Genomic DNA, 55,353 nt, shown 5'->3' on the forward strand with positions numbered 1-55,353 from the left:
AATCGCTGTAAACGCCCTTAGAAGCGCGGGGATATTCGCGCCGTATATTCCGTAAGAAGCCCGGATGATCACCGGAAACGGCAGCCCGTATTTTGTCCCCGCGTGGCCGTTTAAAGCCAGAGCCCCAAACAAGATAAGCGATGCCGTAATAATAATCGCCAGCACCTGCCAAGGCGAAAGGCCGATCGCAATTAATCCGCCCACCGTCGCGTAGGTCGGTATATTATGTATACATCCCATCCAAATGGAGGCAAAGTTTATTGCTTTCCACGTCCGTTTCTCCTGTCCCAAAGGCAGCAGATCTTCATTGCTCAGTCTGTTGGATTGACTCTCTTTTAATTTCATAGCCGGCGCCCCTTTCAATATTGTCTGTTTTTCGTCCTATGTTCAGTTTTCTTACATTCGATGTCACTTAATATAACTGAAGAGTCAGACAATAGCATTGGCTATGATATACAATTTTCCTGATTTTATTTGAACAGCCTGAACAAGAAAAAGAGACAGACTCAGCGCCTGCCTCTTTTTTCATGATGCAGTTTTCATTAATGCAGCAAATCTCACAGCCATTAACAGGCTTGCTCCGCCCGCTATGATCATGATGATTCCCATCATATCAAAATGGGCCGCCGTGATTTCTTTTCCAAAAAGAATACCAAGGATCACCGAAGACAAAATCGACCCTAAGTAACGGCAGGTTTGAAACAGCCCTGAAGTCGTTCCTACCATGTTGGAAGGACTCGTTTTCAGCATTGCTGCCTGCAGCGCAACATTTCCAAGTCCGTAGCCTATACCTAAGATTGACAGGATAAAGCCTTTCCCGATCACCTGAGCGTTGATAAAAAAGATGGTTAGAAGCACCGCTCCAGCCGTCATCAAAAGCGCGCCCGCAAAAATCGGCTTGACGACGCCTGATCGGTCGATCCATTTGCCCGTAATAGGTGACACTACGATGCTCATACCAGACATAAACAGCATAAACAGACCGCTCGTTTGAACAGAAAGATGCATTTCATCCTGAAAATAACTCGGCAGCCCAAAAAATAAACAATAGAAGAAAACATTCAGTAAAATAAACTGAACATACACGGCTGACAGATTTCGCTGTGTTTTAAACAGGCGGACATCAATGAATGGTTTTTCCGTTTTCAGCTCACGCCAAACAAATGCACCGAGCAGAAACACGCCAAGCACACCTTCAACCGCATGCGGCGACGTGCTGAATGACAGCAGAAAAGATAGAAGCAAAATGATTCCTCCGGCAAATAAAACAATCCCAAGAATGTCGAGCTGCCGAATAATCGTTTTGATTCCAGCCCCTTTTTTCTGATCTTTCGGGAACATATACATGCCTAATAAGAAGCTGAGGATAATAAACGGCAAATTGACGATAAAGATCGCCGGCCAGCCGCCCCACACAATCAAAAAACCGCCGACAGTCGGCCCGAGCGCCGTCATGGCAGACGCAAAAATAGAGAGCACTGCCAAGGCTGATGCCTGCCGTTCATGAATATGACTCCGAATCAGTCCGACTCCTGACGGATAAATCGCACTGCTCCCTACCGATTGAAACAGCCGCATGATCAATAATGTCATAAACGTTGGCGCAAACGGTGCCCCGATGGCAGAAACCGCAACAAGTATGAGACCGAATAAAAACAAGCGTTTTCGCCCGATCAAATCGCCGAGCTTTCCCGTTACGGGCTGAGCCACGGCACTCGCAAGATAAAACGAGGAAATCAGCCAGGAAACCGTTGTAAACGACAGATGAAATTCATGCTGGATACTATGGAGCGCAAGAGAAATCATAGACGAGTTCAGCGGATTCAGCATCGTCCCTGAAGCCACCGCTGTCAAAAAAACAGCACGGCTTTTTTTCGATATCATCATTTCACTTGTGCTAGAAATTCTTCCATTGTCCGCGATTTACCGATTCTCGGAAAAATAAAGCGCAGTGTGGCTTCATGCTCTTCCTCGCTGAACGTGGACATGGCATCTGTAATAAAAATCTGCTGATAGCCCAGCTGAAATGCCTCGCGTGCTGTGCTTTCCACCCCGATGTTCGTCGCGATGCCGCACAATACAATCGTGTCAATGCCTCGGCGTCTCAGCTGTAAATCTAAATCCGTGCCGAAAAATGCGCCCCACTGCCGTTTTGTCACAGTGTAATCTCCATCCTGCACACCGATTTCCGGAACAAATTCAGCCCAGTCCGCAGGCATTTCCCCCGAACCTCCCTGCGCAGGCTCATCGGTTTGCGGCTTCAGCGCATCCGCTCCATCATGGAAGGCTACATTCACAAAGCTGATAAATCCGTTATGTTTCCGAAATTCACCGATGAGTTTTTTCGCATTTGGGACAACCTGTCCGCTTTGATCTATCGGCACAATTCCTTTTTGCAAATCAATGATAACCAATGCAGTTTTTTGAAAATCAATATTGAGTGTGTTCATCATACGTCTCCTCCTGATGCTGTTAGTGTTTCTCGCATAGCATATTTTACTCTTCACTCTGCCTAAGTTCTTTTATGATGCTTGTGAAACTCACAGAAGGGGCGCTTTTCTCATGATTTTTCTTTTATGTAATAGTAACAGGTCGTGCATACAAACAGACCGGCAAGCACAGTAATCATAAGGGGTGTCATCGCTTCATCACCTGCCCGCCGTTTATCGGCTTCTGTCTGAAAATGCCCATGAATTTTCGGCGGTCCACCCAAAGCAGGAAGAGACACATGACCATTAATATCGTGCTAAGATCCTGCACGCCAATATCAAAACAATAGTTAATCAAGACGATGTTCACAATAATCGGCATAAAAACAATGGCCCCTAATGCAGATGTTCGCGGAATCAGTAATAAAACAGCTGCAACGATTTCGCCGAAACCTATAAACAGTTCGTAAACATGAGAATAACCGAAAAATGTCCACGCAATTGTAAACCCCTTACCAGCAGCCGCCTCAATTTCAGGGGTCACCTCGCCAAACTGGCCTATCATCACTTTCGCCAGGCCGTACACGAAAAAATTAAAAGCTAAAAACAATCGGAACGTCGCTGGAATCGATTTACTTACCGCTCTCCTCAGCCTGCCGCCTTTATTCATAACCCCTCAGGTGTATTAATTGAGTTAGTACACTTAATACAATATAAAATGATCCAATAATTGTCAATCAACTTTTCTATTCATTTGGATAGGCTCCTTTTATAGATATAAAGTCTTATATCGTAAAACTGCCATTTTCCATTCTTTAGATCCCTCGATAACATTCCCTAAAAAACCATGTTAGGAAATCTAACATGAAAATGTTTTATCGTTCTTTTTTCTCTATAATGAAGAAATATAATAATTCTGAAAGATACGGAGGAATGAGACATGCAAATGGGCGATACAGTTTTTATGTTCTTTTGCGCTTTACTCGTGTGGCTGATGACCCCGGGATTAGCGTTATTTTATGGAGGAATGGTAAAAAGCAAAAATGTGCTGAGCACTGCGATGCACAGTTTCTCTTCTATCGCCATTGTTTCCATCGTTTGGGTGCTGTTCGGATATACACTTGCCTTCGCACCAGGCAATTCAATCATTGGCGGACTGGAGTGGGCCGGTCTGAAAGGGGTCGGATTTGATCCCGGAGATTACAGCGATACCATTCCTCACTCATTATTTATGATGTTCCAAATGACGTTCGCTGTTCTGACTACAGCCATTATTTCCGGGGCTTTCGCAGAGCGGATGCGATTCGGCGCTTTTCTTTTATTTTCGGTTTTATGGGCTTCCTTGGTTTACACACCGGTTGCGCACTGGGTATGGGGCGGCGGCTGGATCGGCCAGCTTGGCGCGCTCGATTTCGCCGGCGGCAACGTTGTTCATATTTCCTCCGGGGTGGCAGGCCTTGTTCTCGCTATTGTGCTCGGCAAACGGAAAGACGGCACAGCGTCTTCTCCGCACAACCTCATTTACACCTTCTTAGGAGGGGCTTTAATTTGGTTCGGCTGGTTCGGCTTTAACGTTGGCAGCGCCCTGACCTTAGATGGTGTGGCCATGTACGCTTTCATCAACACAAATACTGCCGCAGCCGCCGGAATTGCCGGCTGGATCTTAGTAGAATGGATCATTAACAAAAAACCTACGATGCTCGGAGCGGTATCTGGCGCAATCGCCGGACTTGTCGCAATTACGCCGGCTGCCGGATTTGTCACACCTTTCGCATCCATTATTATCGGCATCATTGGCGGAGCGGTTTGTTTCTGGGGCGTATTCTCGCTTAAAAAGAAATTCGGATACGATGACGCGCTCGACGCCTTTGGACTGCACGGCATCGGCGGCACATGGGGCGGGATCGCAACAGGATTATTCGCGACAACCTCTGTTAATTCAGCGGGCGCGGACGGATTATTCTACGGTGACGCCAGCTTAATCTGGAAACAAATCGTAGCCATCGCCGCTACTTATGTTTTTGTCTTTATTGTTACTTTCGTTATTATTAAAATTGTAGGCCTCTTCCTTCCCCTTCGCGCAACCGAAGAAGAAGAATCACTTGGGCTTGACTTAACGATGCACGGGGAAAAAGCATATCAAGATTCTATGTGAGGAGTGACGCTATGAGCGGTCAAATGTTCAAGGTAGAAATTGTAACGCGTCCGGCAAATTTTGAAAAGCTGAAGCAGGAACTCGGAAAAATCGGAGTCACCTCTCTGACCTTCTCTAATGTTCACGGCTGCGGTCTTCAAAAAGCACACACGGAGCTTTATAGAGGGGTAAAAATAGAAAGCAATGTATATGAGCGTTTAAAAATTGAAATTGTGGTCAGCAAAGTTCCTGTTGATCAAGTGACTGAGACCGCTAAAAGGGTTCTGAAAACGGGATCACCGGGTGACGGTAAAATATTTGTCTATGAAATCAGTAATACAATCAACATCCGCACCGGCGAGGAAGGACCTGAAGCACTGTAATCGTTTTGAAGAGATTCGGAATTTCGGATCTCTTTTTTGCGTATAGAAAAAACCCCCAGAAACACTGTCCCCCCTTCGAATTCTCTTCAAGCGTCACGCATTTTAACAAACTCTTTTTGATTTGAAACTTTTTATGAGTATAATGAGTCTATTATTAAAAATGTAAAAGGTGATTATTTGAATTACGAAATGTTTAAAGCCATCCATGGACTATCTCATCACAATTCAGTTCTCGATTCTATTATGGTGTTCATAACGGAATATGCGATTGTCGCCTACGCCCTTATCCTATTGGGTCTCTGGCTGTTCGGGAACACGCAAAGCAGAAAAAATGTGCTTTACGCGGGCCTTACAGGAATTGCGGGTCTTGTCATCAACTTTTTGATTACGCAAGTTTATTTCGAACCGCGCCCATTCGTTGCGCACACCGTGCATACGCTGATTCCGCATGATGCGGATGCTTCATTTCCGAGTGACCACACGACAGGTGCGTTAGCGATTTCTATTGCGATGCTTTTCAGAAACCGCAAAATCGGCTGGCCGCTTGTCATTTTCGGGCTTTTGACAGGCTTTTCGAGAATTTGGGTAGGGCATCACTATCCGGTAGATGTATTGGGCAGCCTTGTTGTCTCCATCATTATCGGGTTCCTATTCTTTAGATTTTCAGATCTGCTTCGCCCATTCGTTGATTTGATTGTGAGAATCTATGAAGCCATCATCAATAAACTGACGAAAAAACAAACTGATCAAAATTTCTAGAAAAAACAAAAGCCGGCGTCTGAACCTAAGACAGCCGGCTTTCATATTTTTTGTACATCTCATATTTTCTCCGCTTCGCTAACACATATAAACCACAAAACAATACAATTCCAACAGTATCGATGAGCACATCCCGAATACATCCGTTCCTGCTGAAGAAGAGCTGAAGAACTTCTGTGAAAAAAGCAAACGCGAATGAGCCGGCTGCAGCTGATTTTATGCTGCCACGCTGTTTCCACAGCAAATATGTCAGCACAAAGAAGGAAAACACGTGCCCGATTTTTTGGATAAGCGCTGCAGGTACAGTAAGCTCAGTAAAATCTACGTCTAGAAATTGAGACAGATCAGGATGCGGCTGAAAATGAAAAGCCACCGTTTGCGATATGATCATGCTGCTGAAACTTTCCGTACAAACAGAGAGCAGAATAAAAAGGGTCCAGCCTGAGAGCAGTAGACGGTTCATGACATAATCTCCTTTATAGCGAACGTGCCTTTGTGTAACTACATAGACGGTCAAATAAAGCAAAAAGTAACAGAAAAAAACGCCCATCACACGGATAGACGTTTTCTTCATTAAGACTGTTCAGTGTCTTCTGTTGTGCTGCTTTCTTTAGATCCAGATTTGTCAGTTGAATCATCCGTTTTCTCACCGGATTTTTCATCTGTTCCTTTTTCAGTTGATCCATCCTTTTTCTCGGAGGATTGCTGAATGGATTCTTCTGTTTCTTCAGTGGCAGCTTTTTCTTCAGCTGCTGCTGCTTTTTCAATAGAAGAAACCGGCTTGTCCATAAAGTTCAGCGGGTTCATTGCGACTCCATCTTTACGGATTTCAAAATGCACGTGATTTCCGCTGTCTTCGCTGTAAAGGTTCTTGCCAGACTTTCCGATCACTTGGTTTTGTTTTACCTTGTCACCTTGCTCAACACTTACTTCAGAAAGAGATTGGTACACAGTCGATAATCCGTCGGCATGTTCTACTTCCACAACATATCCCAGCACTGGATCTTTTTCAGCTTTAACAACCGTACCGCTCAGAGAAGCAGAAACATCGAAATCTTTTCCGTCTTTCTCAGCTAAGTCAATTCCTTTGCTTAGGCTGTACGTGTTATTATAGGTAACGAGTGCTGCTTCTTTCTCTTCTTTTGCGGCATCGGTTTCATAGAACTTTTTCACAACAGAAACGTTTTCAGAATCAACAACCGGCATTGCGACATTTTCCATTGACTTTCCTACTTCAACTGCATCGTCGTTGTTGTCATATGCGGAGTTTCCGCCGTTATCAGCTAACTGATCCTTCACTTCATCATTTGATACAGATTGATACCAAAGGACAGCTGTTAAAATGACGGCCGCACTGACTAAGTAAATTGCAGGGAACACCCAGCGTTTACGAAAAAACTGCTGAAGTTTTTTGACTTGAGAAGTTTTCTTTTCTTCCTCTCTCATTGTTTATCACCTCAGCAACATTCTGAACACTTTTCTGAAAATATATACACCTATCCAAAAAAACTTTTTTAGATGTAGTTTGCGCAGACTGATACGAAAATATGTCATTTTTTTGAGAGGAGTGCCAAAAACGTATGAACATGACATTGCGTCTTGCTGAATATAAAGATCTGGAGGCTGTTGTTGCGATTTATAATTCAACGATTGCTTCTCGAATGGTAACAGCCGATATCGAACCGGTAACTCCTGAAGACCGGATGGAATGGTTTTTGGGCCATACAGAGGCACGGCCCCTCTATGTTGCCGAGGACGAAAACGGGAACGTCGCTGCCTGGATCAGCTTTGAAACATTTTATGGAAGGCCCGCCTATAATAAAACAGCGGAGGTCAGCATATACATTGACGAAGCATGCCGCGGCAAAGGCGCTGGATCGTATTTGCTGCAGGAAGCGCTCCGCATTGCGCCGGACCTTGGAATCCGCTCACTTATGGCCTTCATTTTCGGACATAATAAACCAAGCCTGAAGCTGTTTGAAAAGCACGGCTTTGCAGAATGGGGACTATTCCCCGGCATTGCCGAAATGGACGGCAAAAGATACGATTTAAAAATTTTAGGGAGAGAGCTGTCATGATTAGTCTGGATAAAGATGAAAACGAGATTGAAAATGAAAATAGCCCCGCTGAGCAGGAGATTGTACCTGCAGAAAGTGAGAGCCGCCAGCTGAGCCCCTCTGCTGTCAAGTCGCTATCAGACATTGCCAAGTGGGGCAAAATGTCAGGCATTTTGCTGATCATTATGGGATCGCTGGTTACTCTGTCTACCTTAATAACAGTCATCGGCGCCATCCCGGGCGTACTGCTCATTATTTCGGGCGTCTTTCTGATGCGTTCAGCAAAAGCAGCCGCGGAGGCCGAAGGAAATCTTGCCGGCAGCGCTGGCGAAAGCATGCTCGAGAATTACGGGACATTTATTAAAATGCAGCTGTTTTACGCAGCATCCAGTATCGTCACTGGCCTGATCGGGATCATTTTGGTCATTTTCGTGCTGGTGGTTATCGGCATTGCTGCTTTTGAAAGCACCGATACGTATGAAGATCCAGATTCTTATTATTATGAGGATGATCCGGTGTTTGAATAAAGTTTGAAATGATGCAGACAAAACGAGGCATGAGTTCCATATAAGATGGAACCATGCCTTTTTTATTTGCCTATTTTTCTTCTATATATGTAATCAAAGCAGGCTGGCGTAAGCACCGAGTCCTTTATAAAGCATATATCAATAAAAGAAGAGATTTTCAATCAGGAGTGACTCCTGCTAACTTTGTATTACCGCAGGATTGTCTCAATAACGTAAAGGAGTGAGACATAGTGGAAAATAGCAGCTTACCGGAAAAAGTAAAAGTCATTGCTGAAATCGCAAACGCCCATCAAGGAAAAGAGGAGAGCCTTAAAGCACTCATCAAGGCTGCCGCAGAAAGCGGAGCAGATGGAGTGAAATTTCAGTGGTTCAAGTATGACTGTATTGCAACACCGTGTTTTTTTGCTTATGAGTCGTATATTGAGCTGTTTTTGAATGAAGATGTATGGAAAAATTTTGTCGCTTATGGAAAAAGACTTGGATTAGAAATTTGGGTGGATATTTTCGATTCATGGGGGGCAGAGCTCTTTTTGCACCTGCAGCATGACATTGATGGCATAAAGCTTCCAACAACCATCCTTCAATCCACGGAAATCATGAAAACGATCGGTATGACCGAGAAGCCTGTGCTCATCGGGATTGGAGGATGGTACGAAGAAGAGATCGATCAGATGATGTCCCTTGTAAAACAACATATGGCAAATCAGCTCATTCTCATGCACGGATTTCAAGGGTATCCGACAAAATTAGAGGATATTAACCTAAAACGAATTCAACATTTACAAAAAAGATACCAGGTTCAAATTGGATTTGCGGATCACATTGACGCAGATCATCCACTTGCTGCCGACCTTCCTGTCTATGCATTTTTCTCAGGGGCAGCTGTTATTGAAAAACATATTACCCTACATCGGGCAGCTAAAGGGTATGATTATTATTCTTCCCTAGAGCCGAACGAATTCAAACTGATGACGGAAAAGCTCCAGCAGGCCCAAATAGCAACTGGCTCACCTGAAGTAAATGCATCCGAAAGAAAGTATTTGCATGATTCATCATTACGTGTGACAGCCAACCAGAATATAAAAAAAGGAGAAATCATTACACTGAATAAAACAAGCTCCAAAAGATGCGGAAATGAGAATGCATTAATGCCTTTACAAGCCGAGGACGCATTTCCTCAAGTAGCAACTGCTGATTTATCGTTAAACCAGCCCATTACACCCAACGAAATAAAAAGTCTAAGAATTGCGATTGCAGTGATATGTAGGCTAAAATCGACTCGTCTGCCGAAAAAAGCGCTGCTCCCTATTTACGGTATACCATCTGTTGAACGCTGTTTAATCAATTGCCTGGCTGTCCCTGGTGTTCATGAAGTTGTATTGGCAACTTCAAATCTTCCTGAAGACGACCCGCTTGAAGCTTTCACTCTAAACGGAAAAGTCAGAATCGTGAGAGGCGCCCCCGAAAATGTGGCAGAAAGAATGCTTGAAGCCGCAGCTTTAACAAAAGCCGATATCATTATCCGTGTGACAGGTGATTGCCCAGTGGTTTCACCTGAAGTGCTTCAATATTTAATTGACCGGCACTTGCAAAAAGGAGCAGATTATACTCAGGAGCTTTCAAGTTCAGCAGGGATTTCCGGTAATGTCATTACTGTTGAAGCCCTTCAGCGGCTTGTGCAGCAGCCAAAACCATTAACCCATACAGAATATCTTTCTTTTTATTTTTTAAACAACCCTTCCCTATTTTCCATCAATCAAGTCAGCCTGCCAGAAGAACTCCATTATCCATCTTGGCGTTTAACCCTGGATGAACCTAAAGACTTAGAGTTGTTTGAACAAATATATCGAAACCTGGATGTCAAAAACGAACCGCTCTATTTCAGCCAGATAAGAGATTATTTATCAGCAAACCAACATGTTTCAAAAATAAATCAAGATGTGTCGACCAAATGGATCGATCAGACATCTCTAGTGGAGGAAATTAACAAAGCAACGCTGTTGCTATCGGAGAACAAATAATATCTCACCAAAAACGACGCATTTTTATTTAGACTGCCCACATCCCTAGTATCTAAAAAACACCCGATTGTCAGGCAAATCCCAACATTTCGGGTGCAGTTCTTATTTAATACATTTTCTTGCGTCTGTCTTCCTCAGTCAAAAATTCCACAAAACTTCGCATCGCAAACGGTTCTTCCTTAATCTGTCGCGTATAGGAGTCTTTCCGCTCTTCTGAAAGGATTTCGCTCTTTTTGATCCTGTTCAGCATATAGATGTGAACCGTTTTTTGGATTTGTTTATGCTGATAGCCTGCTTCTTTGAAAAATGCCAGCCCAAGCGCCGCCAAAAGGGCGAATATCCCTGCGCTGATCAAGGACTCCCTGTCAGCTGAAGCGTGAAATAGAAAAGTTGCTAAATTAAAGAGAGAGAATGCAGCAAGCGGAATCGCAAGAAAACGGTAAATGACGGTTTTTTTCATAAAAGGCTGTACGGCCTTTTGAATTTTTTGCATTTCTGTTTTAATGAACCCCGGCATTTGTTCGACTCTGTAAAAGTTCATGTAATCCTCCCCCTTTATTTGATGTTGCAAGGCTTCACGGACGTTATCATATGAGTTTATTTTAACGCAGGTGCAAGCTCGTTTTAAAGAAATCTGCCCGTATTTTTCACGAAGAATCTGGATCGCCGCTCTTTATTCTTTTAAAATGTGAGTGTTATAATTTGTAATGGGAATCAGATCGCTGTTAATCATGGAATACTAATGGCAATCTTCTTGATAAATATGAATGAGCGGGGTTACAAAGTGAGTATTTTTTCCATCCTTTTATCACTTTTTTTCATTTTGAATATTCTTTTGGCCATCATTGTCATTTTCAAAGAACGGCGCGATGCCAGCGCATCTTGGGCGTGGCTGCTTGTTCTTTTCTTTATTCCCGTATTAGGCTTTATTTTATACTTATTATTCGGCCATAATCTCAGGCGTAAGCATTTGTTTCAATGGGAGGACCGAAAAAAGATCGGAATTGAAAAGCTGCTGAAGCATCAGCTTGAAGATTTAGAAAACAAGCAATTTCAGTTCAACAACCGGGCGACCTTTGATAACAAAGATTTAATTTATATGCTTATCATGAATAACCATGCGGTGTTTACGGAGGATAATTCAGTTGACGTGATTACAGATGGGCGGGATAAGTTTCAGCGGCTGCTGAATGACATTGCGAAGGCTAAAGATCATATCCACTTACAATATTATATTTATAAAGGTGATGAATTAGGCAAAAAATTACGGGACGCTCTCATCCAAAAAGCGAAAGAAGGCGTTCAGGTCAGGGTGCTTTATGATGAACTCGGGTCCAGAACGCTGAGAAAAAAGTTTTTTAAAGAGCTCCGTGAGGCCGGCGGGCATGTGGAGGTCTTTTTCCCTTCAAAGCTCAGGCCAATTAACTTGCGTTTGAATTACCGGAACCATCGAAAGCTTGTCATCATAGACGGAATAATCGGTTATGTCGGAGGTTTTAACGTCGGAGATGAGTATCTCGGCCTTAATCCGAAATTCGGTTATTGGCGCGATACGCATATCCGGCTTCAGGGAACGGCCGTGCACGCCATCCAGACACGTTTCATCCTTGACTGGAACCAGGCTTCCCATCACCATACGCTGACATATATTCCGAATCACTTTCCTGATTACGGCCCAAAAGGCAACGTCGGGATGCAAATTGTCACAAGCGGCCCGGATTCCGAATGGGAACAAATTAAAAATGGCTACATTAAAATGATTTCGAATGCCAAGCGTTCCATATTAATTCAAACGCCTTATTTTATCCCCGACGCAAGCCTGCTGGATGCTTTAAGGATCGCGTGCCTGTCAGGCATTGACGTCAACATTATGATCCCGAACAAGCCTGATCATGCCTTTGTATACTGGGCGACACTTTCGTACATCGGCGAGCTGTTAAAAGCCGGAGCCACTGTCTATATCTATGATAACGGCTTTATTCACGCGAAAACCATCGTAGTGGATGACGAAATTGCATCAGTCGGCACAGCAAATATTGATGTTCGAAGCTTCAGGCTGAATTTTGAGGTTAATGCATTTATTTACGATATCACCATTGCAAAAAAACTGGTTTCTACATTTAAAGAAGATTTGCTCGTATCCAGGAAATACACCTATGAGGAATACCTGCAGCGCCCCTTGTGGATTCGAATTAAAGAATCCGTCTCGCGCCTGTTGTCGCCGATTTTATAAGATGTGCCAAAACCCCGGCCTTTACAGCCGGGGTTTTTCCTGTTGGTCACAGTAAATGATGATCGCCTCCCGCAAAAAAGCGGCAAGGCCTTCTCCATATTGATTGATTGAATTTGTAAATCGTTCGTCAGTGATATACACTTCTCCAAGCCCTCTGAAAATGTCGAGTGTGCAATCGTAATGATATTGGCAAATATGATCACGGAACGCCCCCACAGCGGACTGAACCTCTGCATCATCGGGACCGTGTATCATTCGTGCCGCAATTCGTCTGTAAATCGAATCAAATTCAGCCATGATCGCGCGCCAATCGTCCGACGTATATGCAGATGTCCTTTTCTCTGTTTCTTCTGCAATTTCCCTTCCATACAGCTTTCTGACTTCATCAGAGTATGTCTGCTGGTGCTCTTCAATGTCTTTCATGCTTAACCCAGCAAATAAATCCCGCTTATTCATATGTTCTCCTCCCTCAATAGACTGAAGCGTCCTGTCAATCGTTTGAATCATCTCCTCCATTCTTTGTTTTTTCTTCATCAACATATCCTTTTGCGACTGAAGTGCCGCTTTCCGGTCAAAATTCGGATGATCCAGCATCTCTTTAATGTCATCCAGACGAAACCCAATTTCCCTGAAAAATAAAATCTGCTGGAGCCTTTCCAGATCTGCATCACTGTACAAACGATACCCTGCGTCAGTAAGCGCTGAAGGATTCAGAAGCTGAATATCATCATAGTGATGAAGCGTCCGAATGCTGACACCCGCTATGTCCGCCACTTGTTTGACTTGGTATTTCATACATAACACCTCCTCTTCTTCTATCGTAAACAATCACGCAGCGTTAGGGTCAATCCCAAAAATGTTATTTTTTATATACAAAACTTCTCACAAATAGTGTATAAAAGAAAAGTGAGTATTTTTTTGTAAAGGGGAGACAGTGTACATGAATCCTGAAACAATGAACAAAACCCTCATAAGCATCTCGAAATGGGGAAAAGCAACAGGCATTTTATTTATTATTATGGGCGCAATTACCGCGCTTTCAGGCGCGTTCTTTTTTCTAATCGGTGCCGTGCCGGGCGTACTGCAAATTATTTCCGGAATCTTTTTGATGCGTTCAGCTAAAGAAGCAGGGCAAATGGCTGAACACAATAGCGAACAGTCTGAAGACTTAATGCTGGAGAATTACGCGAAGTTTGTAAAGATGCAAGGGATTTATTTAATCGTAAGCATTGCTGTATCCATTCTAGCGATTATCGCCTTCTTCGTCTTCTTAATGCTTGGGATTGCTGACGGCCTTTTCAGCGATTATAATACGTACAACACTTATTAATGAGAAAAACCCGGAGGAAGCTCCGGGTTTTTTATTATTCCGCTTCGCTTACCACTGTGAAGCGTTCATTTTTGTGTGCAGGTTGTTCAAGCTCATCCAATACGGCAATAGCGTAATCTGCATAGCTGATATAGCTGTCGCCTTTTTCGTTTACGATGACATTGTCTTTTCCTTTTTGATAAGAACCCGTCCGTTTTCCTGCCGGATCAAAAAATGCCGCAGGGCTGAGGAACGTCCAGGAAATGGAGTCTGTCTTCTGCAAATCTTTCAGGTTCTCCCCTTGATTTGATGCAGTCGGCAAATACTCTTTCGGGAATTCCGGTGTATCCATTAAACGGGTTGTTTTGTCTTCATCAACAAACAGGCTTCCTGCTCCGCCGACGACAAGCAATCTTGTGTTTTTCGCATTCTTTAAGATGTTGATTAGCGCTCTGCCTGCCTCAACGTGAAGATGTTCCTGGCCAGGCGCTGCTCCAAAAGCGTTTACAACCGCATCGAAAGGCTTGATGTCTTCTGCAGTCAGTTCAAACACATCTTTCTCCAAAATCGCTATGTCCTGTTCCTGCACTTTTGAAGCGTTTCGGACAATGGCAGTCACTTCATGGCCTCTTGTTTTCGCTTCTTTCAAAATCTCGTTTCCTGCTTTTCCGCTTGCGCCAATAATGCCAATTTTCATAATTCATTTTCCTCCTTATTTGTAACAATTTTAGTTACATGTTAGCGGTGAGAAGTCATCCCTTTTGATTAAAAGAGATGATTCATAACATCTTTTAATGACTTGCTTGCCAGTTCATCTTCCATCGCTTTTTGCACACTTTCAAACGTTTCATCCAATGCATTTTGAATTCTTTTCCCTACCGGACAGTTCGGATTCGGGTTTTCATGAATCGCAAAGAGTTCATCTTGCTTTTGGACAGCCCGATAGACTTCTAAAAGAGAAATATCAGCCGGATCTTTTTTAAGGCTTGCACCCGGCACCCCGGCTCGGGATGTGAGAATATCCGCTTTTTTCAGCATGCTGATCATTCTTCGCACGACAACAGGATTGGTGTTGACGCTGCCAGCGATGGTTTCTGAAGATTCTTTTTCATCCATCGAGATGAGGGATAAAATATGAATGGCAACAGAAAGACGGCTGTTAATCATGTATTTCACCACCGTTGTAACTATAATAGTTACATTTAATTCGTTTGTCAACATCTAATATACACTAAATACAGGGTTCTTGTGCACCGTTTTGAGTCAATAGAACGGCCGGATGCACTCCGGCCGCGTCTTGTCAGAATAAGAAATATCTTTGTCCAAGCGGAACATAATCGACAGGCTGGCAAGACAATTCCTCTCCGTCAGCGAAGACCTGATAGGTTTTTGGGTCAACCTCAATCTTCGGCAATGCTGAGTTCAATTTCATATCCAGCTTGCTCAGTTTTCTGATATTTTTGACAGGAGAAATTCTTTTTTCCAACCCTAAGTTTTCCGCCACCCCCCGCTCAATGCTTGCCTGAGACATAAATGTAATGGAGGTTGAGCGATTGGCTTTTCCGTAAGACGCATACATTTGGCGCATAAACACCGGTTCAGGAGTCGGGATGGACGCGTTCGGATCTCCCATTTGCGCACGTGCAATCATGCCGCCCTTTAAGACCAGTTCCGGCTTTACGCCGAAAAATACCGGATCCCACAGAACGAGATCTGCGAGCTTCCCTTTTTCCACCGAACCGACTTCATGGCTGAGCCCGTGAGTAATCGCCGGATTAATTGTATATTTGGCAACGTAGCGTTTTGCACGCATATTGTCGTTTCCGTTTTCGCCGGCAAGAGCGCCGCGCTGCTTTTTCATTTTATCGGCTACCTGCCATGTTCGGATGATCACTTCACCGACACGCCCCATCGCTTGGGAATCCGATGATGTCATGCTGATCGCGCCGATGTCATGGAGAATGTCCTCTGCCGCAATGGTCGCAGCCCTGATTCTGGAATGGCTGAACGCCACATCTTCAGGCACTTTCGCATCTAAATGGTGGCAGACCATCATCATGTCAAGATGCTCATCCATCGTATTAACGGTATAAGGAATGGTTGGCGTTGTGGATGACGGCAGAATGTTTGCGTAAGAGGCAAGCTTCATAATATCCGGGGCATGGCCGCCGCCTGCTCCTTCAATGTGATAAGTATGAATGACGCGGTCCCCGATTGCCTCGAGCGTGTTTTCCAGGAAGCCTGCTTCGTTAATCGTATCGGTATGGATGGCGACTTGAATATCAGCCTCATCCACAACTTCCATACACGTTTTGATAGCGCTTGGCGTCGTGCCCCAGTCTTCATGAAGCTTAAGGCCGATGGCGCCTGCTTCCACCTGCTCGATCAGCGGCGCTTTATCGGATGCATTCCCTTTTCCTAAGAAGCCGACATTAATCGGAAACTCCTCGGCCGCTTCCAACATCCTTGCCATATACCAGGCGCCAGACGTACATGTTGTCGCTTTGCTTCCTGTAGCAGGTCCTGTTCCGCCTCCCAAAAGGGTTGTCACACCTGAAGAAAGCGCAACTTCCATCTGCTGAGGACAAATAAAATGAATGTGCGTGTCCACTCCTCCGGCTGTTAAAATTTTGCCTTCACCGGAAATCACCTCTGTACCCGCGCCGATGACCATATTCGGATCGACTCCATTCATGATATCGGGGTTTCCGCTTTTTCCGACACCAACAATCCGGCCGTCTTTCACACCGACATCCGCTTTGACAATGCCTGTGTAATCCAAAAGCACGACGTTTGTGATGACCAAATCCAAAGCGCCGTCTTTCGCCGTAATTCTGCCGTTTTGGCCCATGCCGTCGCGAATCGTTTTTCCGCCGCCAAAGATCATTTCTTCACCATATACTGTGAAATCCTTTTCGACTTCGATCCATAAATCCGTATCGCCCAATCTGATTTTATCGCCCGTTGTCGGGCCAAACAGCTCCGCATATTCCTTCCGTGACATTTTCATCGGATTACACCCTCCATCCAGCCGGCTTGTTTTAAGTTGGCTAACGTTTTTTCTTTGCCGCGTTCATCGATAAACGTATCGGCCATTCCGTTCAGGCCTCTAATTGTCTTTCGTCCTCCGATTTCCACAAGCGTGACTGTTTTCTGCTCGCCCGGCTCAAAACGGACCGACGTGCCTGATGGAACATCAAGGCGCATGCCGATCGCCTGCTCACGGTCAAATGATAATGCCCCGTTGGCTTCCGCAAAATGAAAATGCGAGCCGACTTGAATGGAGCGTGATCCGGTGTTTTTTACCGTTACCTCCCGTGTCTCACGGCCTTCATTAATCGTAATCGTTCCCTCAGCAATTTGGAATGCTCCCGGCTTCATGACTTCACCTCCGCAGAAATTGGCTGATGTACCGTAACAAGCTTCACTCCGTCCGGAAATGTGGCCTCCACCTGAATGCTGTCCAGCATCTCAGGAACACCCTCCATCACATCTTTTTCCGTTAACACATGGCGTCCAGCTTCCATCAGCTCGGCTACTCCCCTTCCGTCACGTGCGCCTTCCATGATAAAGCAGGTGATATAAGCGGCAGCCTCAGGGTAGTTGAGCAGAACGCCCCGCGCCTTTCGCTGTTTGGCTAGTTCCCCCGCTGCGAAAATGAGCAATTTCTCTTGTTCAACCGGTGTCAGTTTCATCTGTAGTCCTCCTTCTTTTGTCGTATAAAGCGGATGCGGTTACTGCGAATTTGCGGAACATGCAGGCGGGACATCACCTCCCTTTCTTCAAGTATCGGGTCACACGGTAAGATGCCTTTCAAAGCGGAGTGCCGTTTCTTCATCGGCCTTTCCATGGTCGACAACCGTTCCCCTGTCGATCACATAAAGGTAGTCAGCACATGTTAACGCGTTTTCCAGACTGTGCTCGACTAAAACAACGGAAATGTCTCTTTTTCTGGAAATTTCTACGATAACTTGTCTGATTAGTTCGATAATTGACGGCTGAATTCCTTCCATTGGTTCATCAAGTAAAATAATTTTCGGATTTCCCATCAGCGCTCTGGCAATTGCTAGCTGCTGCTGCTGGCCTCCGCTTAAATCGCCGCCTTTGCGGTCAAGCATCTCTTTTAAAGCAGGAAACCACTGAAAAATGTCTTCCTTGACCTCCCCCATTCTCTCCTTCTTCGGAAGCGGCTCTTCTCCAAGCAGCAGGTTGTCACGAACGGTTAAGGAGGAAAAGATGTCTCTCCCTTGCGGAACGTACGCAATTCCTGTTCTTGCCCGTGTTTCCGCCTTTTCGTTTTGAACAAACGTTTGATTAAAACAAATATCCCCCTGTTTTGCCGGAAGCAGGCCTATGATTGTTTTCAGCAAGGTGGATTTGCCGACTCCGTTTCGGCCTAATACAGCAACAATCTGCCCCGGGCGAACCTCCATGCTGAGGCTGTGCAAAACCATCGATTGATCGTAACCAGACGTTACATTTCTGACGGCAATCATGACACACCGCCCCTTCCTAAATAAACCGCTGCCACCTCTTCATTGCTTGTGATGTCATCCATCGACCCTTCACAAAGCACTTTGCCTTCATGCATGACCGTGACTTTTCTGGAAAACGAGCGCACAAAATCCATATCGTGCTCGACAATCAGAACAGAGCACGTTTTTGAAATTTCTTCAAGCAGTGCTCCGGTTTTTTCCCGCTCCTTTCCCGTCATGCCCGCAATCGGTTCATCCAACAGCAAAAGCTTCGGCTCCATGGCGAGCTGCATGCCGATCTCAAGCCATTGCTTCTGTCCGTGTGACAGGCTGCCAGCTGTTAAATCCCGTTTTTCATCTAACCCAATCAGCCGCAGGATGTCTATGATCCTGTCACTTTGCTCTTTTGTCATACGAGCTGTCAGCAGTGAAAGGATCGTTTTTTTCTGTTTCATGGCAAGTTCGAGGTTCTCAAACACAGTCAGCTGCGTAAAAACACTCGGAGCCTGAAACTTTCTGGCGACCCCCAGTTTGGCGATCTGATATTCCCGCGCTTTTGTCAGTTCATTCGTTTCTTGAAATAGCACTTCGCCTGAATGCGGCTTCGTTTTTCCGCAAATGATGTCCAGCAAAGTCGTTTTTCCGGCGCCGTTCGGCCCAATTAAAAAATGGATATCACGTTCCTGCACGCTGATATCAGCGCCCTGCAAGGCCCAAAATCCGTCAAACTCAACCTTCACGTCACGGCAGGTAAGTATCGGTTTCATAAGCAGCCGCTCCTTTCTTTTTCGAGGAAGAAAGCTGGGTTCTCATCTTCTCGAACAGCCCGACAATCCCTTTTGGCATATAGAGTACAACGATGATAAACAGCGCGCCGAGGAAGTACAGCCAAATGTCAGGGTAATATTCGCTTAAATAGCTTTTCATGCCGTTCGTTAACAGCGCGCCAAGCACCGCGCCGAAAATAGAGTGCCTCCCGCCGATCGCAACCCACAGCACCATTTCCACTGAAGGGATGATGCCCATCATTTCCGGCGAGATCATCCCATCCTGAAGCACAAACAGCATCCCGGCAATCCCCGCCATCGCAGCAGATACACAGTAAATAAACACTTTAAAAACGGTGGAGTGATACCCGAAAAAGCGGACCCTGCTTTCTCCATCGCGCACCGCCTGCAATAGCCGCCCAAAACGGCTTCTCGTCAGAAACAAAGCAAACACGACAGAAACACCGAGGAAAAAGACTGTCGTAAAATACAGGATCTGCTTTATTGCAGGATCGGCCAGAGCATATTGAAAAATGGTATAGAAATTCGTGAGGCCATTCGTCCCCCCGGTAATGTCCTGGCTGCCGATGAACAGTGTGACAACAACCACCACAACAGCCTGAGAGATCAACGAAAAATAAACACCCTTTATGTTGTTGCGGAAGGTAAAGTAACCGAGCAAAAGTGCCAGAAAGACAGGAACAATGACAGCTGCGGCAATCGCACTAAAAGGATACCTGAACATTGCCCAGATCCACGGCAGTTCACTGACGCCGGTCCACTCCATAAAATCAGGAATGCCTGACGGAGAGGCTTCTATTTTTAAGTACATGGCCATGCAGTAAGCGCCCAATCCGAAAAAGACGCCATGCCCCAAACTCAAAATGCCTGTATATCCCCAAATCAGGCAAATGCCGACCGCTACAATCGCAAAGCATAAAAACTTCGCCAACAGCCCTAATCGAAACTCCTGCAGAAAGATCGGAGCGGCGATAAAAAGGGCAAACATCACCAGATACGGACTGAATTGTGAAAACCGCTTCATCCGGTTCCCTCCTAATCAAGTAATCTCGTTCTGACACTCGCAAGACCCGAAGGCCTCCATTGCAGAAAGAGAATAATACATGCAAACACGACTACCTTTGCAATCGTAGCGCTTGTGGAGTACTCAACGAATGTGCTCAGCAAACCGACCGTCACCGCGCCGATAATGGTGCCTTTTAATTTTCCGATTCCGCCTAATATGACAATCATAAAGGCATCAACAAGGTATGACGAACCGAGAGTAGGCCCGATCGAACCAAGCAATGTGAGTGAGCTCCCCGCAATACCGGCCAGTCCGCTTCCGAGCGCGAAAGCCAATGTATCTGTTTTTCTCACAGATACGCCGAGACACGATGCCATGCTCCGGTTCAGCGTAACCGCCTGCATCCGCCGCCCCGCAGAGGTTTTAAATAAATAGAAACCGAGCAGCGCCAGCGTAAAAAGAACGAGCGCCAAAATAAACAGCCTTTTATACGGAAAAGTAACCGAAAACAGCGTCACCCCTCCCGTCAGCCACTCAGGAGACTTGACAGCCACATTCGGCGCGCCAAAAATCGATCTGGCTGCCTGCTGCAGGATCAAGCTCACCCCCCACGTCGCCAAAAGGCTGTCGAGCGGACGGTCATATAATCGCCTGACAATCACTTTTTCAATGACAATCCCAATAAGCGCCGCAACCGCAAACGCCATGATGATCGCGATTAAAAAATAGTAAGAAAACAGAGGAGCCGGCAAATAGCTTAAAAACAGCTGCTGAACGACATATGTCGTGTAGGCTCCTGCCATAATTAGCTCACCGTGCGCCATATTCATAATGTTCATCAAACCGAATGTAATGGCCAATCCAATCGCAATAAGAATCAAAATAGAACCGAGACTGATCCCGTTAAATAATTGAGTTACGACGACAGACATGCTCCGCCTCCTCCCCCGCAAACGGCTTTGATTTATTTAGATAACCCCTTTGCCCATTCGTACGTTTTTAAATACGGATCAGGTTTTACCGGTTCACCTGAGTTCCATACTTCTTTAAACTGTCCATCCCCCGTGATTTGCCCAATTCTAACCGTTTTGTAAAGATGCTGTGTATCCCCGTCAATTTTCACTGTGCCGCCCGGAGCCTTAAACGCAATCCCGTCAGCCGCTTTCTTCACCTTATCGACATCAAAGGACTTGGCTTTTTCAACAGCCGCCGCCCAGAGATAAACCGCATGATAGCCAGCTTCAATCGGATCGCTCGTCACCCGGCTATCACCGTTCATCTTTTTATAGTTTTTCACGAATGTTTGATTCTCGCTCGTATTGGTATTCTGGAAATAATTCCACACCGCATAATGTCCTTTTAACACATCAGAGCCGATCCCCCGAATTTCTTCCTCAGCAACACTTGCCGACATGACAGGCATTTCATCAGCCGATATCCCCGCATCTTTCAGCTGTTTGAAAAACGCCACGTTGCTGTCGCCGTTTAATGTGTTAAAAATGACATCGGGCTGTTTTTCTTTGATTTTGCTGACAAGCGTACTGTAATTGGTATGGCCGAGCGGCGTATACTCTTCACCGGCAATTTCTCCTTCGGCCGCTTTCACTTGCGCTTTAATGACTTTATTGGCTGTTCTCGGGAACACGTAATCTGATCCGATCAGAAAGAACTTTTTACCTTTATTTTTCAGCAGCCAATCGACAGCCGGCACAATTTGCTGATTGGTCGTTGCTCCGGTATAAAAAATATTAGGTGATGACTCCATTCCTTCGTACTGCACCGGATAGAACAGCAGCCCGTTGTTTTGCTCCACAACCGGAAGCATGGCTTTGCGGCTTGCAGATGTCCATCCGCCAAACACAGCAGCCGCTTTGTCTTGCTGAAGCAGTTTCCTCATTTTTTCCGCATATGTAGGCCAGTCTGAAGCGCCGTCTTCTACGACGGGTTCAAGCTTTTTGCCGAGAACTCCGCCTTTTTGATTGATTTCTTGAATCGCCATTAATTCTGCATCATGGACGGACACTTCACTGATCGCCATTGTCCCGCTTAACGAGTGAAGAATCCCGACCTTCACTGAATCCCCGCTTGTGTCGATATCAACTGTTTTTTTCGCACTCCCGCTGGCTTCTGTCACTTTCTTCGGCGCAGCACATCCCGTCATCAACACCATGATCAGAAACAACAGAAAAACAGCCTGTATTCCAATCCCTTTGTTTTTCATTCAGAACCTCCCTTTGTCATGTGATGTTACAAAAGTTAACAACTTATGTCACTATTATATAGAAGAGGATCATTAATTCAAAGAATATTTAAAAAATTTAGATACCTTAACCAAATCGATTGCTTTTTTTGTTACATTTATTCACATTCAAAAAAAGCGAACAAAAAAAAAGACAAGAAACATATCGTTTCCTGCCTCTTCCGTATGATCAATCTTTATTTGTGAATGTATCCTTTGCTTTCCCGATATCCTTTTGGATCTCGCCTTTTGCCTTATCTTTTTTACCTTCAGCCTGCATGTCCGCTTTATCGGTCATATCTCCGACTTTATCCTTCGCTTCTCCTTTGGCTTTATTTAAGCCGCCCTTCATTTTATCTTTTACACTATCGTTACCCATGTTGATTCTCTCCCTTCATTATGTGTGTACTTGTTACCTTCCCGATCTGAGAGGCGGTAAACATTTGAATGTTACTTATCGATTTCGTAGCGCTCTCCGTAGCGGAGCACCTTGTAAATCGCAAGCCCGTCTGATGATTTTTTCTCTGAATATCGAACCGGCAACAGGGCGAAAAACACATAATACGTAGAAAAATAGACAAACTGATAAAAAAACATATTCGGTTTTAATACACTGTGTATAATTAGCAAATTGACTGTAAAAATCGTTATCAGGTTAAACAGGCTGCCCCCGGCATACACAAGTGCATGCGAGAACCGATTGTCGGTTTTCAGCTCACCAAACCTGCAAAAAGAATCTATGAAATAGATCGCTCTGATCCGTATCGGCCCAATCTTGAACAGCGTTTTGCCCATCCCAATATCCAACGATCCTTTTCCGCCAAAAATAAGTGCCATGAAGCTGTGCCCTGAAACATGTATGATCTGTACAAGCGGCAGAACAATGAGGAAAGACCATAGAAACTTCACCATATCATTGAAACCGAACATCGAATTCCCCCTAACGCCTGTCATTGACCCAGGCACCGTCTAAACCCGGCTATTTTGAATTTGATCAAAAGTATATATAGCGATTTTTCCTGTTCTGTCCGGAAATAAACGTTCCAATGCTCACCTTTTTTTGTATATAAAAAAACCATCTGGCAGCAGATGGTTTCGTCTTACACTTGATATAAACAGTCGTTTCTTTGGATCATCTCTCTCATGCTGACCGCTTTTTCATAAAAATACACCGCTTCTTTGTAGTGTTCACGATGACTGAAATAGGAGGCAGCATCCAAAGCGAATTCTTCAATATATACGTAAAGGGCTTTTTCTTCCATATAGTCAAATACTTCTTGAATCATATCCAAATTAACAGATTCCACATATAAGGCCTGCAGAAATGTATATTTCGCCAGACTGAAGAAGTCGTTTCGTTTTTGGGCGATGGCAATCCCTTTTTCATAGTACCTCATCGCAGCTTTGGCGTCTTCCTTTTTGAAAAGAACGCGAGTCAGGCTGAAGAGCGCTTTTGGGAGCTGTTCCAGCTGATGCTCTTCAAAGACAGGAAGCGCTTTTTTAAAGTATTCCGCGGCTTGATCCAGCTCTCCTTTGTCATCATAGCAATTCCCGATATTATAGAGGGCTGATCCGATCAAACGGGGCTGTCCTTCCAATAAAGCAAGACGATATGCGTCATCCAAATGCTCAAGTGCTTTTTCATAATGTCTGTAGTCAATGTAGTTTCCTGATATGACGAAATGGCATTGAATTCTTCTGACTCTGTAAAAGTCGTGAGCCTTGTATGTCTCAAGCGCCTGTACGGCGTGGTTCATGGAAAAGTGCGTCTGCTTCATGATATAAAAGACTTCCGCCACTTTAAAATGAAATTCCGCTCTTTCAATCTCGTCTTCTACAAACGCGAGCATCTTCTCAGCTTTCCGATAAAAGGATATAGCTGAGATGTAATTGTTCTGTTCAAATTCGTACATTCCTCTGAACAAGTGAAAATAATACTCAGATAATCCCGAGATGCTGTCCTGATTGCTTTCCAGCGTTGTGATCAATTCACGATATTGTAGCTGAGATTCCTCGTGCAGGCCGGGCTTTACATAATCCAGCATAATTTGGTGCCGGTAACTGATCAGCTGATAATACAAGAGAAGCAGCTGATCCTCTTCCATCTGTTCTATGTCTTGATCAATCTCTTCCTTCAGCTTAACGGCATCAGCCACTTGAAATGCTAAAATGTGCTTATACCACTTATTGATTTTCACTCCTACTTGAGATGACGGGATCTCGTACGCGGCCATGCCCCTCCAACCCTTTCTATTTTCTAATTGGTTATATTTTATCATAATGTATGGCTTTGGAATTAAAATTTCTTACAATGATTCCTTCCTTATGCCTATCTTTATATATTTCGGTTTTTGTATGCATTTTTTGCACTTAAGCTTTTTTCATCAAAAAAAGCTTACCGGACAGTGCCGATAAGCTTTTTATTTCATATTAACCGCCAATATAAGACATTTCTACTTTCTTTTTGTCTGATGCTTTTGATAGAGTACGATCGACCGAATACTGATCGATCCGATTTTTCCAAACGGTGCCGATCATCTCTGACAGTTCGTCATCACTTAATTCCTGCCGAACCGGCCCTCTGAGGTCAAATCCGCTTGAAGCGAATAAGCAGGTAAACAGCTCCCCTCTCGCAGAAAGACGGGCCCTGTTGCACGATCCGCAAAATGCATCAGATACAGATGATATGACGCCGATTTCTCCAGATCCGTCCAAGTAGCGAAATCTGGAAGCCACTTCGCCTTTATAATTCGGCGCTATCGGTTCAACCGGCATGTGTTCATTGATCAAATCAATGATTTCCGCCTTTGTCATGACGTCCTTCTTTTCCCATTGGTTGGTGTTGCCCACGTCCATAAATTCGATGAATCTCAGGATATGCCCTTTTTCTTTAAAGTAACAGGCCATAGGCAGTATATCTTTTTCATTGACGCCCTTTTGGACGACCATGTTGATTTTAACACCAAGCCCCGCCTGCTTCGCCGCTTCAATGCCTTCCAGCACCTTGCTGACAGAAACCCCGCGTCCGTTTATCTTTTTAAAACGCTCGTCCTCTAAGGAATCAAGGCTGATCGTGACCCGTTTCAGCCCGGCTTCCTTGAGCCTCTCCGCATAAACAGGCAGCAGTGATCCGTTTGTCGTCATCGCAATATCACGGACACCCGGAATGCGGGCCAGTTTTTTGATTAATTCCGGCATATCCTTTCTCATGAGGGGCTCTCCGCCGGTTAAGCGGATTTTTTCAACGCCGAACCTTGTGACAAATAGCGTCGCAAGCCGTTCCAGCTCTTCAAACGAAAGCAGCTCCTCTTTCTTTAAAAAAGGATAATCCGGGCCGAATAATTCGGCGGGCATACAGTACGTGCATCGGAAGTTGCAGCGGTCTGTAACAGAAATGCGAAGGTCTCTCAGCGGCCTGTTCCTCTTATCCAACATCTGACGAGATTCTGTAATCATAGCTACTGCCCCTTCCTATCCCCTGATTCTCTCAGGGTGTGTATATACATTAAATGATCCGTTTCTGACAAATCCGATCGCTGTGATATTTAATTCTTCCGCCATTTGAATCGCAAGCTCCGTCGGTGCCGATTTGGAAATGACGATCGACACGCCGATTTTTGCCGCTTTCAACAGGACTTCTGACGAGATTCTGCCGCTGAACACAATCAGTTTGTCGCGGACGGACATCCCGTTCAGAAGGCAGTGTCCGTATAATTTATCAAGCGCGTTGTGCCGTCCAATATCTGTGCGCATTAACAGCAGTTTCTCTGTGTCGCAAAGCGCTGCATTATGAACGCCTCCCGTATCCTGAAACGTTCCGCTCCCTTGTTGCATGTCTTTCATAAGCGCCAGACATGCTTCAGGCGATATCTTGATTTGGCTGACAGCCGTTTTGGCGGTTTTGACATCTTGCTGAAAATAAAAATGGCGGCCCTTTCCGCAGCATGAGCCGATCACCCGTTTCGTATAATCCTTTTGATCCAATGTCTCAGGATGAATGAGATCGACATAAACAAAACCGAGACTTTCATCTATTGTAAACCTTTTAATCTCTTTTTGAAATCGTATCACACCCTCTGATGCGAGAAATCCAATGACAAGCTCTTTGATATGCTCCGGCGTACAAACGAGCGTCACAAATTCACTTCCGTTCAGTATCACTGTCAAAGGGTATTCCGTCACCATCCGGTCTTCTATTTTGCTTATTTCCCCTTGTTCATAGCGCCATACATCCCTGACCGCAGTTACTTTATCGTTCAATGTCTTCCCCTCCGCAATGTTCCTGCCTTTATATTTTTTCACACTCCTCGGAATTTGTCGAATCCTGAGACATAAAAAGAGCCCTTTATTTAAAGGGCTCTATGTTTGATTATGCTGATTCTTTTTCAGGATCGTAAACAGCACAATAGCTGCGATCAATGTGAGAATGCTGACAAAAAAGAAGGCTGCCAGTTTTAGAAAAACACCGAGCAATATAAATGCCACGGCGGCAATAAGAAAAATTATTCCTAATAATCTCATATGTTCAACCCCTTTTAAGGGTATCATTCCCGCCCAAACTGTTTTTAAACCAATTAAAAAAGGCGCCTGGGGGAGCGCCTAACCGTTTAGATTCTTTACTCAGCAAATTTTTGTGCTTCTATTTCCCAAGCCTGTTCGAACTCATCCGCACTGTTCGCTGAAATATATTCTCCGCCGCCAGCAACAGCCGCTTGTTTCATCTCTTCGTTACCTTTGATATCAAAGTTGAAGCCAATGATGTTTACAATGGTATCTACATTCGATTCACGAAGCTTTTCAATTTCCGCTGCAGGGTCTCCGCCGCACGTTTCTTCACCGTCAGTGATTAAATACACCACGTTTTTTCCGTCAGCGTCAAATGCTTCAAATTCTTTTCTTGTATCGGAAAGTGCTTTGGCAATCGGTGTCCAGCCAGTCGGCTTGATCTCACTCAATGAATTGTCAAACAGCGATCCTTCATATGGATGAAGGCCGTAAATGGTTTCCGTCGTGCTGCATGAAAGAGCTTTGCCGGACAATTTATTGTTTCCAGCATGTCCGAAAACGCGAAGCATGAGATTTGTATCCTTCGGAAGCAGCTCGGCAAAAGACTTGACTGATTTTTTGGCAATGTCTATTTTGCGCTCTCCCCCTGTTTTTTGAATCATACTTCCGCTTCCATCAAACAACACGGCTACATTTGTGTCAGCCTGTTTCTCAGCGGCAAAAGACGGGGACGCAAAGGAGACAGTCAGCAATCCAATGATACCGGCAGCCAGCAATTTTTTCATGTTTTTCTTCCTTTCTTTATCATATTTTCCAACTATAGTTGGATTCTTCTTTATGCTAGAATATGAAAATGCAAAAAGATATAGGGCAAGCAGCCTTTTGTGCCGCTTCACTTTCTGTTCAAAATCGCTTGAAATTCCGATGATATTTAGCCTTTTTCGCCCAGAAAGCATATACAGATTGTGACATCATTCATTCTTTTTTCGCCTTGATCATCACAGAAAAACGGAAATCTGCTACTATGCTACAGGATGACACCTGATTACTTTTGAACATTATGTTACATACAAAAAAGAGGCTGACCGCTATCAGCCTCTTTTTTCTTATTTAGATAACATCAATGATTGCTGAGTGAAGATTTTCTCAACATCTTTTTGAGTATAAGCAGGGAAGTATTCACCGCCGCCTACTTTCGCAATCGCGTTCAGCTGGCCTTTGTATCCCTCTTTATAATCAAAACCGATCACATTCACAGTGATATTGTCTTTATGCAGTTCTTTTGCTGTTTTAATTGGATTTCCTCCGCACGTTTCCTCACCGTCTGTCAACAGATACACTACTTTTTCCCCTTTCGTATCAAGCTGGTCAAAAGAAGATTTCGCCTCGTTCAGCGCTTTGGCAATTGGCGTCCAGCCAGTTGGCCCGATTGCATTGAGAGAATTGAGGAAGCTTTGCTCGTTAAAGCTTTGGAAGCCGTATACGTTGCGGATAGATTCACATGATTGAACCTTTCCGGAATTTTTATTGTTTCCTTCTGAACCAAACACGCTCATTTTCACTTGAGTTCCTTCCGGCAGTGAGCTTGCAAACTTAGAAATTTCTTTTTTAGCTGAATTAAATTTAGATACACCGTCTATTCTTTTCGCCATACTTCCGCTGGCATCAAGCAAGACTGCCACGTTTGCCGGAGCTTCAGCCTCCGCTTCTTTCTTTTCAGCCGCAAAAGCAGGTGAAGTTAATCCAAATAGCAATCCTGTCATCATGATCAGTGAAAATCTTTTCTTCATGTTCGTACCCCTTTACAAGTTTGTTTCTGCGTGCAGATGTTCAACGCTGAACATAACTTATCGTAATCGACAAAAACAGAGAAATAAATAGGGCGGGCTTCCCCATTGCTGTTGTTTACTTTTGCATAGAAACCTTTGTTTTTATTAGTGATTTCCGCCTAACACTACAATGAAAAAAGAAGATTGTCGGCCTTTCGGCTTTCGTTATATGAGTCTGTCGAAGTCTGTCGATACATGTGGATTACTTTACCACAATCTCAAAGTCACAAAACAGGAAGAAGGGCCTTGTCGCCCTAAAGACTGTCAGGAGCTTCTCTAAACAGTTTTAACCGTTCCTGGATAAAAGACATTCAGAAACAGAAAAAGACGCTCATTGAGCGTCTTTTTTACTTCTTCGCCATATATTTATTCAAAAACGAATCGGCTTCAGAAATTTGTGTGCCTTGGTAATAGTACTTCACAATTTGATCAACCTTTTTGCCTTCTTGCGCCATAAAATTGGCGCCATATTGGCTCATCCCGACACCGTGTCCAAATCCTCTCGTCGTGACAGTAATCGTGTCTCCGCTTCGCTTCCATTCAAAATCGGCTGAATTGAGGCCCAGCTTTTCACGTATGTCTCTACCTTTCAGCGTCTTGCCGTTAATAACGGCTGTTGCCACCTGGTGGCCCGGTGTCTCTCCGGTAATCTTTCCGACTGTTCCAGAACCATCCAGTTTGACGCCAAGCTTTTGCTCGAACTCTGAGGCTGTAAAGGTTTTCGTTGCCTTATATTTCGGAGACTTTTTATCCCATGAGCTTTTGACGCTTTTTAAATATGGGATGGCACTTGTCCAATAGGCTTCTGCGTTTTCAGTGTATCCGTTGCTTGTGGAGAAAAATGAGGCTTCAATCGGCTGGTTGTTGTACGTTAAGATTTTGCCTTGCGTGCTGGCTACCGCATCTGTGATTTTCTTCAGTTTTCCCTCATAGCTCGCGCCCCACTGTTTTTTCAGCTCCGCTTTGCTTTTATACACCTGGAACATCTGTGTATCATCCACCAGCGAGCCTTTAGGAGCCTCTACTGCTGAATTTGAGACCATCAGTCTGACAATAAACGTTCTGGCGGCGAGAGCCTGAGCTTTCAGCGCTTCAGGTTCAAAGGTTGCCGGCATTTCGGAGGCGACGACTCCAATGACATACTCTTCAAGCGGAATGTCTTCTACGGATTGATTTGCGGTTCGATAGACGGGAATAGAAACAGGCGATGCTTTCAACGTTTCCGCTCCTTTTGATGCTGGTTTCGTGCTGACTGCTGTCTTTCCTGATTCTACGCTGGCCCCCGCTTCTTTGTTATGCTGGAACGGGATAACCAAGAGTGTGGGAACCAAGAGAATCAATGCACATAGTATGGATAGTGTGATTACGAATTGTTTCATATTCAGCTGCCTCCTGCTCGGGATTCGACTCTAGTCTAGTCTATGGGCAGGGACAAGCTAATATGACTCTCGTTTTGGACAGAAACTTTATTTGTGATTTACGTATTCTTTTTTGCTATTTTGCGCATAATGATGATAATACCCGAAAAATAAAAAACCAGTATGCCAGAATGACATACTGATTTTTAGGTAAGTTTATGCGTTTAAGTCAGAAACGACTTCTTTGTTCTCTTGCTCAGAAGCAGACTCATCATTTACACGTTCGATGTCTGCGCCAATAGCTGCAAGCTTCTTATGGAAATCAACGTAACCACGGTCTAAGTGCTTCAGTTCAGTAACACGTGTATGACCTTCAGCCACTAACCCCGCAAGAATCAGTGCTGCACCTGCACGCAAGTCAGTCGCTGCAACTTCAGCTCCCTGAAGCTGTACAGGGCCATTAATGATGACAGAACGTCCTTCAATCTTGATATCGCCATTCATACGGCGGAATTCTTCCGCATGCATAAAACGGTTTTCAAAAACAGTTTCTGTAATCATGCTTGTGCCGCTTGCACGAAGCAGAAGCGCCATCATTTGTGACTGCATATCAGTCGGGAAGCCCGGGTGAGGCATTGTTTTAATGTCGATCGGTTTGAGTTCTTTCGGACCGATGACACGCAGGCCTTCACCTTCATCCTTAATCGTTACACCCATCTCTTCCATTTTGGCAATTAAAGAAGTGAGGTGTTCAGGAACCGCTCCTTTCACTAATACGTTTCCTTCAGTGATTGCAGCAGCAACCATAAATGTGCCCGCTTCAATGCGGTCAGGAATAATATGGTGTTTTACACCGTGAAGCTTTTCGACGCCTTCAATTTTGATGGTGCCGGTGCCAGCTCCGCGGATTTTTCCGCCCATGCCGTTGATATAGTTTGCTAAATCAACGATTTCGGGTTCTTTCGCCACGTTCTCCAGCGTTGTTGTTCCTTCCGCTAGAGCGGCTGCCATAATCAAGTTCTCTGTAGCTCCTACACTTGGGAAGTCCAGATAGATTTTCGCGCCTTGCAGACGGCCTTTCACTTCAGCTTCGATGAAGCCATTGCCGACTTTGATTTCTGCGCCCATTGCTTCAAAACCTTTTAAATGCTGATCGATCGGTCTGGAGCCAATTGCGCATCCGCCCGGAAGCGCAACTCTTGCATGACCTGTACGCGCAAGAAGCGGCCCCATGACAAGCACGGACGCACGCATTTTACGTACATATTCAAAAGGTGCTTCAGTTTGTAAAGCGTATGAAGCATTTACAGTCACTTCATTATTCTCAAAATGCACATCTGCTCCTAAATGACGCAACACTTCGTTAATTGTATATACATCGGAGAGCGTAGGTACATCACAAATTACGCTTTTTTCTTCACTTGCTAATAAAGATGCAGCGATAACAGGTAAAACGGCATTTTTAGCGCCTTCAACTTTGACTGTGCCGTTTAACTTTTGACCGCCGCGGACGATGATTTTTTCCAAGGTATTCCCCTCCGCGTCCCTAAATTCTCTATATTAATATTCAGTCGTAACGATTGGTGTGCCAACCGTAACGGTATGTTTTCCGCCCATTCCTGCACTTCTAAGTGCAATTTGCAAATTCATTTTATGTTTCGAGGTCATGATGTACTCTTTCCACTCATCTGTAAACGCAGAAATAGAAACGAAATTTGGCTCAACTACATGTTCAACAGATCTTGCTTGAAATTCGGTTAATAACTGATTTGCTTTTTTTTGCAAAACAATATCCATATTATCATCTAAATGACCATTTAGACAAGTAAAAATAACTACTTTTTCTTGGAATATCCCGAGTGTCTCCCGTTCAAACTGTTCATATGTATCATTCCAGCTATCCGGTGTCTTAAGACTCATTTGCTCATATAGTAAATACGAAGTTGGGTTGTGTTTTTTGAGGGTTGTGACAAGCTGTAGTCTAAAAGAAGTGTGATTTTTTTTGTCAGTATACGTGCCAACTGCCTTTACGATTTTATCTTCCTGTGCAATCGCCCAATGATATTGACGATACTCTGATTTTAAACGTTGCACTTTTTGATAAAATTCTTTTTCGGTCAGCGACATGTTTTGTTTTGCATGCAATGTCCACTTATCTATTGACACATCTTGGCGTTCCATCCCCTCTGCCATTTGTGCTAACGGCGTTAACTCACTCGCATGAATGGTATGGAAAACAGCAATAACGAAGCTTAACATTACGGATATGATAATGGCGTGGCTTACTTGTTTTTTCTTCATGTTCATTTCTCCCCCTTATCCCCAGTTTTACCGGAGGCAAGAGGCGCCATACGTAATAATCTTCGTCAAAACTCGCGTTATACGCTTCAACCCGCTTCCCAAACCATTCCCGTGATTATAATGTTCAAAACCTATTAAAATAGGTAGGGAAGCTGCTGTGAATAATTGAGGTAATCTAAAAAGAAATTCGCAACAGTCGTTCCAATAGCGATTGTCAGCAAAATCATCAGGAGTCTTGCCTGCACGACTTTGCCTTTTTTAATTAACGGATCGATATTGACGGCTTGCAGCGCCCACCAAGTCACCGCTATAAAAATCAGATGAACGACAATACCAATTGCAGCCTGCTGTCCCAATACACTCATCTATTCCACTCCTTTCATCCTTTCTCCGCGTTTATACCCTTTCTTATTATATAAGAAGCACGGATAAAGATGATACATTTTATACAGAACGGAATAATCAGCCAAATCTAGGGGTAATCCCCGCTTAAAGTGCGATTCTTTTACATGGTATACTTTATTGGAAAGGAGCTGGCAAATGTGAATCATTCTTTTTTTCAGCCTGAAAAGCAATACGGTGAGGCCCTGCCAATTTTTGAACAGGAATGGGAAGCAATTGCATTCTATTATGATTATAGACAGTCACAGATTGAAGAACTGAATGAATTGTGTCAGTTTTATAACATTTCTCTCACCTATACGAGAGAAAGCCTTGAAGAGCTTGAAAACCTTTATTTCCAAAGTATACAAGAGCTTTTGCTTGCTGATTGGAATCTTCCTATTGAAGAATTCGAGAAAATGATCAGTGTTTATCTTATAGATTGCGTGATTGCTCATCATGAAGATGCTGAATGGATCGTAAAGTCTTACCCATACACAGACGGCGCTTATACAATGGGCTTTAGAAGACATCGCAAATCATGGCATACAATGAATTGCTGTGATCGTTTATACTTGCAGCAAAAAGAGGATAAGCCGCTTCTGTCGCTGTTTGATTCTCTTGTGTGCTCATAAAAAAATCCTTCTCATACATGAGAAGGATTTTTTCTTATTTCCCTGCTACATCCAATCTGTTCAAAGCCCGCTGTAACGCAAGCTCAGCCCGACGAATGTCAGTATCATCTGATTGAGAATTCAAACGCTCCTGCGCCCGCTGACGTGCAGCTGCAGCGCGCTCTTTATCGATGCCTTCCGCTGTTTCAGCAGCCTGGGCAAGGATGGTAACCTGATCAGGACGGACTTCTACAAATCCGCCGCTGACCGCAACCAATTCAGTCTGTCCGTCTTTTTTCAGACGGACAGCGCCGATTTTAAGAGGAGCCACGGTTGGAATATGACCTGGCAAAATACCGAGATCGCCGCTTTCGGCTCTCACGCTCACCATTTCGATATCCGCATCGTATACTGGGCCGTCGGGAGTAACGATATTGACTTTAACGGTCTTCATGCTTTTACCCTCCTAGGACCAGATTAAACTTCTACACCCATTTCTTTTGCTTTCTCAACAACTTCTTCGATACGGCCTACAAGACGGAACGCATCTTCAGGAAGATGGTCGTATTTGCCGGCTAAGATTTCCTTGAAACCTTGAACCGTTTCTTTTACAGGCACGTAAGAACCTTTTTGTCCAGTGAACTGTTCAGCCACGTGGAAGTTTTGAGAAAGGAAGAACTGAATACGGCGTGCGCGTTGAACGACAAGCTTGTCTTCATCACTCAATTCATCCATACCGAGAATCGCAATGATATCTTGAAGCTCTTTGTAACGCTGAAGCGTTGACTGTACTTCACGGGCAACTGCATAATGCTCTTCTCCGACAATTTCAGGAGCAAGGGCGCGTGATGTAGAAGCCAACGGATCAACCGCAGGGTAAATACCCATCTCAGTTAACTTACGCTCAAGGTTTGTTGTCGCATCCAAGTGAGCGAACGTTGTTGCCGGCGCCGGGTCAGTGTAGTCATCGGCAGGCACGTAGATCGCCTGGATAGATGTAACTGATCCAACGTTAGTAGATGTGATACGCTCTTGAAGCTGACCCATTTCAGTTGCAAGCGTCGGCTGATAACCAACCGCTGAAGGCATACGGCCAAGAAGGGCAGAAACCTCTGAACCCGCTTGTGTGAAACGGAAAATGTTATCGATGAAGAACAATACGTCCTGTCCTTGTTCATCACGGAAGTGCTCAGCCATTGTAAGACCTGTCAAAGCAACACGCATACGTGCGCCCGGTGGCTCGTTCATTTGTCCGAATACCATGGCTGTTTTGTTGATTACGCCAGAGTCGCTCATTTCGTAGAAAAGGTCGTTCCCTTCACGAGTACGCTCCCCTACACCGGCGAATACAGAGATACCGCCGTGCTCTTGCGCGATGTTGTTGATTAATTCCTGGATTAATACGGTTTTACCTACACCGGCACCGCCGAACAATCCGATCTTACCGCCCTTGATGTATGGAGCAAGCAAGTCAACAACTTTAATACCTGTTTCAAGAATTTCAACTTCTGTTGATAGCTGATCAAATGAAGGCGCCTGTCTGTGAATCGGATCTTTTTTCGCATCCGCAGGAACTGGCTCATTCAAATCAATATTTTCTCCGAGTACGTTAAATACACGGCCAAGTGTTACATCACCAACCGGTACTGAGATTGGCGCTCCTGTATCTACAGCTTCCATTCCGCGCTGAACACCGTCCGTAGATGCCATTGCGATTGTACGGACTGTATCATCGCCTAAATGAAGAGCGACCTCAAGCGTTAAATCAATACCTACTTCATTTTCACTTGCAGCTGGCTGTGAAATTTTAATCGCATTATAAATTTCAGGCAAGTGACCGTCTTCAAAACGCACGTCGACGACCGGTCCTAATACCTGGCTAACGCGTCCTTTCTTCATCGCTATCCCTCCTGACAAAATCTTTCTATTCTAAAGCGGCTGCTCCGCCGACAATTTCCGTAATTTCTTGTGTGATGGCTGCTTGGCGAGCGCGGTTGTAAGAAAGCGAAAGTGAATCGATAAGTTCCTTCGCGTTGTCTGTCGCGTTTTTCATCGCCGTCATTCTTGCAGCGTGCTCACTTGCTTTACTGTCAAGAAGCGCACCGAAGATTAAGCTTTCTGCATATTGAGGAAGCAAAACCTCCAGAACCTCCTCTTCAGACGGTTCAAATTCATAAGACGCCGTTCTCTTTCCGCCGCCGCTGCCCAAATCAGATAACGGCAGAAGTTTTTTCTCCGTTACTTCTTGAGAAATGGCGCTGACAAAATGGTTATAAATAAGGTGCAATTCATCAAACGCCCCGTCTATAAACATTTGGATCGTTTGTCGGGCAAGATCCTTAATTTCTGTAAACGTTACTTCATCTCCAAGTCCTGTTAACTCGGAAATGATCGGAATCTCACGTTTCTTAAAGAAATCACGGCCCACTCTTCCGATGACGATCACCGCATACTCATCTTTAGATTGATGACGTTCTTGCATGGCCTGATAAGCACTTCGTAAAACCGAACTGTTAAAAGCGCCGGCAAGACCGCGGTCAGACGTAATGACAAGATATGCCGTCTTTTTCACTTCTCTGCTGAGTAGCATCGGATGCTTCACGTTGCCGGAAACTCTCCCGACATTTGACACAACCTCTTGGATCTTATCCATATATGGCACAAATGATTTTGCATTATTTTCAGCTCGATTCAGCTTAGCCGCAGATACCATCTGCATGGCTTTTGTAATCTGGCTCGTTTTTTTCGTTGACGTGATCCTTGACTTAATATCGCGTAATGAGGCCAAAGATTTCACCACCTTTTCTCTTCATCTGCGTAAAAAGAGAGAAAAAGAGAACCTTTTTCTCTCATTAGCATTCGAGTTAGTTGCTTGGTGCAAATGTGCGTTTGAAGCCTTCGATTGCAGCTTTGAAGTCTTCATCAGCAGGAAGGTTTCCTGTTTTCGCAATTCCATCAAGCAGTTCTTTATGGTTTTGGTCAAGGTACATGTAGTACTCTTCTTCAAAACGTCTGATATCCGCTACTGGAATATCATCAAGATATCCTTTTGTCAGCGCATAAAGAATGGCTACTTGCTTTTCAACCGGAAGCGGCTTGTTCAGATCCTGCTTCAGCACTTCAACTGTACGCGCACCGCGGTTCAGTTTCGCCTGAGTCGCTTGGTCGAGGTCAGATCCGAATTGAGCGAATGCTTCCAGCTCACGGTATGACGCAAGGTCAAGACGCAAAGTTCCTGATACTTTTTTCATCGCTTTGATTTGCGCGGAACCGCCGACACGGGATACAGACAATCCGGCGTTGATCGCTGGACGTACGCCAGAGAAGAACAAATCAGATTGCAGGAAGATCTGTCCGTCGGTGATGGAAATGACGTTCGTCGGAATATAAGCAGAGATATCTCCGGCTTGTGTTTCTACGAACGGCAGAGCTGTAATTGATCCCGCGCCTTTCGCGTCACTAAGCTTTGCTGCACGCTCAAGCAGACGGGAATGAAGGTAGAATACATCCCCAGGGAACGCTTCACGGCCTGGCGGACGGCGAAGAAGCAAGGACAGCTCACGGTAAGCAGCCGCTTGTTTAGAAAGATCATCGTATACAACAAGAACGTGCTTGCCGTTGTACATAAATTCTTCTGCCATTGTAACCCCTGCATACGGAGCCAGGTACAGAAGCGGTGCCGGCTGTGACGCAGACGCCGTTACAACGATTGTATAATCAAGCGCGCCGTGCTTACGCAATGTTTCTACTACGCCGCGGACTGTTGATTCTTTTTGACCGATCGCAACGTATACGCAGATCATGTCTTGGTCTTTTTGGTTCAGGATCGAATCGATCGCAACAGAAGTTTTACCTGTTTGACGGTCACCGATGATCAGCTCACGCTGGCCGCGGCCGATTGGAATCAGTGCATCGATCGCTTTAATACCCGTTTGAAGCGGTTCATGAACGGATTTACGGTCCATAACGCCTGGTGCAGGGCTTTCGATCGGACGTGTTTTGCTTGTGAGGATCGGGCCAAGTCCGTCTACCGGCTGACCTAATGGGTTCACAATACGGCCGATTAGTTCCTCACCGACAGGAACCTCCATGATGCGGCCTGTTCTTTTTACTTCGTCTCCCTCACGGATCTCACTGAAAGGTCCTAAGATGACGATACCTACGTTTGATTCTTCAAGGTTTTGAGCCATACCCAAAACACCGTTTGAAAATTCGACAAGTTCACCGGCCATACAATTGTCAAGGCCGTGCACACGAGCAATACCGTCACCGACTTGGATGACTGTACCTACGTCTTGAACTTCAATATCAGATTGATAATTTTGTATTTGCTGTTTTATCAGCGTGCTAATCTCTTCAGCTTTGATGCTCACTTAGGTTTCACCCCTTCTATCGATTTTCCCCGGCTAGTTGACGTTCAATGCGCTGAAGCTTCCCGCTTACGCTGCCGTCAAAAATCCGGTTTCCAATGCGGACTTTAATGCCGCCTATTAAATCCGTCTGCACTTCATTTCTGATTCTCAGTGAAGCGACTCCGGCTTTTTTTGCAAACACTTGTGATAATGATGAAATTTCCGCATCCGTCAGCGGTTTCACTGAATATACGGTCGCGTCTTCTATTTGACGAGCCTCATTTGCGAGTTTGATAAACTCATCTGTAAGCTCAGGCACAATCGCGGCACGATGGCGGTCAATCAAAAGAAAAATCGTATTGAGCACGGACTGTGACAAAGAGCCAAATGCATTTTGAATCAGCTCTTTTTTCTTCGCAGCCGGCACCTTCGGATGGTTTAACACATCATTAAGCGCTTTTTCATTTTGAAACACTTGTTTTACAACGGTTAGCTCTTCTTCAACTTGATTCAGCTGAGCGGACTCATTGGCAATATCAAAAAGAGCTGACGCATATCGTTTAGAGACAGCTGATCCACTCATCGGCTTTCTCCTACCTCTTTAAGATAGTCCTGGATCAATTTCTCTTGAGCTTGTTCATCCAGTTCTTTTTCGATCACTTTCGACGCAATCATGACAGAAAGAGACGCTACTTGCTCACGGAGAGCAGAAACCGCCTGTTCTTTTTCCTTCACGATTTCAGTTCTTGCTGCTTCTTTCAGACGTTCAGATTCTGCACGTGCAGCCTGAATAATCTCTTCTTTTTGCTTATCTCCCAGTTTCTTTGCGTTTTCGATAAGAGTTTGGGATTCCTGTCTTGCTTCTTTTAAAAGAACGCGCTGCTCTTCAATCAGCTGCTGCGCTTCTTTATTTTTTTCTTCAGCAGACGTAATTTCTCCAGCGATGTGGTCTTCACGCTGTTTCATTATGTTTAATAGCGGCCCTAAAGCGTATTTCTTCAGAAGCGCTAATAAGATTAACATAGCTAACAGTTGGAACAGGATATCTCCGCCGTTAAACGACAATCCTAGTTCAAGTGGTAATTGAGACATCTACTACGGCAACTCCCTTCTGCAGGTTTTTCTTTGCTGATCCAGCAGCCGCACTTGTCTCTTTTCAGCTGGCAAGGCGGGATGCTTATCAGACATAAAGCAATGGCGAAGGTTCTCTTGGAATGATCTTCGCCATTTTTAGTTCATATAAGGCTTTTATGCTTAGCCAAAGAACGCTAAGAATGCGATAACGACAGCGATAATAGGAAGGGCTTCAACTAATGCGATACCCATGAACATAAGAGTTCTAAGTTCTTTACCTGCTTCCGGCTGACGGGCAATCCCCTCTACCGTACGTGAAACAATCAAACCGTTACCAATACCTGCACCAAGTGCGCCTAAACCAATTGCAATCGCAGCTGCTATTAAATTCATGAAAAAGTTCCTCCTTTAAAATGTTATCCGTTTGGATATAATGTTTTAGTGATCATGACTGATTTTATGAGACATGTACACCATCGTCAGCATTGTAAAGATAAACGCTTGGATGGCACCTATAAATAAACTGAATGCTTGCCATGCCAGCATTGGCAGAATGGCGCCGATAGTACCAACAAGACCGAGAGCCACGCTTTGTGAGTAATGGCTTGTCGCTAATCCCGCAAGCAGGCCGAGAAGAATCTCACCGGCGAAGATGTTACCATAAAGCCTCAAACCGAGAGTCAGCGTATTCGCAAACTCTTCGATGATTTTCATCGGGAGCATGAATGGAACAGGTCTTAAATAGTCTTTGGAATATTCCTTGAGCCCTTTCATCTTCACACCATAGTAGTGAGTTAAAGCAACAACCATCACGGCTAGCGTTAATGTAATGGCAGGATCGGCTGTCGGAGATTTCCACCAGAGCTCATGTCCGATTGTAATAGAGAACGGCAGCCCCAGCATATTCGACACAAATATGTACATCAGCAATGTGACACCAAGTGCCAAGAAGTTAGCCCCTGTTTTCAAATCCATTGTACTGCCGATAATATTGCGGACGAAATCCACAACCCATTCCATAAAATTCTGGGCTTTTCCGGGACGGATCGAAAGCGTTCTTGTCGTTAAAATAGCAATCAATAAAACAATCACACTCGCCACAGTAATCATCAGAATGTTTGTCAGATTAAAAGTAAGACCTAGAAATTCAATAGTTCTGTATTCATGATTCAAAGGGTTTTCACCTCTCTTCCATTGATGAACGTTTAAGCTGGATAAAGGAATCTATCATAATGACAGGGTATATTGTCATTAATCCAATAACTGTACTTGCCATATGAAAATGCTCAGGATTTTTATAGGCTACAGCCGCAGCAAGAATCGCATTGCACCACCGCGCTGCGCTCCCAAGAGATCGTATGGACTTCCCTTTCTCAACGGCTCTGTCAAAAGCGTTCATTCTCCTGACGAGCAGTAAAAAATTAAACAAACTGAAAACAGTTCCCAGAATAAGGCCTAAAAAAACGGTTTTATACGCTGTTAAACCATAACCCAGTACATACACTGCCAAAATGAACAATAGATATTTACGTTGTCTGCTAAATGTAAGCTTGGGATCGTCCATCAATTATCTGTCTCCTGATGAAAAAATAATGTATAGCTTAGATACGGCAAAAATCAGCGGTTAACCCTAGTAGAAGACCTTTTTTGTCCGGCAAAACGGGCCTGTTCGAAAAAATCATTCATCCGCAAGCCTTGCAAGGATGCTGTTTCATTCGCTTAAATAAATCCTCATAATACGGGTTTACTGAGAGGATTTACATTGAGGATGAGGACTATAATGAAAGCTATGAAAACCTTCTCATAATACCCTCGTTTAGCATACAATAGCCCCTAACATGTGTCAATCTGTTTAAAGTTAAAAAACTTTTTATACTGTACGCCTCCACAGAATGTTCACATTTTCACCTATAATTGTATACAAATTGACCGAATAGCAAATAACTGGATAAAAAAAGAAAACCCTTTGTCGGGTTTTCTTTTTTATTTTGTTCCAAACATACGGTCTCCTGCGTCTCCAAGACCTGGAACGATATAGCCTTTTTCATTTAATTTTTCATCAAGGGCCGCTATGTAAATATCCACATCCGAATGATGCTTCTGCAATTCTTCCACACCCTCCGGTGCCGCTACAAGACACATGAAACGAATATTTTTCGCACCGCGTTTTTTGAGGCTGTGAATGGCTTCAACTGCGGAACCTCCTGTGGCCAGCATCGGGTCAACCACGATGAATTCACGCTCTTCCACGTCAGAAGGAAGCTTCACATAGTATTCCACGGGTTTTAAGGTTTCAGGATCACGGTACAGACCGACATGTCCTACTTTTGCCGCAGGGATCAGTTTTAAGATGCCTTCAACCATTCCTAAACCTGCTCTGAGAATCGGAACAACCCCCAGTTTTTTCCCTGAGATGACTTTCGATTTCGCAGTCTGAACCGGTGTGTTGATATCCACTTCCTCTAGAGGGAGATCACGGGTAATTTCAAACGCCATAAGTGTGGCTACTTCGTCTACAAGCTCTCTAAAATCCTTCGTACCTGTCTCTTCATTCCGAATATATGTCAGCTTGTGCTGAATTAAAGGATGATCAAATACATAAACCTTTCCCATACTGTGTTTCAGCTCCTTTTTTATTGTCCTATCGACAATTTCACACTTCTATTGATTCTACAAAAAAAGACATGGAGTTTCAAGGACATCGTCAAAAAACCCGCCGGGCATTGGCCCGAGCGGGTTTTTCAATCTTAGTAATCTAATTCTTTATATAGAGGGAACTTGCCAGTCAGAGCAGCTACGCGCTGTCTCGCTTCTTCTAGTTTTCCTTCATCTTCGTGGTTTTTCAATGCAAGCCCAATGATGGCACCTACTTCATCCAATGCGTCTCCGTCAAAACCGCGGCTTGTCACAGCAGCTGTACCAAGACGGATACCGCTTGTTACGAAAGGTTTTTCCGGATCGTATGGAATTGCGTTTTTGTTTGAAGTAATACCGATTTCATCAAGCACATGCTCCGCAACTTTACCAGTCAGTCCTAGAGAACGAAGGTCAACAAGAATAAGGTGGTTGTCAGTTCCGCCTGAAACGAGCTGGATGCCCTCTTTCGTTAATGCTTCAGCCAAGCGTTTTGCATTTGAAATGACGTTTTGTGCATATGTTTTGAAATCGTCCTGCAACACTTCGCCGAATGAAACTGCTTTTGCGGCAATAACGTGCATCAGCGGGCCGCCTTGAATGCCAGGGAAGATCGATTTATCAATTTTCTTGCCAAACTCTTCACGGCAAAGGATCATACCGCCGCGAGGTCCGCGAAGTGTTTTATGTGTTGTGGTTGTAACGAAATCAGCGTAAGGAACCGGGTTCGGATGAAGGCCTGCCGCAACAAGTCCTGCGATATGCGCCATATCCACCATGAAGTAAGCGCCGACTTCATCAGCAATTTCACGGAATTTTTCAAAGTCGATTGTACGAGGATACGCACTTGCTCCTGCAACGATAAGCTTCGGCTTATGAGCGAGGGCTTTTTCACGCACGTCATCGTAATCAATATATTGAGTTTCTTTATCTACGCCGTACTCAACAAAGTTATATTGAACACCGCTGAAGTTGACTGGACTTCCGTGTGTTAAATGGCCGCCGTGGGAGAGGTTCATCCCAAGTACAGTATCGCCTTGCTCCAAAATCGTGAAGTACACTGCCATGTTTGCTTGTGCGCCTGAATGCGGCTGAACGTTTACATGCTCCGCTCCAAAGATCTCCTTCGCGCGGTCACGAGCGATATCTTCAACGACATCGACGTGCTCACATCCGCCATAGTAGCGTTTGCCCGGATATCCTTCAGCGTATTTATTTGTCAAAACAGATCCTTGTGCTTCCATAACCGCTTCACTTACAAAGTTCTCAGAAGCAATTAATTCGATCTTAGTCTGTTGGCGTTCACGCTCATTTTTAATGGCGTTAAACACTTGTTCGTCTTGCGCAGGTAAATGTTTCATCAGCGAGATCCTCTCCTATCCGTATCCTGTTCTTTGTTTTTACCACCACTATTGTACATGGTTTTTTAGGCCAATGTAAAAGATTATTTTTAAAAAATCAAAACTTTTAATGGTAAAAACGAATATTAATAACTTAAATTTAAATTAAAGTTCGGGATTTATTTTACTGCCTTAAAACAAAAGAAAAGACTGGCATGCAGTCCTTTCATTCGCACTCATAAACCGCCCGTACTCCGCCGATCAGCTTCGGCCGCGTACGCGCTAATGTCACATGGGCTGCACCGAGACTGTTTTGAGAGACTCGTACAGGGACAGTCACCTGCTTCAGATGCATGCCGATAAACGTATCGCCGATGTCTATTCCGGCATCAGCCTGAATAGTTTCGACAAGAACAGGAGACTTCATCTGCTTAAACGCATAAGAAGCCATCGCCCCGCCCGCTTTTGGAACGGGTACGGCAGAAACGGTTGGAAGCCTGAACAGCCGGGCCGTTTCTTCCTCAACGACAAGCGCTCTGTTCAAATGCTCACAGCATTGAAACGCGAGATGGATTCCCGTTTTTCCCTTAAGCTCGGCAAGCCCGCTGTAGATGCTTTCCGCGATGTCTACACTGCCCGATGTTCCGATCCGGCTGCCGGCAACTTCGCTCGTGCTGCATCCAAGGACAAAGAGCTGATCTTGTTTCAATCCCGCTTGTTCCTGAAATTCAGACAGCATCGTATACCACGTTTGCTTGATCTCATTCATTGACCAGCACCCCTACAGGTTTTTCTCTTCATAATCTGAGATTTTTCCAATACGGGTTTGATGTCTTCCGCCGGTAAACTCAGTGGTCAGCCAGATTTTCGCAATTTCCCGCGCCAAACCGGGGCCGATCACTCGCTCACCCATCGCGAGGATGTTTGTATCATTATGCTCTCTCGTCGCCTTTGCGCTGAATGTATCGTGCGCCAGCGCGCAGCGGATGCCTTTGACTTTATTGGCGGAAATGCTCATGCCAATACCTGTCCCGCAAATTAAAATCCCTCTGTCAACTTCGCCGCTAACCACTTTTTCGGCCACCGGAAAAGCATAATCCGGATAATCGACAGATCCGCTGCCGCAGTCACAGCCCATATCAATATATTCAATTTGCAATTCGTCCATTAACTCTTTGATTTCATTTCGAATGTGAACGCCGCCATGATCCGATGCTATGGCTACTTTCATCTGCTTTTCCTCCCAGCGTGTGTGATGCGGCTCCGCCCGCTATGTTGAACGCGCAGCCTGTCCGCTCTTTCATTCACACCATATGATGTGCTTTTCACTATATTCTACTCCTTCACGCGGGATTTGCAAATGACCTGTTTGCAGATTTTCTCAACTTATCTGCCGTCTTTTTTCAATTGTTTTGCCAGCTGCCGAAGAAGCTCTTCAAGCTCATCTCTCGTTTGTTTATAAATGTCAATTGAACCGCCGAACGGATCGATGACATCCCCGCGGCTGCCTGTGACATATTCTTTTAGCGTAAACACTTTATCACGATAACGTCCAAATTGGCTGGCAATGATCTGTTTGTGCTGATGGGTCATAGCAAGAATCAAATCAGCTGATTTCATATGTTCTTCAGTTAATGGAGAAGACACATGATTCAGGGCAATGTGTTTTTCAAACAGCGCTTCGACCGCTTGAGGCGTCGCTCTCCCATTAGGCGAAGCAAACACGCCTGCCGAGCGGACACTGACATTCAGCCCTTCCGTTTCTGCAATTGATTTAAAAAGCGCCTCAGCCATAGGGCTGCGGCACGTATTTCCAGTACAGACAAAAATAATGTTCATGTCAGTCACCCCTTATTTTCTCTATTATATATGAAGAAAAAAGAAACGGCGACTTCGTTTCTTTTATTGGTGGTATATTAAATTGGCAAAAGCAGCTTTAGGCCGAATACGATTAATATGATGCCCCCGAGCGCTTCGCTGTATGTGCCAAGCCATGACTGCACTTGTTTTCCGATCAGCAGGCCCAGCCATGTCAAAATCATGCTGAAAAGCCCGAACAGGGTAATTGTAAGGAGCGGATGCGATCCGTATATCCCTAAGCTCAAACCGACGGAGAAGCTGTCAAGGCTGACGCCGATGGCAAACAGCAATAAGCCCGGCCCTGTCGGCGACATGAATCGTTCTTCTGACTGTTTAAAAGAAGCCATAAGCATTTGAACCCCCAGAACAAATAGCAGCGAACCCCCGATATAAACCGCTAACACGCCGAGGAGCCCTGACAGCATGTTACCGGCCGCCATTCCTCCAAGAGGCATGATGACGTGAAAGAGGCCGATGATGAATCCAATATAGAATATCTGCTTTCTCCTGAGTTTGACCATGCCCATTCCGAGACCGACAGAAAAAGCATCCATCCCTAAAGCAAACGCCATGATGCTTAAAGTAATCAGTTCGCCTATGAACAAATCCGACATACATAAATAACCCCCTTGGACACGCCCGCTTTTTTAGCCTATGCGTGTCCAAAAAGGGTTAGAACATCTGACTGTGTTCAGCGAATCACTCTTCCTCCGGCGGCTTTCATCAGCCTATTCATAATGGCGAGACCGACGCCCGTGTCTGGAAAGGATTCCGCAATAATAAAATCCACCTTATTCTCATCAAAACTGCGTAAAGCATCGTACAGCGCTGCCGCAACAGTCTCAAGCTGAGCCCGTCTGCCGCAGCTCTTCACATAATCAGCGGAATAAACACCCGCGTTTTCTTCTGTCGTCAGGACACCGACCCGTCTTCCGCCCTGTTGATATTCTTGAATGAGATGCTGAATGCGCTCTGGGCCGCCTTCACAAATAGCAAGCGGTGCTGTCGGCGCATAATGTGTATATTTCATCCCTGGAGAAATCGGCTTCTCATTTTGATCGCTGAGTCCTTTATCCACAAGGATCGGTCCGATTTCCGCTTCAATTTGTTCTTTTGTAATGCCACCTGGGCGCAGGAGAACAGGGATGTCGCCCGCACATGATAGTACGGTTGATTCGACCCCAATCCCGGTAGGGCCTCCGTCCATAATTCCAGCGATTCGGCCATCCAAGTCGTGAGCCACATGTTCCGCCTTTGTCGGACTTGGCTTGCCTGATAGATTGGCGCTAGGTGCCGCAATCGGCAAACCCGACTCGCGAATCAGTGCTAGGGCAAGCGGATGATCCGGCATCCTAATGGCAACCGTTTCAAGCCCTGCCGTTACACGAGGTGAGAGCGCACCAGGTTTGCAAGGCAGAATGAGCGTAAGTGCTCCGGGCCAAAACCGTTTCATCAATGTTTTTGCCTTTTCCGGCGCCGGACCCGTTAAACCGTCAAGCTGACTGATGTCCGCAATGTGGACAATCAGGGGATTATCGCTCGGCCGCCCCTTTGCCTTATATATTTTTTTGACAGCATCTGTGTTTTTCGCGTTTGCGCCGAGACCGTATACCGTTTCTGTCGGGAACGCAACGACCTCATTTTCTCGGAGCAAAGCAGCTGCTTGTGCAATTTGTGGATCATTTGTGGATAACTCGTCAGTTACATCCACAAACCATCTTTTCGTTTTCATTTTCTGACCAAACTCCTTATTCACAACAATAAAACGATTGTTTTACGCGTGTAATCCTTTTGAAAGTATAAAAGATGTCCTGTAATAAAACAAGCGTTATCCACAAATTGTGGACAACGCTAATGAAGAAGTGGATAAGTATGTGTATAAATCACACTTATCCAGACGCTTTTTTCATCAAGACGGCCCCTTCGGTTTGCCGCGATTCACAGAAGTGATCAGAAGAAAACAGCTCTTCAGGTACGCTTTCAGCTGGTTCAAATCCCAGCGCCGCCAGGAAGTCAGCAGAGGAATGTTGATTCGCTACTAGATATACTGTTTTGATCTGATGCTTTTCGCACAGCACCTCCATGCTTTGAAATAGCGTGACGATATGACCTTGGTTAAGCTTGTCCGATATGACAAGTGACCGCAGCAGCCCTTGATCACAGCTTATTTTTTCAATTCCGAGACAGCCGGCAATGTTTTTCTCGCTGTCCTCCAGCATAAGAAACTGGGTGAAGCCTTCTTTCACGCCTTCATGATTGGTTTTCGCCTGTTTTAAAAATTCCTCGAGCACGTCTCCGTCTTTTTCCCTTGCCACCCGCAGTTGATAAAACATCCGTTCACCCCGTTTTTGCATTCTTTCTTCCAATCTATGAGGCAAATCTATTTTTAGACCAGGTGATTAGGAAAAAAGGTCGGAAATCCATTCGACTAAGAAGAATTTTACTTCTGTGCCGTCTTCCTTCTCTTCTTTCTCTGCTTTTTTGGCTTTTTCCGCTTTAGCGGTTACGTCCTCAAGCACTTTCTCATTCTGCTTTTTTGAGGCTTCTTTATCTTCTTGTTCTTTGACGGCTTCCCCGTTAGAAAAATCGAGAAAGCAGAGCGGCGGGAACAGCACACACCACCAGTTGGCGCCGTCGCCGTTTCCAAGCGTAATCAGAATCGCTTCATACTCACCAGCCGGATATACCATGTTGCCATAAAGCTTTGTCGGAAATGAGATTTTGTCAAAATCAACGGATATCGATTGGTTCGCTCCTTCTTTCTCCATTGTTTCCTTTGCAATTGCTTTGATTTCAGGCAGTTTTGAGCGAATCACACGCCGGGCTTCAGCTATAGAAGTGATATCCTCTACCCATGTTGTAATTTCTTTATTGACCGCGTCTCTGATATGACGCTTTAATTCTTGGTCCGCGTCACGATCGCTGTTTGCCAATATTCTCAAGCGGATCGCCTCGTCCGGTATGACCACCGGCTGATTTTCTGATCGCTGTGCCGTCTCTTCTTTTGCCAGCCCTACAAGCGCTCCGGATAATAAAAGAAAGATATATATACATATGATTACTGTTTTTTTCATCGGTCCCCACCGTTCCTCTCCGTGCTTTGTTTCTAGCCCTATTATGGACAAGGAGAGCCTAAGGTAAACGTACAGGGTGAAAAAAATCTAGCAAGCTGTTAATCTAATTTATGGTACGATAGTGTTTTAGGAGGTTTAAGATGAAATATAATTATACAGTGCTGTTATCAGCATTCACGATGTCAGTTCTTTATTCGATTATCTATATTCATTCATTTATCATTGCCGCTGTCATCACGATGGCATTTTATTTTCTGTTCCCTTATTTGATATTCGCGCTGCCGCTTCAATTCATGATGAATAAAAAACCGAAACGGTTCAGCCCTTTGTATTTGCTGTATTACCTTGTCGCGGCTTTTATTGCCAACGCGATCATTTTCGGCGTGCTGCAGCCTTCGGGACAATCTCTGTTTCAAAATACAGCCTTCTACCTTTTCGCTGTATTAACAGCTCTTGTCTATTGGATATGGGATTCTGTTTTACTGCAAAAAAAGGAAGCCTAAAGAGGCTTCCTTTTTTCATTAAAACAAAACCGTCAGCAAATAACATAGAATAGAAGGTATCGCCGCAACAAAGAAAGCAGCCGCCATTTTCAAGCGGGCGGTACGGCCTTCTTTGGTTTCTGAATGGTAGTTTGCCCGCTGATCGCTTCCGCTTACAGCCAAACCCGATGTGATGATCGCAAGCCCAATCAAAACGAGAGACGCAACGCCAAACATCGTTTCATATGAAGCTTGCGGAAAAATAGTGCCAACCATGCTCTCAATCGCAATGAGCAAGATTCCTGCTGCCAGGGCATTTTTCATCTTTTACATCCCCTTTGCCGGTGTTAACACAGCTTGATTCATCAACTCGCCAGCAAGCTGCTTATATATCTTTATGAATCACGGCGCATATGGTTCTGTCTTTTCCGTTAATATCTTTCAGCACTTCCACTTCCGCACCCTTAAACGTCTTGAGAATCAGCTCTTTCACCGCTGCGCCCTGTTGCCATCCGATTTCAAAAACGACAAACACCTTATCCTTCATGACAAGCGGGATGTCTTCCATAAACCGCTTATAAAATTTTAGCCCGTCTCCGCCATCGGTCAGAGCGTGCAGCGGCTCATGAAAACGGACAATCTCTGATAGATCAGCCATTTCTCCTTCTGAAATATAAGGAGGATTCGAGACGACAATATCCGCTTTTTTGCCTTCCTTAATAAAAGGTTCAAGCAGATCGCCCTGATAAAAGTGCACATCTGCTCCAAGCGTTTCCGCATTGGCAGAGGCGACTTGCAGCGCCTCTTTCGAAATATCGACAGCCGACACAGAAAAGTTTTTGTTTTCAAGCGCAAGCGTGACGGCTATCGCGCCGCTCCCTGTACCAACGTCAACGACTTCGAGCCTGCTGTCTTCAGAAAAGACATGCCGATATTTTTCAAGCAGATGATAGACAACCTCTTCTGTTTCCGGCCGTGGGATCAACACATCATCATTCACCATAAATTCCCGTCCGTAAAAAAACTCTTTTCCGATAATGTACTGAACCGGCACGCCCTCTTTATGCATCTCAACGTGACGCTTAAAGCGATACAGTTCGTCTTCGCCAATCGGTTCCTGTAAGCTGGCGAGCAACTTGCTTCTGTCCATTCCTGTATCATAAAGCAAAAGAAGCTCGGCCGCATTTTCTTCCCTTCCCGCTTCGGTTAAATAAGAAGAAGCCCATTTCAGGGCTTCAAATATCGTCTTCATCTTAACCTTCCGCTTGCTGAAGCTTACTTGCCTGATCTTCAACGATCAGCGCTTCAACCACTTCGTCTAGTTTTCCTTCAAGAATCTGATCAAGCTTTTGAATCGTCAGGCCGATTCTGTGATCCGTCACACGGTTTTGCGGGAAGTTGTATGTGCGGATACGTTCAGAGCGGTCACCTGATCCGACTGCTGATTTCCGTGTTTGATCATATTCAGCCTGGGCTTCCTGCTGAAATTTATCGTAGATTCTGGCACGGAGAACCTTCATTGCTTTTTCTTTGTTCTTGATTTGAGATTTTTCATCCTGGCATGATACAACAACACCTGTCGGCAAGTGCGTCAGACGAACGGCAGACATTGTTGTGTTAACGCTTTGTCCGCCCGGTCCGCTTGATGCAAACGTATCAACACGGATATCCTTCTCATGAATGTCAACCTCTACCTCTTCTGCCTCAGGAAGACATGCTACTGTTGCAGTAGAGGTATGGATACGGCCGCCTGATTCTGTTTCGGGAACACGCTGTACGCGATGGGCGCCGTTTTCATATTTGAGTTTAGAATATGCGCCGCTTCCCGTAATCATAAAGATGATCTCTTTGTAGCCGCCCGTTCCGGTTACACTCGCTTCCATGACCTCTGTTTTCCATCCTTGCAGCTCGGCATAACGGGAATACATTCTATACAGGTTACCCGCGAATAAAGCGGCTTCCTCGCCTCCCGCAGCTCCGCGGATCTCCATGATAACGTTTTTGTCGTCATTAGGATCTTTCGGGATCAGGAGCACTTTCAGGCGTTCTGACAGTGTTTCCGTTTCCTTCTGAAGTTCAGAAATCTCTTCCTTCACCATGTCGCGCATCTCAGCGTCCAGCTTCTCTTCAAGCATCGCTTTTGCATCAGCCAGCTGTTCTGACGCATCTCTGTATTGTCTATATACGTCAACTGTTTCTTGTATATCAGATTGCTCTTTTGAATATTCTCTAAGCTTTTTCGGATCGTTGACTACTTCTGGATCGCTTAAAAGCTCATTTAATTTTTCATATCGTTCTTCGATTGACTTTAAACGGTCTAACACGGTCTTCACCTCTGTTTTCCTGTGCGTAACATTCTCATTATAGTATAGTGATTAACCCCAGTCAAAAGCATTTCAATCCCAGCTGGAAAAGCCTTCTCTGCTATACTGGGAATCAAGGAGGGATGATGTTGCTGAAATCCATACATCATATTGCAATCATATGTTCAGATTTTGAAAAGTCGAAAGCTTTCTACGTACATAAGCTTGGTTTTCAGGTGATTCAAGAAACGTACCGCGAAGACCGCGGTTCCTATAAGCTGGATTTGTCGCTTAACGGCTCGTATGTCATTGAGCTGTTCTCGTTTCCCGATCCGCCCGCACGCCAAACACGGCCTGAAGCTGCAGGCCTGCGCCACCTCGCCTTCACGGTCGGCAACTTGGATGAGGCTGTTCAGGAGCTTCATGAAAAAGGAATCAAAACAGAACCGATCAGAACAGATCCGCTGACCGGTAAAAAGTTTACCTTCTTTTTTGATCCTGACCAGCTTCCTTTAGAGCTGTATGAACAATAACGGTTTTTGAAGAAAAAAAGGAGATACCCACTTTCTTTGCCGAATCTTTTCTTGTTTTGTCTAACAGGAAGGGAACCGCATTCTATGGTCGAATACCTAGCTAAAAAGGAGGTATGGGATCATGAATACAAATATGGTAGCAAGTGAACTCGGCGTCTCCGCAAAAACGGTGCAGCGATGGGTGAAGCAGCTGAATCTTCCGGCCGAACGCAATGAGCTCGGGCACTACTCGTTTACTACAGAAGACGTGAAGGTTCTAAAATCTGTTCAAAAACAAATCTCTGAAGGCACGGCGATTCAGGATATTCATGTGCCGCAAAGCACTAAAAAACGCACAGGCTTCATTGTCCAAAAAACAACCGGCGACACAGAACGACGAATCGAACAGCTCGAACAGAAGCTGGACACCCTATTACAGCAAAGGCAGGACGAGAACGAACTGCTGATAAGGATTTCGGAACTGGAACGCCAGCTGAAACAAAAAGCCGATGAGGGTGTATCTTATCAGCTGCTTCAGCACCGCAGAGAAATTGATGACATCCTTGCAGACCTGCAATCACTGACCTCACAAATGACAGAATTCACCGCTCAGCCGATCCCCGAGACTGCTGCTGCTTCCGAAAAAACCAAAACAAGAAAAAAACCGCTGTTGTCACTGTTCAAATTTCAAACCTAAAGCAAAAAGCTCCCCATAAAGGGAGCTTTTTTGATTACGCAGTAAGCGCGATAATGATCGGAAGTGAAATCAATGACAGAATCGCACTGATCACAAACGCAGAAGCTGTTTCTTCCTCTTGTTTCTCGAAACGAGTTGCAATCATGGCCGCAACAGCAGAACCAGGGAATGCAACAAGAAGGATCGCTTTTGTTGTTTGGTCAGCTGGAAGTCCGACTGCAAGAGCAATCAGGAACATTAACGCAGGCTGAACCGCAACTTTGAGTAACGCAATACCAAATGCCGGTACGCTGAGTTTGATACTGCGGATACCAACGGTAACACCGACAGCAAAGAGAGCAACACCAGATGTTGTGCTTCCAAGCTGATCGAGCATTTTAACACCCAGCTCAGGAAGAGTGACACCGCAAAGCACTAAGATCATACTGATTAACGGAGCAGCTGCAAGCGGCTCAGAAAGACCGTGCAGGATTGATTTTCCTGTCATCTTCCAGAAGCTGTCGCCGCCCTCTTCGTTTTTCTTAGAAGACTCACCGACAGTAGCAATAATAATCGCAAGCGGATCAAGAATCGCATTAACAACGATACCTGTAACCGCGATCGGAATCGCAACCTCTTGCGCACCGAACAAGCTTCCCAGTACAGGAATACCCATAAATGCGAATGTCGGCTGTGCAGAGTTCAAAGAAAATACGGATGAGTTCGTTAAATCATATTTAAACACAAATCTGCAAAGCAATAAAATAACGATATAGAAACCAACAATCCCAATAATTAAAGAAACCATTAATGGAATTTGGGATAAAAATTCACTTCTGGAAGTTGTCAAAATACCAGCGATAAAGTGAGCTGGAAGTGCGTATTTCGTTACTAACGTACTTACCCCTTTTGCCGACTTGGCATCATAACTTCCAAAATGTCCTGCAAACCAACCCAGCACGATAACAAAGAAAATCGGCGCCAGGAGGATTAAGATATCTAAGATGCTCAAAATATTCTCCTCCAAATCCTATGTCCGTATACTTTAGCTTTACAAAAAGCTTTCCCTCGGACGAAAAAATTTACTCGCTAATTATTTCGCGATGACTTTTTTGTATTCCGGTGTCCACATTGCATCAAGAACCGCTTGTTTCACATCTTCTGGCTGACGATTTGCTACGCCATCTTTAATAGCTGCTTCAGCAACGGCAATCGCAACTTGAATAGAAACTTCTTGAAGCTTGTCAATGCTTGGAAGCAATCCTGCTCCAGGTGTTTCAAGATCAACCATTTCAGCAATCGCATCAGCAGTTGCAGCAAACATAGCAGGCGTAATGATACGCGCTTCAGCTACAATTGAACCAAGTCCAAGACCAGGGAACGCGAATGCGTTGTTAGATTGTCCGATTTCATAAGAAACACCGTTGTATTCTACATTGTCAAATGGGCTTCCTGTTGCAATAAGCACTTTTCCGTCAGTCCATTTGAACAGATCTTCAGGAACTGCTTCAGCAAGGTGAGTCGGGTTAGACATCGGCATGATAACCGGACGGTCTACGTGAGATGCCATCTCTTTCACAATTTCCTCTGTGAACGCACCTGAAACCCCTGAAGTACCAATCAAGATAGTTGGTTTCGCTTGGCGAACCACTTCATCGAATGGAATTTGGCCTTTTTCATCACGTTTCCAGTCTTTCACTTCATCTGTCGTGCGAAGGTAAGGTTTTTGGAAATCAAGGATGCCTTCGATTTCTTCAGTCAGCAAGCCTCTGTAATCAATTGTGTAGAAGCGTTTGTTAGCTTCTTCTTCAGATAGTCCAGCAAGCACCATGGTGTCACGGATTTGGTCAGCAATACCGATACCAGCAGAACCAGCACCGAAGACAACAACACGCTGATCTTTAATAGAAGCGCCAGTTTTCTTCATAGCGGCAAGCACACCAGCGAGTGTGATCGCGCCTGTACCTTGGATATCATCATTAAATGTAAGAATTTCATGGTTGTATTTTTTCATGATATTGCGTGCATTTTTGTTACCAAGGTCTTCCCAGTGAAGAAGTGCTTTAGGGAAGAATTTCAATGCTGCTTTTACATAAGCGTCAATGAAAGCTTCATAGCGTTCGCCTTGAACACGTTCATGCTTGTTACCAATATATAAAGGATCATTCAGAAGTTTTTCGTTGTTTGTACCGACATCAAGTACTACCGGGATAACACGGCTAGGGTCAATCCCAGCTGCAGCAGTGTAAACCGCCAATTTACCGATTGCGATGTTAATACCGCCTACACCCCAGTCACCGATACCGAGAATACTTTCAGAGTCAGTGGCAACGATAAGATCAATATCGCCTGCTGTCGCATGAAGGTTTTCAAAAGCTTTTTCAATACCGTCAATATTGTCGATTGACAAGTAGATACCTTGAGGTCTTCTATATTCATGGCTGTATTCCTGAATCGCTTCACCAACTGTTGGTGTGTATACAACAGGAAGCATTTCGCGAAGATGGTTTTTCAGCAATTTATAGAAAAGAACTTCGTTACGGTTTGCAAGATCACTTAAGTAAACATTTTGACGAAGGCGGTCAGGCTGCGCTTGGAATTGCTCGTATGCGCGTTGTGCTTGTTGATCAAGAGAAAGTACAGTTGGCGGCAGAAGTCCTTCTAAGCCAAGCTCTTGTCTTTCTTCTATTGAAAAAGCAACGCCTTTATTCAAAGTAGGAATAGATAAAACTTCTTTTCCTCTAAGAGTTGTTTCTAAGTGGCCTTCTTTCGTTTTTTTTATGTTATTCAAGCAAATCTCCTTCTTTCTTGAAATAGTTAACCAAGTTAAGTAATAACCCATCTAAAAAATACCGATCATGATCTTTATGCGACTTTGTGACAATTATTCGAACAATGTCTCAAAACTATTTACATTACGTAAGCTATTGTATGCCTGTCAAAATCAAAATTCAAGGGAAGAAAATTAGTTAATTTTTTAATACACTTAATTAAATTTTTTAATTATATATTATCAGAATATAAAAAAAACACCGGTGTTTTTAGCCGGTGTTTTCTATCTTTAGACCCATGTTTTGGACTATTTTTTAGATTTTCCAAGGACTTCGTGGTGATGTCTGCATCTTGCTTCATACGATTCGGATGCGCCCACCAAAATGACCGGATCATCGTAAGAAGCAGGTTTACCGTCAATTAGGCGCTGTGTTCTGCTCGCCGGTGATCCGCAGACAGAACAGACGGCTTGCAGCTTCGTCACACTTTCCGCAATCGCCATAATACTCGGGACGACGCCGAACGGCTCTCCCCTAAAATCCATATCAAGGCCCGCCGCAATCACACGGTAGCCTTTATCGGCAAGAGATGATAAAACCTCAATAATTTCCTCATCAAAAAACTGCACTTCATCAACCGCAATCACATCCGTACTCTCACTGATGTGATCCCAAATGTCCGCAGCAGAAGAAATGGAATAGCTCGTCATTGATGTTCCATTATGGGAGACAACAGCATCTTCGCTGTATCGATTATCAATCACAGGTTTAAATACCCTGACTTCCTGCTTGGCGTAAGTCGCTCTCTTCACTCTTCTGATCAGCTCTTCAGATTTCCCCGAGAACATGCTGCCGCAAATCAGCTCAAGCCACCCGCTTTGTTTCATTATGTACATAGGCGTCGCTCTCCTCTCTGCCAGCTGTGT

66 protein-coding genes (1 of these 66 cut by a window edge) are annotated in these 55,353 nt (G+C 44.7%); 12 read left to right on the top strand and 54 right to left on the bottom strand.

What is annotated here, in order from left to right:
• The 4 genes from pucI to Q5C82_RS01375 all read right to left on the bottom strand — a co-directional run.
• Window positions 1–345, bottom strand: the 5' portion of a protein-coding gene (pucI, locus tag Q5C82_RS01360; protein ID WP_003221821.1) for an allantoin permease. The gene continues 1,122 nt to the left of window position 1, outside the view; the window shows 345 of its 1,467 coding nt (coding positions 1–345); it begins with the start codon at window positions 343–345; its stop codon lies off the left edge, out of view.
• 180 nt (window positions 346–525) lie between these two features.
• Window positions 526–1,884 (bottom strand): MFS transporter, encoded by a 1,359-nt coding sequence (locus Q5C82_RS01365; RefSeq protein ID WP_013308066.1) that lies wholly within the window; start codon window positions 1,882–1,884, stop codon window positions 526–528.
• Window positions 1,884–2,453, bottom strand: coding sequence for an isochorismatase family protein (locus Q5C82_RS01370; protein ID WP_032727283.1), 570 nt, complete (start codon window positions 2,451–2,453; stop codon window positions 1,884–1,886). The genes Q5C82_RS01365 and Q5C82_RS01370 overlap by 1 nt, the downstream gene beginning before the upstream one ends.
• A gap of 184 nt (window positions 2,454–2,637) precedes the next feature.
• Window positions 2,638–3,099: a hypothetical protein gene (locus tag Q5C82_RS01375; RefSeq protein ID WP_003221827.1), complete on the bottom strand. Its 462-nt coding sequence runs from the start codon at window positions 3,097–3,099 to the stop codon at window positions 2,638–2,640.
• A 270-nt stretch (window positions 3,100–3,369) separates the two neighbouring features.
• On the opposite strand from Q5C82_RS01375, the gene amtB reads away from it, so the two are divergent.
• The 3 genes from amtB to bcrC all read left to right on the top strand — a co-directional run bounded on the left by amtB (window position 3,370) and on the right by bcrC (window position 5,705).
• Window positions 3,370–4,584 (top strand): ammonium transporter AmtB, encoded by a 1,215-nt coding sequence (gene amtB / locus Q5C82_RS01380; protein ID WP_003221828.1) that lies wholly within the window; start codon window positions 3,370–3,372, stop codon window positions 4,582–4,584.
• 11 nt (window positions 4,585–4,595) lie between these two features.
• Window positions 4,596–4,946, top strand: coding sequence for a P-II family nitrogen regulator (locus tag Q5C82_RS01385; RefSeq protein ID WP_003221829.1), 351 nt, complete (start codon window positions 4,596–4,598; stop codon window positions 4,944–4,946).
• 177 nt (window positions 4,947–5,123) lie between these two features.
• Window positions 5,124–5,705 carry an undecaprenyl-diphosphate phosphatase BcrC gene (gene bcrC / locus Q5C82_RS01390; RefSeq protein WP_013308068.1) on the top strand — a complete coding sequence of 194 codons (582 nt, stop codon included), beginning with the start codon at window positions 5,124–5,126 and terminating at the stop codon, window positions 5,703–5,705.
• Between the two features lie 25 nt (window positions 5,706–5,730).
• On the opposite strand, the gene Q5C82_RS01395 is transcribed toward bcrC, so the two are convergent.
• Together Q5C82_RS01395 and spoIIQ are read right to left on the bottom strand one after the other, a co-directional pair.
• Window positions 5,731–6,168: a VanZ family protein gene (locus tag Q5C82_RS01395; protein ID WP_003221831.1), complete on the bottom strand. Its 438-nt coding sequence runs from the start codon at window positions 6,166–6,168 to the stop codon at window positions 5,731–5,733.
• A gap of 110 nt (window positions 6,169–6,278) precedes the next feature.
• Window positions 6,279–7,151 (bottom strand): stage II sporulation protein spoIIQ, encoded by an 873-nt coding sequence (gene spoIIQ, locus Q5C82_RS01400; protein ID WP_003221832.1) that lies wholly within the window; start codon window positions 7,149–7,151, stop codon window positions 6,279–6,281.
• A 140-nt stretch (window positions 7,152–7,291) separates the two neighbouring features.
• Between spoIIQ and Q5C82_RS01405 the strand changes: the two genes are divergently transcribed.
• The 3 genes from Q5C82_RS01405 to Q5C82_RS01415 all read left to right on the top strand — a co-directional run bounded on the left by Q5C82_RS01405 (window position 7,292) and on the right by Q5C82_RS01415 (window position 10,310).
• A complete protein-coding gene (locus tag Q5C82_RS01405; RefSeq protein ID WP_079996661.1) occupies window positions 7,292–7,783 on the top strand; it encodes a GNAT family N-acetyltransferase in 492 nt (163 codons plus the stop codon).
• On the top strand, window positions 7,780–8,289 hold the full coding sequence (locus tag Q5C82_RS01410) for a DUF5362 family protein (RefSeq protein ID WP_003221836.1): 510 nt from the start codon (window positions 7,780–7,782) through the stop codon (window positions 8,287–8,289). Before Q5C82_RS01405 ends, Q5C82_RS01410 begins: the two co-directional genes overlap by 4 nt.
• Window positions 8,290–8,519: 230 nt before the next feature.
• Window positions 8,520–10,310, top strand: a complete 1,791-nt coding sequence (locus Q5C82_RS01415; protein WP_003221837.1) for an N-acetylneuraminate synthase family protein — start codon at window positions 8,520–8,522, stop codon at window positions 10,308–10,310.
• A gap of 106 nt (window positions 10,311–10,416) precedes the next feature.
• On the opposite strand, the gene Q5C82_RS01420 is transcribed toward Q5C82_RS01415, so the two are convergent.
• A complete protein-coding gene (locus tag Q5C82_RS01420; RefSeq protein ID WP_003221839.1) occupies window positions 10,417–10,851 on the bottom strand; it encodes a DUF5392 family protein in 435 nt (144 codons plus the stop codon).
• Window positions 10,852–11,094: 243 nt separating this feature from the next.
• Here Q5C82_RS01420 and cls point away from each other — a divergent pair, with 243 nt between their 5' ends.
• Window positions 11,095–12,543 (top strand): cardiolipin synthase, encoded by a 1,449-nt coding sequence (gene cls / locus Q5C82_RS01425; protein WP_003221841.1) that lies wholly within the window; start codon window positions 11,095–11,097, stop codon window positions 12,541–12,543.
• Window positions 12,544–12,564: 21 nt separating this feature from the next.
• Here the strand turns inward: cls and Q5C82_RS01430 are convergent, their stop codons facing one another.
• Entirely contained in the window at window positions 12,565–13,338 is a 774-nt protein-coding gene (locus Q5C82_RS01430) for a MerR family transcriptional regulator (RefSeq protein WP_003221843.1), read from the bottom strand.
• A gap of 145 nt (window positions 13,339–13,483) precedes the next feature.
• On the opposite strand from Q5C82_RS01430, the gene Q5C82_RS01435 reads away from it, so the two are divergent.
• Window positions 13,484–13,873, top strand: coding sequence for a DUF5362 family protein (locus Q5C82_RS01435; protein WP_003221845.1), 390 nt, complete (start codon window positions 13,484–13,486; stop codon window positions 13,871–13,873).
• A 34-nt stretch (window positions 13,874–13,907) separates the two neighbouring features.
• On the opposite strand, the gene Q5C82_RS01440 is transcribed toward Q5C82_RS01435, so the two are convergent.
• The 22 genes from Q5C82_RS01440 to Q5C82_RS01545 form a co-directional block, all read right to left on the bottom strand.
• On the bottom strand, window positions 13,908–14,549 hold the full coding sequence (locus Q5C82_RS01440; RefSeq protein ID WP_003221847.1) for an NAD(P)-dependent oxidoreductase: 642 nt from the start codon (window positions 14,547–14,549) through the stop codon (window positions 13,908–13,910).
• Between the two features lie 68 nt (window positions 14,550–14,617).
• Window positions 14,618–15,019 carry an Rrf2 family transcriptional regulator gene (locus Q5C82_RS01445; protein ID WP_003221848.1) on the bottom strand — a complete coding sequence of 134 codons (402 nt, stop codon included), beginning with the start codon at window positions 15,017–15,019 and terminating at the stop codon, window positions 14,618–14,620.
• Between the two features lie 133 nt (window positions 15,020–15,152).
• Window positions 15,153–16,862, bottom strand: a complete 1,710-nt coding sequence (gene ureC / locus Q5C82_RS01450) for an urease subunit alpha (RefSeq protein WP_003221849.1) — start codon at window positions 16,860–16,862, stop codon at window positions 15,153–15,155.
• Window positions 16,859–17,233, bottom strand: coding sequence for an urease subunit beta (gene ureB / locus Q5C82_RS01455; protein ID WP_003221850.1), 375 nt, complete (start codon window positions 17,231–17,233; stop codon window positions 16,859–16,861). The genes ureC and ureB overlap by 4 nt, the downstream gene beginning before the upstream one ends.
• Window positions 17,230–17,547, bottom strand: coding sequence for an urease subunit gamma (gene ureA / locus Q5C82_RS01460; protein WP_003221851.1), 318 nt, complete (start codon window positions 17,545–17,547; stop codon window positions 17,230–17,232). Before ureA ends, ureB begins: the two co-directional genes overlap by 4 nt.
• 99 nt (window positions 17,548–17,646) lie before the next feature.
• The gene (gene urtE / locus Q5C82_RS01465; protein WP_003221852.1) at window positions 17,647–18,348 is read right to left on the bottom strand and encodes an urea ABC transporter ATP-binding subunit UrtE; all 702 of its coding nucleotides are present in this window, start codon (window positions 18,346–18,348) and stop codon (window positions 17,647–17,649) included.
• Window positions 18,345–19,094 carry an urea ABC transporter ATP-binding protein UrtD gene (urtD, locus tag Q5C82_RS01470; protein WP_003221853.1) on the bottom strand — a complete coding sequence of 250 codons (750 nt, stop codon included), beginning with the start codon at window positions 19,092–19,094 and terminating at the stop codon, window positions 18,345–18,347. The genes urtE and urtD overlap by 4 nt, the downstream gene beginning before the upstream one ends.
• Window positions 19,069–20,139: an urea ABC transporter permease subunit UrtC gene (gene urtC, locus Q5C82_RS01475; protein ID WP_003221854.1), complete on the bottom strand. Its 1,071-nt coding sequence runs from the start codon at window positions 20,137–20,139 to the stop codon at window positions 19,069–19,071. Before urtC ends, urtD begins: the two co-directional genes overlap by 26 nt.
• 11 nt (window positions 20,140–20,150) lie before the next feature.
• The gene (gene urtB, locus Q5C82_RS01480) at window positions 20,151–21,053 is read right to left on the bottom strand and encodes an urea ABC transporter permease subunit UrtB (protein WP_003221855.1); all 903 of its coding nucleotides are present in this window, start codon (window positions 21,051–21,053) and stop codon (window positions 20,151–20,153) included.
• A 32-nt stretch (window positions 21,054–21,085) separates the two neighbouring features.
• A complete protein-coding gene (urtA, locus tag Q5C82_RS01485) occupies window positions 21,086–22,342 on the bottom strand; it encodes an urea ABC transporter substrate-binding protein (protein ID WP_003221856.1) in 1,257 nt (418 codons plus the stop codon).
• Between the two features lie 208 nt (window positions 22,343–22,550).
• Window positions 22,551–22,739, bottom strand: coding sequence for a CsbD family protein (locus Q5C82_RS01490; protein ID WP_003221857.1), 189 nt, complete (start codon window positions 22,737–22,739; stop codon window positions 22,551–22,553).
• A 71-nt stretch (window positions 22,740–22,810) separates the two neighbouring features.
• Window positions 22,811–23,290 carry a hypothetical protein gene (locus Q5C82_RS01495; protein ID WP_003221859.1) on the bottom strand — a complete coding sequence of 160 codons (480 nt, stop codon included), beginning with the start codon at window positions 23,288–23,290 and terminating at the stop codon, window positions 22,811–22,813.
• A 170-nt stretch (window positions 23,291–23,460) separates the two neighbouring features.
• Window positions 23,461–24,594, bottom strand: coding sequence for a response regulator aspartate phosphatase RapB (rapB, locus tag Q5C82_RS01500; RefSeq protein WP_003221861.1), 1,134 nt, complete (start codon window positions 24,592–24,594; stop codon window positions 23,461–23,463).
• 196 nt (window positions 24,595–24,790) lie between these two features.
• Window positions 24,791–25,816: a GTP 3',8-cyclase MoaA gene (gene moaA / locus Q5C82_RS01505; RefSeq protein ID WP_003221863.1), complete on the bottom strand. Its 1,026-nt coding sequence runs from the start codon at window positions 25,814–25,816 to the stop codon at window positions 24,791–24,793.
• 15 nt (window positions 25,817–25,831) lie between these two features.
• Window positions 25,832–26,620, bottom strand: coding sequence for a formate dehydrogenase accessory sulfurtransferase FdhD (fdhD, locus tag Q5C82_RS01510; protein WP_003221865.1), 789 nt, complete (start codon window positions 26,618–26,620; stop codon window positions 25,832–25,834).
• 99 nt (window positions 26,621–26,719) lie between these two features.
• Window positions 26,720–26,881, bottom strand: coding sequence for a hypothetical protein (locus Q5C82_RS01515; protein ID WP_003221867.1), 162 nt, complete (start codon window positions 26,879–26,881; stop codon window positions 26,720–26,722).
• A gap of 95 nt (window positions 26,882–26,976) precedes the next feature.
• Complete coding sequence (locus Q5C82_RS01520; protein ID WP_032727281.1) at window positions 26,977–27,651, bottom strand: VWA domain-containing protein; 675 nt, start codon at window positions 27,649–27,651, stop codon at window positions 26,977–26,979.
• A 321-nt stretch (window positions 27,652–27,972) separates the two neighbouring features.
• The gene (locus Q5C82_RS01525) at window positions 27,973–28,656 is read right to left on the bottom strand and encodes a VWA domain-containing protein (protein WP_003221871.1); all 684 of its coding nucleotides are present in this window, start codon (window positions 28,654–28,656) and stop codon (window positions 27,973–27,975) included.
• 386 nt (window positions 28,657–29,042) lie between these two features.
• On the bottom strand, window positions 29,043–30,074 hold the full coding sequence (gene spoIID / locus Q5C82_RS01530; RefSeq protein ID WP_003221873.1) for a stage II sporulation protein D: 1,032 nt from the start codon (window positions 30,072–30,074) through the stop codon (window positions 29,043–29,045).
• Window positions 30,075–30,269: 195 nt separating this feature from the next.
• Window positions 30,270–31,580 (bottom strand): UDP-N-acetylglucosamine 1-carboxyvinyltransferase, encoded by a 1,311-nt coding sequence (gene murA, locus Q5C82_RS01535; protein ID WP_003221875.1) that lies wholly within the window; start codon window positions 31,578–31,580, stop codon window positions 30,270–30,272.
• Between the two features lie 33 nt (window positions 31,581–31,613).
• Window positions 31,614–32,354 carry a YwmB family TATA-box binding protein gene (locus tag Q5C82_RS01540; protein WP_003221877.1) on the bottom strand — a complete coding sequence of 247 codons (741 nt, stop codon included), beginning with the start codon at window positions 32,352–32,354 and terminating at the stop codon, window positions 31,614–31,616.
• Between the two features lie 134 nt (window positions 32,355–32,488).
• Window positions 32,489–32,719: a DUF1146 family protein gene (locus Q5C82_RS01545; RefSeq protein WP_003221879.1), complete on the bottom strand. Its 231-nt coding sequence runs from the start codon at window positions 32,717–32,719 to the stop codon at window positions 32,489–32,491.
• Between the two features lie 177 nt (window positions 32,720–32,896).
• Between Q5C82_RS01545 and Q5C82_RS01550 the strand changes: the two genes are divergently transcribed.
• On the top strand, window positions 32,897–33,370 hold the full coding sequence (locus Q5C82_RS01550) for a hypothetical protein (protein ID WP_032727381.1): 474 nt from the start codon (window positions 32,897–32,899) through the stop codon (window positions 33,368–33,370).
• A gap of 34 nt (window positions 33,371–33,404) precedes the next feature.
• Here Q5C82_RS01550 and Q5C82_RS01555 read toward each other — a convergent pair whose 3' ends face one another.
• From Q5C82_RS01555 to spoIIR, 18 genes are all read right to left on the bottom strand, one after another.
• Complete coding sequence (locus Q5C82_RS01555) at window positions 33,405–33,803, bottom strand: F0F1 ATP synthase subunit epsilon (RefSeq protein WP_003221882.1); 399 nt, start codon at window positions 33,801–33,803, stop codon at window positions 33,405–33,407.
• A 23-nt stretch (window positions 33,804–33,826) separates the two neighbouring features.
• On the bottom strand, window positions 33,827–35,248 hold the full coding sequence (atpD, locus tag Q5C82_RS01560) for a F0F1 ATP synthase subunit beta (RefSeq protein ID WP_003221884.1): 1,422 nt from the start codon (window positions 35,246–35,248) through the stop codon (window positions 33,827–33,829).
• 25 nt (window positions 35,249–35,273) lie between these two features.
• The gene (atpG, locus tag Q5C82_RS01565) at window positions 35,274–36,137 is read right to left on the bottom strand and encodes an ATP synthase F1 subunit gamma (protein WP_003221886.1); all 864 of its coding nucleotides are present in this window, start codon (window positions 36,135–36,137) and stop codon (window positions 35,274–35,276) included.
• Window positions 36,138–36,213: 76 nt separating this feature from the next.
• Entirely contained in the window at window positions 36,214–37,722 is a 1,509-nt protein-coding gene (gene atpA / locus Q5C82_RS01570; protein WP_003221888.1) for a F0F1 ATP synthase subunit alpha, read from the bottom strand.
• 16 nt (window positions 37,723–37,738) lie between these two features.
• The gene (locus Q5C82_RS01575; protein WP_003221892.1) at window positions 37,739–38,284 is read right to left on the bottom strand and encodes a F0F1 ATP synthase subunit delta; all 546 of its coding nucleotides are present in this window, start codon (window positions 38,282–38,284) and stop codon (window positions 37,739–37,741) included.
• On the bottom strand, window positions 38,281–38,793 hold the full coding sequence (gene atpF, locus Q5C82_RS01580; RefSeq protein ID WP_003221894.1) for a F0F1 ATP synthase subunit B: 513 nt from the start codon (window positions 38,791–38,793) through the stop codon (window positions 38,281–38,283). The genes Q5C82_RS01575 and atpF overlap by 4 nt, the downstream gene beginning before the upstream one ends.
• A 162-nt stretch (window positions 38,794–38,955) precedes the next feature.
• Complete coding sequence (gene atpE / locus Q5C82_RS01585) at window positions 38,956–39,168, bottom strand: F0F1 ATP synthase subunit C (RefSeq protein WP_003151167.1); 213 nt, start codon at window positions 39,166–39,168, stop codon at window positions 38,956–38,958.
• Between the two features lie 45 nt (window positions 39,169–39,213).
• On the bottom strand, window positions 39,214–39,948 hold the full coding sequence (atpB, locus tag Q5C82_RS01590; protein ID WP_003221896.1) for a F0F1 ATP synthase subunit A: 735 nt from the start codon (window positions 39,946–39,948) through the stop codon (window positions 39,214–39,216).
• Window positions 39,949–39,955: 7 nt separating this feature from the next.
• Window positions 39,956–40,339, bottom strand: a complete 384-nt coding sequence (atpI, locus tag Q5C82_RS01595; protein WP_003221899.1) for an ATP synthase subunit I — start codon at window positions 40,337–40,339, stop codon at window positions 39,956–39,958.
• A 419-nt stretch (window positions 40,340–40,758) separates the two neighbouring features.
• Complete coding sequence (upp, locus tag Q5C82_RS01600; protein ID WP_003221902.1) at window positions 40,759–41,388, bottom strand: uracil phosphoribosyltransferase; 630 nt, start codon at window positions 41,386–41,388, stop codon at window positions 40,759–40,761.
• Window positions 41,389–41,522: 134 nt separating this feature from the next.
• On the bottom strand, window positions 41,523–42,770 hold the full coding sequence (gene glyA / locus Q5C82_RS01605) for a serine hydroxymethyltransferase (RefSeq protein WP_003221904.1): 1,248 nt from the start codon (window positions 42,768–42,770) through the stop codon (window positions 41,523–41,525).
• A gap of 205 nt (window positions 42,771–42,975) precedes the next feature.
• A complete protein-coding gene (locus Q5C82_RS01610; RefSeq protein ID WP_003221907.1) occupies window positions 42,976–43,518 on the bottom strand; it encodes a TIGR01440 family protein in 543 nt (180 codons plus the stop codon).
• Window positions 43,519–43,530: 12 nt separating this feature from the next.
• Complete coding sequence (gene rpiB / locus Q5C82_RS01615) at window positions 43,531–43,980, bottom strand: ribose 5-phosphate isomerase B (protein ID WP_003221910.1); 450 nt, start codon at window positions 43,978–43,980, stop codon at window positions 43,531–43,533.
• Between the two features lie 155 nt (window positions 43,981–44,135).
• The gene (locus Q5C82_RS01620) at window positions 44,136–44,588 is read right to left on the bottom strand and encodes a low molecular weight protein arginine phosphatase (protein WP_003221913.1); all 453 of its coding nucleotides are present in this window, start codon (window positions 44,586–44,588) and stop codon (window positions 44,136–44,138) included.
• A 77-nt stretch (window positions 44,589–44,665) separates the two neighbouring features.
• Window positions 44,666–45,223: a manganese efflux pump MntP family protein gene (locus Q5C82_RS01625; protein ID WP_003221915.1), complete on the bottom strand. Its 558-nt coding sequence runs from the start codon at window positions 45,221–45,223 to the stop codon at window positions 44,666–44,668.
• 77 nt (window positions 45,224–45,300) lie between these two features.
• Complete coding sequence (locus Q5C82_RS01630) at window positions 45,301–46,341, bottom strand: L-threonylcarbamoyladenylate synthase (protein WP_003221917.1); 1,041 nt, start codon at window positions 46,339–46,341, stop codon at window positions 45,301–45,303.
• Window positions 46,342–46,498: 157 nt separating this feature from the next.
• A complete protein-coding gene (locus Q5C82_RS01635) occupies window positions 46,499–46,942 on the bottom strand; it encodes a GNAT family N-acetyltransferase (protein ID WP_032727380.1) in 444 nt (147 codons plus the stop codon).
• A 66-nt stretch (window positions 46,943–47,008) separates the two neighbouring features.
• On the bottom strand, window positions 47,009–47,683 hold the full coding sequence (gene spoIIR, locus Q5C82_RS01640; RefSeq protein WP_003221921.1) for a stage II sporulation protein R: 675 nt from the start codon (window positions 47,681–47,683) through the stop codon (window positions 47,009–47,011).
• Window positions 47,684–47,823: 140 nt separating this feature from the next.
• Between spoIIR and Q5C82_RS01645 the strand changes: the two genes are divergently transcribed.
• Entirely contained in the window at window positions 47,824–48,186 is a 363-nt protein-coding gene (locus tag Q5C82_RS01645) for a UPF0715 family protein (RefSeq protein WP_003221923.1), read from the top strand.
• Window positions 48,187–48,204: 18 nt separating this feature from the next.
• Here the strand turns inward: Q5C82_RS01645 and Q5C82_RS01650 are convergent, their stop codons facing one another.
• The 3 genes from Q5C82_RS01650 to prfA all read right to left on the bottom strand — a co-directional run bounded on the left by Q5C82_RS01650 (window position 48,205) and on the right by prfA (window position 50,489).
• The gene (locus Q5C82_RS01650) at window positions 48,205–48,489 is read right to left on the bottom strand and encodes a DUF5316 family protein (protein WP_003221925.1); all 285 of its coding nucleotides are present in this window, start codon (window positions 48,487–48,489) and stop codon (window positions 48,205–48,207) included.
• Window positions 48,490–48,550: 61 nt separating this feature from the next.
• Window positions 48,551–49,417, bottom strand: a complete 867-nt coding sequence (gene prmC, locus Q5C82_RS01655) for a peptide chain release factor N(5)-glutamine methyltransferase (RefSeq protein WP_003221927.1) — start codon at window positions 49,415–49,417, stop codon at window positions 48,551–48,553.
• A gap of 1 nt (window position 49,418) precedes the next feature.
• A complete protein-coding gene (gene prfA, locus Q5C82_RS01660) occupies window positions 49,419–50,489 on the bottom strand; it encodes a peptide chain release factor 1 (RefSeq protein ID WP_003221928.1) in 1,071 nt (356 codons plus the stop codon).
• A gap of 125 nt (window positions 50,490–50,614) precedes the next feature.
• Here prfA and Q5C82_RS01665 point away from each other — a divergent pair, with 125 nt between their 5' ends.
• Both Q5C82_RS01665 and racA read left to right on the top strand, forming a co-directional pair.
• The gene (locus tag Q5C82_RS01665) at window positions 50,615–51,001 is read left to right on the top strand and encodes a VOC family protein (RefSeq protein WP_013308071.1); all 387 of its coding nucleotides are present in this window, start codon (window positions 50,615–50,617) and stop codon (window positions 50,999–51,001) included.
• A 121-nt stretch (window positions 51,002–51,122) separates the two neighbouring features.
• Entirely contained in the window at window positions 51,123–51,677 is a 555-nt protein-coding gene (gene racA, locus Q5C82_RS01670; RefSeq protein ID WP_003221930.1) for a chromosome-anchoring protein RacA, read from the top strand.
• 34 nt (window positions 51,678–51,711) lie between these two features.
• Here racA and Q5C82_RS01675 read toward each other — a convergent pair whose 3' ends face one another.
• From Q5C82_RS01675 to Q5C82_RS01685, 3 genes are all read right to left on the bottom strand, one after another.
• Window positions 51,712–52,668: an AEC family transporter gene (locus Q5C82_RS01675; protein ID WP_003221932.1), complete on the bottom strand. Its 957-nt coding sequence runs from the start codon at window positions 52,666–52,668 to the stop codon at window positions 51,712–51,714.
• Between the two features lie 81 nt (window positions 52,669–52,749).
• Window positions 52,750–54,447 (bottom strand): oxaloacetate-decarboxylating malate dehydrogenase, encoded by a 1,698-nt coding sequence (malS, locus tag Q5C82_RS01680; RefSeq protein ID WP_003221934.1) that lies wholly within the window; start codon window positions 54,445–54,447, stop codon window positions 52,750–52,752.
• Window positions 54,448–54,735: 288 nt separating this feature from the next.
• The gene (locus tag Q5C82_RS01685; protein ID WP_003221936.1) at window positions 54,736–55,323 is read right to left on the bottom strand and encodes a thymidine kinase; all 588 of its coding nucleotides are present in this window, start codon (window positions 55,321–55,323) and stop codon (window positions 54,736–54,738) included.
• Window positions 55,324–55,353 lie beyond the last annotated feature (30 nt).

It is taken from the genome of uncultured Bacillus sp. (assembly GCF_958411575.1).
GTDB classification, from domain to species: Bacteria; Bacillota; Bacilli; order Bacillales; family Bacillaceae; genus Bacillus; species Bacillus spizizenii.

Bases quoted from the DNA above. Each gene is read 5' to 3' on its own strand.
- racA (WP_003221930.1), top strand. From the start codon at position 51,123: ATGAATACAAATATGGTAGCAAGTGAACTCGGCGTCTCCGCAAAAACG.
- Q5C82_RS01420 (WP_003221839.1), bottom strand. From the start codon at position 10,851: ATGAACTTTTACAGAGTCGAACAAATGCCGGGGTTCATTAAAACAGAA.
- urtE (WP_003221852.1), bottom strand. From the start codon at position 18,348: ATGATTGCCGTCAGAAATGTAACGTCTGGTTACGATCAATCGATGGTT.
- Q5C82_RS01520 (WP_032727281.1), bottom strand. From the start codon at position 27,651: ATGAAAAAATTGCTGGCTGCCGGTATCATTGGATTGCTGACTGTCTCC.
- Q5C82_RS01405 (WP_079996661.1), top strand. From the start codon at position 7,292: ATGACATTGCGTCTTGCTGAATATAAAGATCTGGAGGCTGTTGTTGCG.
- prmC (WP_003221927.1), bottom strand. From the start codon at position 49,417: ATGAAGACGATATTTGAAGCCCTGAAATGGGCTTCTTCTTATTTAACC.
- Q5C82_RS01490 (WP_003221857.1), bottom strand. From the start codon at position 22,739: ATGGGTAACGATAGTGTAAAAGATAAAATGAAGGGCGGCTTAAATAAA.
- Q5C82_RS01545 (WP_003221879.1), bottom strand. From the start codon at position 32,719: ATGAGTGTATTGGGACAGCAGGCTGCAATTGGTATTGTCGTTCATCTG.
- Q5C82_RS01495 (WP_003221859.1), bottom strand. From the start codon at position 23,290: ATGTTCGGTTTCAATGATATGGTGAAGTTTCTATGGTCTTTCCTCATT.
- spoIID (WP_003221873.1), bottom strand. From the start codon at position 30,074: ATGAAACAATTCGTAATCACACTATCCATACTATGTGCATTGATTCTC.
- Q5C82_RS01665 (WP_013308071.1), top strand. From the start codon at position 50,615: ATGTTGCTGAAATCCATACATCATATTGCAATCATATGTTCAGATTTT.
- Q5C82_RS01430 (WP_003221843.1), bottom strand. From the start codon at position 13,338: ATGAAATACCAAGTCAAACAAGTGGCGGACATAGCGGGTGTCAGCATT.
- ureB (WP_003221850.1), bottom strand. From the start codon at position 17,233: ATGAAGCCGGGAGCATTCCAAATTGCTGAGGGAACGATTACGATTAAT.
- atpE (WP_003151167.1), bottom strand. From the start codon at position 39,168: ATGAATTTAATAGCAGCTGCGATTGCAATTGGTTTAGGCGCACTTGGT.
- Q5C82_RS01620 (WP_003221913.1), bottom strand. From the start codon at position 44,588: ATGAACATTATTTTTGTCTGTACTGGAAATACGTGCCGCAGCCCTATG.
- Q5C82_RS01630 (WP_003221917.1), bottom strand. From the start codon at position 46,341: ATGAAAACGAAAAGATGGTTTGTGGATGTAACTGACGAGTTATCCACA.
- amtB (WP_003221828.1), top strand. From the start codon at position 3,370: ATGCAAATGGGCGATACAGTTTTTATGTTCTTTTGCGCTTTACTCGTG.
- Q5C82_RS01645 (WP_003221923.1), top strand. From the start codon at position 47,824: ATGAAATATAATTATACAGTGCTGTTATCAGCATTCACGATGTCAGTT.
- Q5C82_RS01625 (WP_003221915.1), bottom strand. From the start codon at position 45,223: ATGTCGGATTTGTTCATAGGCGAACTGATTACTTTAAGCATCATGGCG.
- Q5C82_RS01365 (WP_013308066.1), bottom strand. From the start codon at position 1,884: ATGATATCGAAAAAAAGCCGTGCTGTTTTTTTGACAGCGGTGGCTTCA.
- glyA (WP_003221904.1), bottom strand. From the start codon at position 42,770: ATGAAACATTTACCTGCGCAAGACGAACAAGTGTTTAACGCCATTAAA.
- atpF (WP_003221894.1), bottom strand. From the start codon at position 38,793: ATGTCTCAATTACCACTTGAACTAGGATTGTCGTTTAACGGCGGAGAT.
- urtC (WP_003221854.1), bottom strand. From the start codon at position 20,139: ATGAAGCGGTTTTCACAATTCAGTCCGTATCTGGTGATGTTTGCCCTT.
- ureC (WP_003221849.1), bottom strand. From the start codon at position 16,862: ATGAAAATGTCACGGAAGGAATATGCGGAGCTGTTTGGCCCGACAACG.
- rapB (WP_003221861.1), bottom strand. From the start codon at position 24,594: ATGGCCGCGTACGAGATCCCGTCATCTCAAGTAGGAGTGAAAATCAAT.
- urtB (WP_003221855.1), bottom strand. From the start codon at position 21,053: ATGTCTGTCGTCGTAACTCAATTATTTAACGGGATCAGTCTCGGTTCT.
- Q5C82_RS01385 (WP_003221829.1), top strand. From the start codon at position 4,596: ATGAGCGGTCAAATGTTCAAGGTAGAAATTGTAACGCGTCCGGCAAAT.
- Q5C82_RS01610 (WP_003221907.1), bottom strand. From the start codon at position 43,518: ATGAATGAGATCAAGCAAACGTGGTATACGATGCTGTCTGAATTTCAG.
- ureA (WP_003221851.1), bottom strand. From the start codon at position 17,547: ATGAAACTGACACCGGTTGAACAAGAGAAATTGCTCATTTTCGCAGCG.
- Q5C82_RS01540 (WP_003221877.1), bottom strand. From the start codon at position 32,354: ATGAAGAAAAAACAAGTAAGCCACGCCATTATCATATCCGTAATGTTA.
- Q5C82_RS01635 (WP_032727380.1), bottom strand. From the start codon at position 46,942: ATGTTTTATCAACTGCGGGTGGCAAGGGAAAAAGACGGAGACGTGCTC.
- Q5C82_RS01440 (WP_003221847.1), bottom strand. From the start codon at position 14,549: ATGAAAATTGGCATTATTGGCGCAAGCGGAAAAGCAGGAAACGAGATT.
- atpD (WP_003221884.1), bottom strand. From the start codon at position 35,248: ATGAAGAAAGGACGCGTTAGCCAGGTATTAGGACCGGTCGTCGACGTG.
- spoIIR (WP_003221921.1), bottom strand. From the start codon at position 47,683: ATGAAAAAAACAGTAATCATATGTATATATATCTTTCTTTTATTATCC.
- Q5C82_RS01650 (WP_003221925.1), bottom strand. From the start codon at position 48,489: ATGAAAAATGCCCTGGCAGCAGGAATCTTGCTCATTGCGATTGAGAGC.
- rpiB (WP_003221910.1), bottom strand. From the start codon at position 43,980: ATGAAAGTAGCCATAGCATCGGATCATGGCGGCGTTCACATTCGAAAT.
- Q5C82_RS01515 (WP_003221867.1), bottom strand. From the start codon at position 26,881: ATGAGATTATTAGGAATAATTTTTCTTATTGCCGCCGTGGCATTTATA.
- moaA (WP_003221863.1), bottom strand. From the start codon at position 25,816: ATGATTACAGAATCTCGTCAGATGTTGGATAAGAGGAACAGGCCGCTG.
- Q5C82_RS01575 (WP_003221892.1), bottom strand. From the start codon at position 38,284: ATGAGTGGATCAGCTGTCTCTAAACGATATGCGTCAGCTCTTTTTGAT.
- atpI (WP_003221899.1), bottom strand. From the start codon at position 40,339: ATGGACGATCCCAAGCTTACATTTAGCAGACAACGTAAATATCTATTG.
- Q5C82_RS01525 (WP_003221871.1), bottom strand. From the start codon at position 28,656: ATGAAGAAAAGATTTTCACTGATCATGATGACAGGATTGCTATTTGGA.
- Q5C82_RS01685 (WP_003221936.1), bottom strand. From the start codon at position 55,323: ATGTACATAATGAAACAAAGCGGGTGGCTTGAGCTGATTTGCGGCAGC.
- Q5C82_RS01435 (WP_003221845.1), top strand. From the start codon at position 13,484: ATGAATCCTGAAACAATGAACAAAACCCTCATAAGCATCTCGAAATGG.
- Q5C82_RS01370 (WP_032727283.1), bottom strand. From the start codon at position 2,453: ATGATGAACACACTCAATATTGATTTTCAAAAAACTGCATTGGTTATC.
- Q5C82_RS01395 (WP_003221831.1), bottom strand. From the start codon at position 6,168: ATGAACCGTCTACTGCTCTCAGGCTGGACCCTTTTTATTCTGCTCTCT.
- Q5C82_RS01375 (WP_003221827.1), bottom strand. From the start codon at position 3,099: ATGAATAAAGGCGGCAGGCTGAGGAGAGCGGTAAGTAAATCGATTCCA.
- spoIIQ (WP_003221832.1), bottom strand. From the start codon at position 7,151: ATGAGAGAGGAAGAAAAGAAAACTTCTCAAGTCAAAAAACTTCAGCAG.
- urtA (WP_003221856.1), bottom strand. From the start codon at position 22,342: ATGAAAAACAAAGGGATTGGAATACAGGCTGTTTTTCTGTTGTTTCTG.
- Q5C82_RS01555 (WP_003221882.1), bottom strand. From the start codon at position 33,803: ATGAAGACCGTTAAAGTCAATATCGTTACTCCCGACGGCCCAGTATAC.
- urtD (WP_003221853.1), bottom strand. From the start codon at position 19,094: ATGAAACCGATACTTACCTGCCGTGACGTGAAGGTTGAGTTTGACGGA.
- upp (WP_003221902.1), bottom strand. From the start codon at position 41,388: ATGGGAAAGGTTTATGTATTTGATCATCCTTTAATTCAGCACAAGCTG.
- Q5C82_RS01410 (WP_003221836.1), top strand. From the start codon at position 7,780: ATGATTAGTCTGGATAAAGATGAAAACGAGATTGAAAATGAAAATAGC.
- Q5C82_RS01445 (WP_003221848.1), bottom strand. From the start codon at position 15,019: ATGATTAACAGCCGTCTTTCTGTTGCCATTCATATTTTATCCCTCATC.